The 56445-nt window shown below is 64.0% G+C and carries 54 protein-coding genes and 2 pseudogenes (2 of these 56 running past the window's edge); 20 read left to right on the top strand and 36 right to left on the bottom strand.

Annotation, left to right across the window (positions count from 1 at the left end):
* Positions 1–798 carry the 5' portion of an RNA repair transcriptional activator RtcR gene (gene rtcR / locus L2Y97_RS22275; RefSeq protein WP_247431253.1) on the bottom strand. It extends 792 nt beyond the left edge of the window, so only the first 798 of its 1590 coding nucleotides appear in the window; its start codon is at positions 796–798; its stop codon lies off the left edge, out of view.
* Between the two features lie 171 nt (positions 799–969).
* Here rtcR and L2Y97_RS22270 point away from each other — a divergent pair, with 171 nt between their 5' ends.
* The 3 genes from L2Y97_RS22270 to rtcA all read left to right on the top strand — a co-directional run bounded on the left by L2Y97_RS22270 (position 970) and on the right by rtcA (position 5074).
* Positions 970–2529 carry a vWA domain-containing protein gene (locus L2Y97_RS22270; protein ID WP_247431250.1) on the top strand — a complete coding sequence of 520 codons (1560 nt, stop codon included), beginning with the start codon at positions 970–972 and terminating at the stop codon, positions 2527–2529.
* Between the two features lie 289 nt (positions 2530–2818).
* On the top strand, positions 2819–4039 hold the full coding sequence (locus L2Y97_RS22265) for an RtcB family protein (RefSeq protein ID WP_247431247.1): 1221 nt from the start codon (positions 2819–2821) through the stop codon (positions 4037–4039).
* Positions 4040–4060: 21 nt separating this feature from the next.
* A complete protein-coding gene (gene rtcA, locus L2Y97_RS22260) occupies positions 4061–5074 on the top strand; it encodes an RNA 3'-terminal phosphate cyclase (RefSeq protein WP_247431244.1) in 1014 nt (337 codons plus the stop codon).
* On the opposite strand, the gene L2Y97_RS22255 is transcribed toward rtcA, so the two are convergent.
* Positions 5071–5508 (bottom strand): winged helix-turn-helix transcriptional regulator, encoded by a 438-nt coding sequence (locus L2Y97_RS22255; RefSeq protein WP_247431241.1) that lies wholly within the window; start codon positions 5506–5508, stop codon positions 5071–5073. The genes rtcA and L2Y97_RS22255 overlap by 4 nt on opposite strands.
* A 79-nt stretch (positions 5509–5587) precedes the next feature.
* On the opposite strand from L2Y97_RS22255, the gene L2Y97_RS22250 reads away from it, so the two are divergent.
* Together L2Y97_RS22250 and L2Y97_RS22245 are read left to right on the top strand one after the other, a co-directional pair.
* Positions 5588–6382 (top strand): SDR family NAD(P)-dependent oxidoreductase, encoded by a 795-nt coding sequence (locus L2Y97_RS22250; RefSeq protein ID WP_247431238.1) that lies wholly within the window; start codon positions 5588–5590, stop codon positions 6380–6382.
* A 906-nt stretch (positions 6383–7288) separates the two neighbouring features.
* Positions 7289–9019: pseudogene (locus L2Y97_RS22245) on the top strand (DNA translocase FtsK); the annotation flags it as partial.
* A 77-nt stretch (positions 9020–9096) separates the two neighbouring features.
* Here L2Y97_RS22245 and rbsB read toward each other — a convergent pair.
* The 14 genes from rbsB to L2Y97_RS22175 all read right to left on the bottom strand — a co-directional run bounded on the left by rbsB (position 9097) and on the right by L2Y97_RS22175 (position 20238).
* Positions 9097–10032, bottom strand: coding sequence for a ribose ABC transporter substrate-binding protein RbsB (gene rbsB, locus L2Y97_RS22240; RefSeq protein ID WP_247431235.1), 936 nt, complete (start codon positions 10030–10032; stop codon positions 9097–9099).
* Positions 10033–10052: 20 nt separating this feature from the next.
* Positions 10053–10997 (bottom strand): ABC transporter permease subunit, encoded by a 945-nt coding sequence (locus tag L2Y97_RS22235; protein WP_247431232.1) that lies wholly within the window; start codon positions 10995–10997, stop codon positions 10053–10055.
* A gap of 1 nt (position 10998) precedes the next feature.
* The gene (locus tag L2Y97_RS22230; RefSeq protein WP_247431229.1) at positions 10999–12480 is read right to left on the bottom strand and encodes a sugar ABC transporter ATP-binding protein; all 1482 of its coding nucleotides are present in this window, start codon (positions 12478–12480) and stop codon (positions 10999–11001) included.
* Positions 12480–12878: a D-ribose pyranase gene (gene rbsD, locus L2Y97_RS22225; protein ID WP_247431226.1), complete on the bottom strand. Its 399-nt coding sequence runs from the start codon at positions 12876–12878 to the stop codon at positions 12480–12482. The genes L2Y97_RS22230 and rbsD overlap by 1 nt, the downstream gene beginning before the upstream one ends.
* Positions 12875–13771, bottom strand: a complete 897-nt coding sequence (rbsK, locus tag L2Y97_RS22220) for a ribokinase (protein ID WP_247431223.1) — start codon at positions 13769–13771, stop codon at positions 12875–12877. The genes rbsD and rbsK overlap by 4 nt, the downstream gene beginning before the upstream one ends.
* Before the next feature lie 90 nt (positions 13772–13861).
* Positions 13862–14215 (bottom strand): gamma-butyrobetaine hydroxylase family protein, encoded by a 354-nt coding sequence (locus L2Y97_RS22215; RefSeq protein ID WP_247431220.1) that lies wholly within the window; start codon positions 14213–14215, stop codon positions 13862–13864.
* Positions 14216–14350: 135 nt separating this feature from the next.
* Positions 14351–14968, bottom strand: a complete 618-nt coding sequence (locus L2Y97_RS22210; protein WP_247431218.1) for a hypothetical protein — start codon at positions 14966–14968, stop codon at positions 14351–14353.
* Between the two features lie 54 nt (positions 14969–15022).
* Positions 15023–16360 (bottom strand): ATP-dependent protease ATPase subunit HslU, encoded by a 1338-nt coding sequence (gene hslU / locus L2Y97_RS22205; protein ID WP_247431215.1) that lies wholly within the window; start codon positions 16358–16360, stop codon positions 15023–15025.
* A gap of 4 nt (positions 16361–16364) precedes the next feature.
* A complete protein-coding gene (gene hslV / locus L2Y97_RS22200) occupies positions 16365–16898 on the bottom strand; it encodes an ATP-dependent protease subunit HslV (protein ID WP_247431212.1) in 534 nt (177 codons plus the stop codon).
* Positions 16899–16966: 68 nt separating this feature from the next.
* Positions 16967–17878 carry a tyrosine recombinase XerC gene (locus L2Y97_RS22195; protein WP_247431210.1) on the bottom strand — a complete coding sequence of 304 codons (912 nt, stop codon included), beginning with the start codon at positions 17876–17878 and terminating at the stop codon, positions 16967–16969.
* Entirely contained in the window at positions 17875–18561 is a 687-nt protein-coding gene (locus tag L2Y97_RS22190) for a DUF484 family protein (RefSeq protein ID WP_247431208.1), read from the bottom strand. Before L2Y97_RS22190 ends, L2Y97_RS22195 begins: the two co-directional genes overlap by 4 nt.
* A gap of 57 nt (positions 18562–18618) precedes the next feature.
* Complete coding sequence (gene dapF, locus L2Y97_RS22185) at positions 18619–19446, bottom strand: diaminopimelate epimerase (RefSeq protein WP_247431206.1); 828 nt, start codon at positions 19444–19446, stop codon at positions 18619–18621.
* Between the two features lie 7 nt (positions 19447–19453).
* A complete protein-coding gene (gene lptM, locus L2Y97_RS22180) occupies positions 19454–19723 on the bottom strand; it encodes an LPS translocon maturation chaperone LptM (RefSeq protein WP_247431204.1) in 270 nt (89 codons plus the stop codon).
* A 44-nt stretch (positions 19724–19767) separates the two neighbouring features.
* Positions 19768–20238 carry a GNAT family N-acetyltransferase gene (locus tag L2Y97_RS22175; protein ID WP_247431201.1) on the bottom strand — a complete coding sequence of 157 codons (471 nt, stop codon included), beginning with the start codon at positions 20236–20238 and terminating at the stop codon, positions 19768–19770.
* Positions 20239–20455: 217 nt separating this feature from the next.
* Between L2Y97_RS22175 and L2Y97_RS22170 the strand changes: the two genes are divergently transcribed.
* Entirely contained in the window at positions 20456–21940 is a 1485-nt protein-coding gene (locus L2Y97_RS22170; RefSeq protein WP_247431198.1) for a RimK family protein, read from the top strand.
* A 126-nt stretch (positions 21941–22066) separates the two neighbouring features.
* Here L2Y97_RS22170 and L2Y97_RS22165 read toward each other — a convergent pair whose 3' ends face one another.
* The gene (locus tag L2Y97_RS22165; protein ID WP_247431196.1) at positions 22067–22285 is read right to left on the bottom strand and encodes a hypothetical protein; all 219 of its coding nucleotides are present in this window, start codon (positions 22283–22285) and stop codon (positions 22067–22069) included.
* A 103-nt stretch (positions 22286–22388) separates the two neighbouring features.
* On the opposite strand from L2Y97_RS22165, the gene L2Y97_RS22160 reads away from it, so the two are divergent.
* From L2Y97_RS22160 to L2Y97_RS22150, 3 genes are all read left to right on the top strand, one after another.
* On the top strand, positions 22389–22937 hold the full coding sequence (locus L2Y97_RS22160; protein ID WP_247431193.1) for a lipocalin family protein: 549 nt from the start codon (positions 22389–22391) through the stop codon (positions 22935–22937).
* A 56-nt stretch (positions 22938–22993) separates the two neighbouring features.
* The gene (gene aroE / locus L2Y97_RS22155) at positions 22994–23830 is read left to right on the top strand and encodes a shikimate dehydrogenase (protein ID WP_247431190.1); all 837 of its coding nucleotides are present in this window, start codon (positions 22994–22996) and stop codon (positions 23828–23830) included.
* Positions 23831–24022: 192 nt separating this feature from the next.
* Positions 24023–25225, top strand: coding sequence for a DNA methyltransferase family protein (locus L2Y97_RS22150; protein WP_247431187.1), 1203 nt, complete (start codon positions 24023–24025; stop codon positions 25223–25225).
* Here L2Y97_RS22150 and L2Y97_RS22145 read toward each other — a convergent pair.
* From L2Y97_RS22145 to L2Y97_RS22135, 3 genes are read right to left on the bottom strand one after another with little or no spacing between them, the layout of a single operon-like run.
* Entirely contained in the window at positions 25222–25872 is a 651-nt protein-coding gene (locus tag L2Y97_RS22145; RefSeq protein ID WP_247431184.1) for an HNH endonuclease, read from the bottom strand. The genes L2Y97_RS22150 and L2Y97_RS22145 overlap by 4 nt on opposite strands.
* Complete coding sequence (locus tag L2Y97_RS22140) at positions 25869–26534, bottom strand: hypothetical protein (RefSeq protein WP_247431182.1); 666 nt, start codon at positions 26532–26534, stop codon at positions 25869–25871. Before L2Y97_RS22140 ends, L2Y97_RS22145 begins: the two co-directional genes overlap by 4 nt.
* Positions 26534–28723: a sensor histidine kinase gene (locus tag L2Y97_RS22135; RefSeq protein WP_247431179.1), complete on the bottom strand. Its 2190-nt coding sequence runs from the start codon at positions 28721–28723 to the stop codon at positions 26534–26536. Before L2Y97_RS22135 ends, L2Y97_RS22140 begins: the two co-directional genes overlap by 1 nt.
* Positions 28724–28873: 150 nt before the next feature.
* Here L2Y97_RS22135 and L2Y97_RS22130 point away from each other — a divergent pair, with 150 nt between their 5' ends.
* Positions 28874–29158 carry a YkgJ family cysteine cluster protein gene (locus L2Y97_RS22130; RefSeq protein WP_247431176.1) on the top strand — a complete coding sequence of 95 codons (285 nt, stop codon included), beginning with the start codon at positions 28874–28876 and terminating at the stop codon, positions 29156–29158.
* Positions 29159–29160: 2 nt separating this feature from the next.
* On the opposite strand, the gene L2Y97_RS22125 is transcribed toward L2Y97_RS22130, so the two are convergent.
* Genes L2Y97_RS22125 through L2Y97_RS22110 form a run of 4 tightly spaced genes read right to left on the bottom strand, consistent with a single transcriptional unit; the run spans position 29161 to position 31037 of the window.
* Positions 29161–29526 carry a VOC family protein gene (locus L2Y97_RS22125; protein ID WP_247431174.1) on the bottom strand — a complete coding sequence of 122 codons (366 nt, stop codon included), beginning with the start codon at positions 29524–29526 and terminating at the stop codon, positions 29161–29163.
* A gap of 53 nt (positions 29527–29579) precedes the next feature.
* Positions 29580–29882, bottom strand: a complete 303-nt coding sequence (locus L2Y97_RS22120) for a hypothetical protein (RefSeq protein ID WP_247431171.1) — start codon at positions 29880–29882, stop codon at positions 29580–29582.
* Between the two features lie 49 nt (positions 29883–29931).
* Positions 29932–30546: a LysE family translocator gene (locus L2Y97_RS22115; RefSeq protein WP_247431168.1), complete on the bottom strand. Its 615-nt coding sequence runs from the start codon at positions 30544–30546 to the stop codon at positions 29932–29934.
* Between the two features lie 32 nt (positions 30547–30578).
* Positions 30579–31037: a DUF4126 domain-containing protein gene (locus tag L2Y97_RS22110; RefSeq protein WP_247431165.1), complete on the bottom strand. Its 459-nt coding sequence runs from the start codon at positions 31035–31037 to the stop codon at positions 30579–30581.
* Positions 31038–31291: 254 nt separating this feature from the next.
* On the opposite strand from L2Y97_RS22110, the gene L2Y97_RS22105 reads away from it, so the two are divergent.
* From L2Y97_RS22105 to L2Y97_RS22065, 9 genes are all read left to right on the top strand, one after another.
* Positions 31292–31825 (top strand): energy transducer TonB, encoded by a 534-nt coding sequence (locus tag L2Y97_RS22105; protein ID WP_247431163.1) that lies wholly within the window; start codon positions 31292–31294, stop codon positions 31823–31825.
* 86 nt (positions 31826–31911) lie between these two features.
* Positions 31912–32202: a hypothetical protein gene (locus L2Y97_RS22100; RefSeq protein WP_247431160.1), complete on the top strand. Its 291-nt coding sequence runs from the start codon at positions 31912–31914 to the stop codon at positions 32200–32202.
* Between the two features lie 102 nt (positions 32203–32304).
* Positions 32305–32619, top strand: coding sequence for a hypothetical protein (locus tag L2Y97_RS22095; protein ID WP_247431157.1), 315 nt, complete (start codon positions 32305–32307; stop codon positions 32617–32619).
* Positions 32620–32690: 71 nt separating this feature from the next.
* Positions 32691–33233: a gamma carbonic anhydrase family protein gene (locus L2Y97_RS22090; RefSeq protein ID WP_247431155.1), complete on the top strand. Its 543-nt coding sequence runs from the start codon at positions 32691–32693 to the stop codon at positions 33231–33233.
* A gap of 139 nt (positions 33234–33372) precedes the next feature.
* A complete protein-coding gene (locus tag L2Y97_RS22085; protein ID WP_247431152.1) occupies positions 33373–35421 on the top strand; it encodes a M3 family metallopeptidase in 2049 nt (682 codons plus the stop codon).
* A 60-nt stretch (positions 35422–35481) separates the two neighbouring features.
* Positions 35482–36249: an exodeoxyribonuclease III gene (gene xth, locus L2Y97_RS22080; protein ID WP_247431150.1), complete on the top strand. Its 768-nt coding sequence runs from the start codon at positions 35482–35484 to the stop codon at positions 36247–36249.
* On the top strand, positions 36246–36917 hold the full coding sequence (locus L2Y97_RS22075; protein ID WP_247431147.1) for a YecA/YgfB family protein: 672 nt from the start codon (positions 36246–36248) through the stop codon (positions 36915–36917). The genes xth and L2Y97_RS22075 overlap by 4 nt, the downstream gene beginning before the upstream one ends.
* A gap of 126 nt (positions 36918–37043) precedes the next feature.
* Positions 37044–37874 carry a pirin family protein gene (locus L2Y97_RS22070; RefSeq protein ID WP_247431144.1) on the top strand — a complete coding sequence of 277 codons (831 nt, stop codon included), beginning with the start codon at positions 37044–37046 and terminating at the stop codon, positions 37872–37874.
* Between the two features lie 106 nt (positions 37875–37980).
* Positions 37981–38340: a hypothetical protein gene (locus L2Y97_RS22065; RefSeq protein ID WP_247431141.1), complete on the top strand. Its 360-nt coding sequence runs from the start codon at positions 37981–37983 to the stop codon at positions 38338–38340.
* Between the two features lie 65 nt (positions 38341–38405).
* Here the strand turns inward: L2Y97_RS22065 and L2Y97_RS22605 are convergent.
* The 12 genes and pseudogenes from L2Y97_RS22605 to L2Y97_RS22005 form a co-directional block, all read right to left on the bottom strand.
* Positions 38406–39167: pseudogene (locus L2Y97_RS22605) on the bottom strand (discoidin domain-containing protein); the annotation flags it as partial.
* A gap of 2083 nt (positions 39168–41250) precedes the next feature.
* Positions 41251–42072, bottom strand: coding sequence for a carbohydrate ABC transporter permease (locus L2Y97_RS22055; protein ID WP_247431137.1), 822 nt, complete (start codon positions 42070–42072; stop codon positions 41251–41253).
* A complete protein-coding gene (locus L2Y97_RS22050) occupies positions 42069–42950 on the bottom strand; it encodes a carbohydrate ABC transporter permease (RefSeq protein WP_247431134.1) in 882 nt (293 codons plus the stop codon). Before L2Y97_RS22050 ends, L2Y97_RS22055 begins: the two co-directional genes overlap by 4 nt.
* On the bottom strand, positions 42947–44230 hold the full coding sequence (locus L2Y97_RS22045; protein WP_247431131.1) for a sugar ABC transporter substrate-binding protein: 1284 nt from the start codon (positions 44228–44230) through the stop codon (positions 42947–42949). The genes L2Y97_RS22050 and L2Y97_RS22045 overlap by 4 nt, the downstream gene beginning before the upstream one ends.
* Complete coding sequence (locus L2Y97_RS22040; RefSeq protein ID WP_247431128.1) at positions 44230–45720, bottom strand: glucoamylase family protein; 1491 nt, start codon at positions 45718–45720, stop codon at positions 44230–44232. Before L2Y97_RS22040 ends, L2Y97_RS22045 begins: the two co-directional genes overlap by 1 nt.
* A 160-nt stretch (positions 45721–45880) precedes the next feature.
* Complete coding sequence (locus L2Y97_RS22035; protein ID WP_247431126.1) at positions 45881–47386, bottom strand: tryptophan halogenase family protein; 1506 nt, start codon at positions 47384–47386, stop codon at positions 45881–45883.
* Between the two features lie 100 nt (positions 47387–47486).
* Positions 47487–50507, bottom strand: a complete 3021-nt coding sequence (locus L2Y97_RS22030) for a TonB-dependent receptor (RefSeq protein WP_247431123.1) — start codon at positions 50505–50507, stop codon at positions 47487–47489.
* Positions 50508–50737: 230 nt separating this feature from the next.
* Positions 50738–51727 (bottom strand): LacI family DNA-binding transcriptional regulator, encoded by a 990-nt coding sequence (locus L2Y97_RS22025; protein ID WP_247436955.1) that lies wholly within the window; start codon positions 51725–51727, stop codon positions 50738–50740.
* Between the two features lie 335 nt (positions 51728–52062).
* Positions 52063–52977 (bottom strand): alpha/beta hydrolase fold domain-containing protein, encoded by a 915-nt coding sequence (locus L2Y97_RS22020; RefSeq protein ID WP_247431120.1) that lies wholly within the window; start codon positions 52975–52977, stop codon positions 52063–52065.
* 7 nt (positions 52978–52984) lie between these two features.
* Entirely contained in the window at positions 52985–54481 is a 1497-nt protein-coding gene (locus L2Y97_RS22015) for a GMC family oxidoreductase (protein WP_247431118.1), read from the bottom strand.
* Positions 54478–55092, bottom strand: coding sequence for an isochorismatase family protein (locus L2Y97_RS22010; protein ID WP_247431115.1), 615 nt, complete (start codon positions 55090–55092; stop codon positions 54478–54480). The genes L2Y97_RS22015 and L2Y97_RS22010 overlap by 4 nt, the downstream gene beginning before the upstream one ends.
* 109 nt (positions 55093–55201) lie before the next feature.
* Positions 55202–56113 carry a LysR substrate-binding domain-containing protein gene (locus tag L2Y97_RS22005; protein ID WP_247431112.1) on the bottom strand — a complete coding sequence of 304 codons (912 nt, stop codon included), beginning with the start codon at positions 56111–56113 and terminating at the stop codon, positions 55202–55204.
* 249 nt (positions 56114–56362) lie between these two features.
* Here L2Y97_RS22005 and L2Y97_RS22000 point away from each other — a divergent pair, with 249 nt between their 5' ends.
* Positions 56363–56445, top strand: partial view of a pirin family protein gene (locus L2Y97_RS22000; protein ID WP_247431109.1) — the 5' portion only. 562 nt of this gene lie beyond the right edge of the window; the window shows 83 of its 645 coding nt (coding positions 1–83); the start codon lies at positions 56363–56365; its stop codon lies beyond the right edge, outside the window.

Genomic DNA, 56445 nt, shown 5'->3' with positions numbered 1-56445 from the left:
AGCGCCTTTGACGTGGCCGAACAGCGCGCTCATCGCGCCGTCGCCACGCAGCGTGGCGCAGTTCACTTCGACGAAGCGGCCGCTTACCTCGCGTCGCCCCTGCTTGAGTTCGAATAGGCGCCGTGCGAGCTGGCTCTTGCCCGCACCCGTGGGTCCCATCAACAGGATGGGTGCCGACGAGCGGCTGCCCACGGTTTCGATCTGATCGATCATGCGATTGAAGGCGACATTGCGTGTGGCGATGCCGCTCTTCAGGTGCGTGCGGTCTTCCTGCTTCTCCACCTGGAAGCGTTGCGCGAGCCGATCGTAGCGGGACAAATCCAGGTCAATGACGCTGAGCTCGCCGACGCTGGCCGTGACGCCTGCCTGGCGTGGCGGCGATGCCTGCAGCAGGCGGCCGGGCAGGTGCCTGCTTTCGGTGAGCAGGAACAGGCAGATCTGCGCGACGTGGGTGCCGGTGGTGATGTGGACGTAGTAGTCCTCGTTCTCCACATCGAACGGGTAGCTCCGTGCAAAGGCGTAGAGCGTCTCGTAAACCGACTCGAAGTCCCACGGATTCTCGATGTAGGTGTCATGCACCTTCACCGCGGTCTCGGGCGCTACCTGGGCCAGATCGGCCACGACGCGCTTCAGCGTTCGTGCGGTGCGCCGTTCGTCAGCGAGCAGCTCGATGCGGCCCAGGAGGAAATCCTCGTGCATGCCCAGGGACACGGTCGGACGCCAGCGTTCCCAGCGGTCCGCCTTGTCGCCCGCATCGAGCTGGGTACCCAGGAAGCCGATCACCACCTTGGTCTTCATTGATCCATCCATCTATCCAACGATACGTTCATATCGTAAATCATCGCCTCGTCGTCTGGCCTCTGTCCGACTTTATCGGAATTACGTCCATTAAAACAATGAGTTAAAACCACCCAATCGATCTTGGCACGGCTCCTGCTCTATCCAGGCAACATCCAGGGAGACGCCACCATGGCCAACCGCACTCTTTTCACCAGCGCCCGCGGAGCACCTGCCCCGCAAGCCGATGCCATCAACGAGGCCGGCGGCACCGCCTACCTTCGTGACCCGCGTTCGGCCCTGGCGCTGTATGCGGCCACGGGTTGCCTCAACGGTACCTACTACGCCACGGAGGAAGCCCAACTGGCCCAGGCCCTGGCGCTGTGCGCCGCGGTACCGGCGGACTTCGTGGCGCGGGTCGCCATCCACGCCCGGCAGAAGGCGCACATGAAGGACATGCCGGCGCTGTTGTTGGCGCACCTCGCCAACCGTGATGGCGCGGTGCTCGAGAAGGCATTCAACCGCGTGATCGATAACGGCCGCATGCTGCGTAACTTCGTCCAGATCATGCGCAGCGGTGTGACCGGTCGCCGTTCGCTGGGTAGCCGGCCGAAGCGCCTCGTGCAGCAGTGGCTCGAACAGGCATCGACGATGTCGGTGCTCGCGGCCTCGGTCGGCACGCAGCCGTCGCTCGCCGACGTCATCCGCATGGTGCACCCGCGCCCCGCCGATGCCGGACGTGAAGCGCTGTACGCCTGGTTGCTCGGTCGCCCACACGCGCCGGCGGTGTTGCCGTCGGAGGTGCTGGCGTACGAACTGTTCAAGGCCGATCCGCGCGGTACACCGCCGGAGACGCCGCGCGAGTTCTTCGCGTCGCTGCCGCTCACCACGGCACAACGCAAGGCGGTCGCCTTACGCGGTTCGTGGCAGTCCATCCGCATGAACCTCAACACGTTCGCGCGGCAGGGATTGTTCGAGGACGAAGCGTTCACGCAAGCCATCGCGGCGCGCCTCCGTGATCGCGAAGCCATCCGCAAGGCGCGCGTGTTTCCGTACCAGTTGATGGTGGCGTACCGCGCGGCCGAAGGCACGATGCCCCAGGCGATTGCCAATGCATTGCACGATGCGATGGAAGCGGCGACGGCGGCGGTTCCCGCGTTGAAAGGCCAGGTCGTCATCGCGGTCGACGTTTCGGGTTCCATGGCGAATCCGGTCACGGGATATCGCCGCGGTGCCACCACGGTGGCGACCTGCGTGGAGGTGGCGGCATTGATCGCCGCCACCCTCAAACGGGCCAACCCGCGCATACGGATCATCCCGTTCAACCAGGCGGTGGTGCCTTATCGCGAGCGCAAGGGCGGCACGGTCATGGCGAAGGCACGGGAGCTGGCGGCGCTGGTTTCGGGCGGCACGGCGGTAAGCGCCCCGCTGCGGCAGCTGGCCGCGGAAAAGGCGAAGGTCGACATGCTCCTCATCGTTTCGGACAACCAGAGCTGGTTCGACGTGAACAAGGGGCAGGATGGCACGGCCTCGATGCAGGCATGGAACGCACTGAAGGCACGTAACCCTTCGGCGCGCCTGGCATGCATCGACGTGCAGCCCTACGCCACAAGCCAGTTCCAGGGCGAGGGGCGTGACGATGTGCTGCACATCGCCGGTTTTAGCGACGCCGTGTTCGGCTTGTTGGCTGACGCGGCGCGTGGGAAAGGCGCAACGCACTGGGTTGAGCGCATCGAGGCGACGCCTCTCTAGACGTTTTTTTACTCCCGGCAGGAATGGGCCTGCCGGGAGGGCCGGCGGAAAGCGAATGCGGCCGGGCATACACCTATGGAGTGTGGCGTCCCACCGGGCCGTCATTGCCAGGCCATGGTTGTCGCTTTCCGGATCCGGGCCATGTTTTCAGTTCGCGGCGAATGCCTGTGGAGCTACTTGGATAAGGCCCGCAAGGGCTCAGGGGGTTCGAGTCCCCCCCGGCTTCGGCCGGATGCTCCACGCCTTCTTGTCGCCGCACCTATTCATCTGTGTTATCAGGACGATCACCATGAGCACCACCGCTTACAACGTTATCAACGAGCCGGGCGCCAAGCCGATCAAGGCGTGGACCCGCGGCGTCCAGCTGGAGGACGAGGCGCGCCAACAGCTCATCAACATTGCCAAGCTGCCGTTCGTACACGGCTGGCTGGCCGTCATGCCCGACGTGCACCTTGGCAAGGGCGCGACGGTAGGCTCGGTGGTCCCGACCATCGGCGCGATCGTGCCTGCGGCCGTGGGTGTCGATATCGGCTGCGGCATGATCGCCACGCGTACCACGCTCATGGCTTCGGACCTGCCGGACGATCTGCGTGGGCTGCGCCACGCGATCGAATCCGCGGTGCCGCATGGCCGTACGCTGGGCCGCCGCGACAAGGGCGCGTGGGAAACGCCGCCCGATGCCACGCTTTCCGGCTGGCAGGCGCTGGCCTCGGACTTCAAGCTCATCACCGACAAGTACCCCAGGCTGTCGCGTACCAACAACCTGCACCACCTCGGTACGCTCGGCACGGGTAACCACTTCGTGGAGGTTTGCCTGGATGAAGAGGACCGCGTGTGGTTCATGCTGCACTCGGGGTCACGCGGCGTGGGTAATGCCATCGGCACGCACTTCATCGAGCTGGCCAAGGAAGACATGCGTCGCTGGATGATCAACCTGCCCGACCAGGACCTCGCGTACTTGCCGGAAGGTAGCGAGCACTTTGGTGACTATGTGTTCGCCGTGGATTGGGCGCAGCGCTATGCCCGCACCAACCGCGCGATCATGATGCAGCACGTCGTGGATGCGGCGCGTAAAGTGATCACGAAGCCGTTCGAAGCATGGGCCGAGGCGGTGAACTGCCACCACAACTACGTGAGCCGTGAGCATCACCTCGGCAAGGATGTGTTCGTGACCCGTAAGGGCGCGGTCAGCGCGAAGAAGGGCGAGCTCGGCATCATTCCTGGCAGCATGGGTACGCGCAGTTTCATCGTGCGTGGCCTGGGTAACGAGGAAAGCTTCAACAGCTGCAGCCATGGCGCGGGACGTGTCATGAGCCGTACGCAGGCGAAGAAGCAGATCACGCTCGAAGAGCACCGCAAGGCCACCGCCCACGTGGAATGCCGCAGGGACGCGGATGTCATCGACGAATCGCCGGCGGCGTACAAGCCGATCGATGCGGTGATGAAGGCCCAGGAAGACCTGGTCGAAATCGTCCACACGCTGCGCCAGGTGGTGTGCGTGAAGGGCTAAGGAAACGAGGAAAGCAAGGACATGATCGAGATTGATGGACAGGCCGGCGGCGGACAGCTGCTGCGCACCGCACTGGCACTCAGCCTGTGCACCGGCGAGCCCTTTGCCATGGAAGGCATCCGCGGCAAGCGCGAGCGGCCGGGCCTGCTGCGCCAACACCTGACGGCCGTGGAAGCCGCACGGGACATTGGCGATGCAGGCGTGGAGGGCGCGCAACCCGGATCCACAACGTTGCGCTTCACGCCACGCGGCGTGCGTGGTGGCCAGCACCGCTGGACGATCGGCACGGCAGGCTCAACGACGCTGGTGCTGCAGACGGTGCTCCCCGCGTTGTGGATGCATGGCGTCACCGCCCGGCTGGTGATCGAGGGCGGCACGCACAATCCACAGGCACCGTCGGCGAACTTCATTGCCGAGGCGTTCCTGCCTGTGCTGGCCAGGATGGGCCTCGACGCCACGTTCAATCTGGATAGCCACGGTTTCTACCCCGCGGGCGGCGGCAGCATTCGTATCGACCTGCGCGAGAGCCGGCGCCCGGCGGAGGTGCATCTGGCCGAACGCGGGAACGTCATCGAACGCCATGCGCTGGCCATCGTCTCCGCGATCCCGGCGACGATCGCCGAGCGTGAGCTTGCCGTTGCGAGGGCACGGCTTGGTCTGGCGAACGGTGAGTGGTCGGTTCACGAGGTGCGCCAGGCGTCCGGCCCGGGCAATGCGCTTTCGATACGGTTCGCCACAGACCACGGTGCGGCGGTATTCACCGGTTTCGGCGAGAAGCGCGTTACGGCCGAAGCCGTGGCCGAGCGTGTTTGCGCGGACGCGAAGGCGTGGATGGAGGCTGGGGTGTTTGCCGACACGTATCTGGCCGACCAGTTGCTGCTGCCGATGGCGCTCGCTGGCCGCGGAAGCTTCACCACCCTCGCCCCATCCGAGCACACGCGCAGTAACGCGGCCTTGATCGAGAAGTTCCTGCCCGTTGAGTTCGCCTTCCGCGACGACGGCCGCGGCCGCTGGACCGTCACGGTCGATCGTTAGGCCGGCATTTCCAGGCGCATATTGGCCGGGCTGAGCAATTCACCCGTTGCCCGATCAACCACGACCGCTTCCACCCGTGCCCCGGTGGCCGGGTTCACCAACTGGCTCAGTTCGCCGGCGCCGTTATGGCGCCGGCCCCACTCGCCCATGGCGGCCAGGATCGGCAAGAAGTCGGTACCGGCCGGGGTCAGGATGTACTCATCCCTCGGTGGCCGCTCGCTGTAGCGGCGCTTTTCCAGCACCCCCGCTTCCGTAAGCGCCTTGAGCCGCCGCGAAAGGATGTTCGGGGCGATGCCCAGGCTGGTCCGGAACTGGTCGAACTGGGTCATGCCGCGGCTGGCGTCGCGCAGGATCAGGGCGCTCCACGCATCCCCGACCAGGGCCAGGGCACGGGAGATGGGGCAGGTACCCGAAGAAAGTTTTTCGATGTCCATTGCAAAATGATAGTCGAGTCACTATCGTATGACAACCTAGTTACTATCACTATGCAATCCACCCATCGGGAGACACGTTATGAGCACTGAATCCAAAGGCACTGCCATTGTCACGGGCGCTTCGTCGGGTATCGGCGAGGTGTATGCCCAGCGCCTGGCCGACCGCGGCTACGACCTGGTCCTGGTCGCCCGCCGGCTGGACCGCCTAGAGGCCCTGGGCCGCAAGATCAGCGAACGCACCGGCCGCAAGGTCGAGGCCCTGCAGGCCGACCTGACCTCCCGCGCCGACCTGGCCAAGGTCGAGGCACGGCTGGCCAGCGACAGCTCAGTCACCCTGCTGGTGAACAACGCCGGCATCTCGCTTGAAGGCAGTGTGCTCGAAAACGACGCCGCCAATATCGAAAAGATCCTGGCGATCAACACCATCGCACCGACCGTGCTGACCGCCGAAGCCGCGCAGCAGTTCGTGAAGCGCGACAAGGGCGCGATCATCAATATCGCTTCCGTGCTGGCCTTCGCACCGGAAATGATGGATGGCATCTACAGCGGGACGAAGTCCCACCTGCTCAACGTGACCCTTGGCCTGGCCTCGAAGCTGCAAGGCACGAACGTCCATGTGCAGGCGGTGCTCCCGGGTGCGACCAAGTCGGAGATCTGGGAAAACTCGGGCAAGGATCCGGAAGCCCTGCTGCCGGGCATGGTGATGGAGACGGCCGATCTGGTCGACGCCGCCCTCGTCGGTTTCGACCGCGGCGAAGTGGTCACCATCCCGCCGCTGCACGACGAAGGCCAGTACAAGGCCTACAACGACGCACGCATCGCCATGGGTCCGAACCTCTCCCGCAAGGAAATGGCCCCGCGCTACCGCGCATAAGGTCGCCGTGAGCTAACCGCGACAGTGGCTTAGCCCACCTTTCACCCACGGAACGTACGAATGCACGCTAAACTGTCGCATTCGCTACGTTCCTTGCGGTAAGGCATGCTCTCGTTCGTGTTCGGCGCCTTCGGGCTCTCCACTCTCTGGCTGCTTCCCCTGCTCTGGCGTGTCGCCGCTGCCCTCGTCCGGCGGCAGCGCCCGCCCACGGTCGGTCCTGGCGCCATTCGTTTCTGGTCGGGCTTCCTGCTGGTGTTGCTTGCGAGCAGCACCCTGGAAGGGCTGGTCATCGCGCATTACACGGATGATCCCGCCGTGGGCGGCGCCGTGTGCCGCTGGCTGGCCGGGCTGGCTGGCGCGGCGAGTCCCATCGTTGCCCTGATCAGCCTCGCGGCCATCATCGTCGCCCTCCCCTGGTACGCCGGGGTGCCCTGGTCTCAAGCCATTGTTCGCCTCAACGGCATCCTCGAGCCGATGGGCGCGCTGGCGATCGAGGGGACGAGCCGGCTGCTCCGTCGCGGGGCGACGCGCGCCACCGGACGCAAGCCATCGGCGGCCGTGCGCCGGGCGGACCGCGTGCCGGCGCGGCGACGTGCCGCCAAACCGCCCATCAAAGCCACGAAGCCTGCGCCGCGCCCGAGTGCCGCGACGGCCACCCTATCCCGCGCCGAGCCAACGCGGCCGGATCCGGTCCGGCCTTCCGTCACCACGCCCGTGCCGCCGCGTCATCGCACCAAGCCGGATACGGTGATCAGCGAGCCGTGGCTGGCGCCGAAGGCGTTGCAGGCGCAGGTGGAGAGTGAGGTGCGTGGCGAGCCGGAGGTCGTGATGCCTCCCGTGATCAAGACGATGCCAGTGATGGCGGCGAGTGTTTCTGCCAGTGATGTCACGTGGTCGTCGGTGGATGCGGCTGATCGCGTGCAAGCACGCTCCTACAGTGGCAGCGGTGAGCCGGTGCCGCGGGGCGACGCCGTTGCGCCGCGCGTCGAGGTGGCGGCAACGCCCGTCGCTCCGGAGCCTGTGTTGCCGGTTGCCCCGCCGCCGCCGGTGAAGCCGGTGTCGCGGTTTGCGATCGCGGCGAATGATTCGTCGCCGACCGAGCAGGCGACGATCACGACGATTACCGCGCCGCGCCCGCTGCGCACGGTGAACCATGGTTCGATCAGTCTTCCACCGCTCACGTTGCTTGCCGCGGCAACGCAGAGTGCGCTCGCTGTGAGCGAGCAGGAACTGGGTGAAACCGGCGAGCTGATCGAACAGCGCCTCGCGGAGTTCAAGGTGCCGGTGCAGGTGGTCGGGGCGTCCGCCGGCCCGGTCATCACACGCTACGAGATCGAACCGGCGACGGGTGTGCGCGGTAACCAGATCGTCGCGCTGATGAAGGACCTGGCACGCGGCCTTGGCCGCACGTCCATTCGCGTCGTCGAAACCATTCCAGGCAAGATGTGCATGGGCCTGGAACTGCCGAACGAACAACGCCAGATGATCGCGCTATCCGAGATCCTGGATTCGTCCGAGTACCGCGAAAGCGATTCGCTGCTTACGCTGGCCATGGGCAAGGGCATCACCGGTGAACCCGTGGTCGCGGATCTGGCGAAGGCACCGCACATGCTAGTCGCCGGTACCACCGGCTCGGGCAAGTCGGTGGCGGTGAACGCCATGATCCTGTCCATGCTCTACAAGGCCACGCCTGAAGACGTGCGCATGATCATGATCGACCCGAAGATGCTGGAGCTTTCCGTATACGAAGGCATCCCGCACCTGCTGGCGCCGGTGGTCACCGACATGAAGCTCGCCGCCAACGCGCTGAACTGGTGCGTGGCGGAAATGGAGAACCGCTACAAGGTCATGTCCGACCTGCGTGTGCGCAACCTCGCCGGGTACAACCAGAAGGTCCGCGAAGCACGCGCCATCGGCAAGCCGCTGTTCAATCCGTTTCCCAAGCACCCTGAAGTGCCGGAACACCTCGACACCATGCCGATGATCGTCGTGGTGATCGATGAGCTGGCCGACCTGATGATGGTGGCGGGCAAGAAGATCGAGGAACTGATCGCCCGCCTCGCGCAGAAGGCGCGTGCCGCAGGCATCCATCTGATCCTCGCCACGCAGCGCCCTTCGGTCGATGTCATCACCGGCCTTATCAAGGCGAACATCCCCACCCGTGTTGCGTTCCAGGTTTCATCGAAGATCGACTCGCGAACCATCCTCGACCAGATGGGCGCCGAGAGCCTGCTCGGCCAGGGTGACATGTTGTTCCTTCCGCCGGGTACGGGTTATCCACAGCGTATCCACGGCGCGTTCGTCGGCGATGAAGAAGTGCACCGCATCGTGGCGTGGCTGAAGCAGTTTGGTGAGCCAGATTACAAGGAAGAAATCCTGCAGGGGCCGCCGAGCGAAGCCAGCGACGGCGAAGGTGGCGAAGATGGCGTCGACGCCGAGCTCGATCCACTCTATGACGAAGCCGCTGCGTTCGTCCTGCGTACGCGCCGTGCATCCATCTCGTTCGTGCAGCGGCAGTTCCGTATCGGCTACAACCGCGCGGCGCGCCTGGTTGAGGCGATGGAAAGTGCAGGCATCGTTTCACCGATGGGCATCAACGGACAGCGTGACGTGGTGGCGCCTGCGCCGCAGGAATGACACGCGGGGGCGGATGACACGTAGCGGCAAAAGAAAACGGGCCGTGAGGCCCGCTTCTTTTACAACTTGCGTGCCGCTTACTCCTTGGTGAGGAGCTTCAACGGCACCGCGATCGACTTATCCACAGGCTGCTTGTCCACCAGCTTCTTCGCCGTCTCGACACCCAGGCGGCCGATCTCTTCCGGCTGCTGGGCGACGGTGGCCGCCATCTGGCCATCCTGCACGGCCTTCTTGCCATCAGGCGTGCCATCGAAGCCGACGACCAGCACCTTCTTGTTCTTGCCAGCCAGGGCCTGCACCGCGCCGAGGGCCATTTCATCGTTCTGCGCGAAGATAGCCTGGACGTCGCTGTTACCCTGCAGCAGGTTCTCGGATACCGAGAGGCCCTGCGCGCGGTCGAAGTTCGCCGGCTGCTGGGCAACGACCTTCATGCCGGTCGTGGCGATTTCATCGTCGAAGCCCTTGCCGCGCTCACGCGCCGCCGAGGTGCCGGCGACGCCCTGCAGTTCGATGATGTTGCCCTTGCCGCCGAGCTGCTTGGCCAGGTAATCGGCCGCCATCTTGCCGCCGGCGATGTTGTCCGAAGCGATGTGCGAGGCGACTTCGGCGCCATCGACGCCACGATCAAGCGTGATCACCGGAATGTTCGCGCGCTGCGCGGACTGCACGGCACCGGCGAGCGCCGAGGAATCGGTCGGGTTCAGCAGGATCACCGACACGCGCTTCTGGATCAGGTCTTCCACGGAAGAGATCTGGCGCGCCGGATCATCCTGCGCATCGACCACCACCAGCTGCACGCCGGATGCATCGGCGGCCTTCTGCGCGCCATCCTTCAGCTCGACGAAGAACGGGTTGTTCTGGGTGGACAGGGCAAGGCCGATGACTGGCTTGCCGCCCGCCGCCGCGCCGCCGGCAGTCGAACCTGCCGCTGGTGCGGATTCGCCCGGGCCCTGCTGCGAGCACGCGGCAAGGAGGGTGGCCGCTGCCGCGGCGAGGAAAGTAAGTTTGCGCATGGTGTGTTCCCTCGTGGTGTTCACTGCCGCCTGTCGAGCAGGACGGCGATCAGGATAACGATGCCCTTAACCACCTGCTGGTAGAAAGAGCTTACGCCCAGCAGGTTGAGGCCGTTGTTCAGGAAACCGATAAGCAGCGCGCCGATCAGCGTGCCGAATAGCCAGCCGCGGCCGCCGGCCAGGCTGGTGCCACCAAGCACCACCGCAGCGATCGCATCCAGCTCGTAACCCTGGCCCGCCGTGGCCTGCGCCGAATACAGGCGCGATGTCAGCACGATGCCCGCGAATGCGGAGAGAAGGCCAGAGAGACCATAAATGGCGATCTTCATCGGTGCGATGCGTACGCCGGAAAGCCGCGCCGCCTCTTCGTTACCACCGATGGCCACCACATGGCGGCCGAACACCGTGCCGCGCAGCAGGAAGCCGCAGACGACGAAGGCGATGAACATCCAGATCACCGGCAGGGGCACGAGGTTGGCGACGTAGCCGCCACCGACCAGGGCGAAGCTCTGGTTCGTCACCGGGATGGGGCTGCCCTGCGTGTATGAGAGCGTGAGGCCGCGCAGCAGTGTGAGCGTGCCCAGCGTGGCGATGAACGGTGCCACCTTGCCCCAGGACACCAGCACGCCGTTGACCATGCCAAGGATGAGGCCCAGGCCGAGGCCCGCGCCGACGCTGAGCACGATGCCGTGGCCGCTCGCCATCAGGCCCGCTGTGATGGCGCCGGTGAACGCGAGGATCGCACCGACCGACAGGTCGATACCGCCGGCCAGGATCACGAAGGTCATGCCGAACGCGATCAATGCGTTGATCGAGACCTGTCGCAATACGGTCAGCAGGTTACCCGTGGTGAGGAAGTCAGGGCTCATCACCGAAAGCACGATGAAGAGAAGGACCAGCCCGATCACCGATCCGAGGCGCTGGAGCAACGTGCTTGCCCGGCTCCAGTTCATTTGCAGCGTCATGTCACTTGCCTCCGGTCGCGGCGGTCATCACGGCTTCCTGGGTGGCGCCGTGGGCATCAAGCAGGGCGGTCGCATGGCCCTCGTGCATCACCAGGATGCGATCGCTCATGGCGAGCACTTCCGGCAATTCCGAGGAGATCATGAGGATCGCCACGCCCTGCTCCGCGAGTTGATTGATGATGTGGTAGATCTCGGCCTTGCCACCCACGTCCACGCCGCGGGTTGGTTCGTCGAGGATAAGAACGCGCGGCTTGAGGGCCAGCCACTTGGCCAGCACCACCTTCTGCTGGTTGCCGCCGGACAGCGCGCGCACATCCAGCTCCATGTCGCGCGTGCGGATCTTCAGCGCGTCGATGAGGCCGGAGGTTTGCTTCTTTTCGAAGCCACGATCGACCAGGCCGGCATGCGCGGGCACCTTCGGCAGGCTCACGTTTTCGCGCAGGCTCATGTCGAGCACGAGGCCCTGCGCCTTGCGGTCTTCAGTAACGAAACCGAAGCCGGCGTGGATCGCTTCGCTGGGCGATTTCGGTGTCACCACCTTGCCGTCGAGCGTGACCTTGCCGGTTTCCAGTTTGTCCAGGCCGAACAGCAGGCGGGCCATCTCGGTACGGCCTGCGCCAAGCAGACCGGCGACGCCAAGCACTTCGCCCGCATGCAGGTCGAAGCTGATGTCTTTCACCATGCCACCGCCGACGTGTTCCACCTTCAGGCGGACATCACCGATGTTTGGTGTGCGCGTCGGGTAGCGCGCATCCAGCGTGCGCCCGACCATCATCTTCACGACCTCATCGAAGGCCAGGCCGGGTACATCGCGCGTGCCGACGAACTGACCATCGCGCAGGATGGAGATGCGATCGCACAGCGCAAAGATCTCTTCCATGCGGTGCGACACGTAGACGATGCCGGTGCCCTGCTCACGCAGCTCGCGGATCAGCTTGAACAGCGTGGTGGTTTCGCTCTCGGTGAGCGCGGCGGTCGGCTCATCCATGATTAGTACGCGAGCCTTCTGGCCGAGCGCGCGGGCGATTTCGACCATCTGCTGCTGGCCAACGGACAAGCGTTCGATACGCGTCGCCGGGTCGAGCTTGGTCATGCCGACGCGATCGAGCCATTCCTTCGCGCGTTTATCCATGGCCTTGCGATTGAGCAGGCCAAAGCGGTGCACTTCGCGACCCAGGAACAGGTTGTCGGAAATGCTGAGCGCAGGAATCAGGTTCAATTCCTGGTGGATGATCGCGATGCCGTACTTCTCGGCATCGGCGGGCGAGGTGATCGACACCGGCTGGCCATCGACCTCGATGGATCCCTGGTCGGGCGCATAGATGCCCGTCAGGATCTTCATCAAGGTGGATTTGCCGGCGCCGTTCTCACCCATCAGGGCGTGCACTTCGCCGGCGAGCAGTTCGAAGTCCACGCCTTCGAGCACCTTCACCGGGCCGAAGGCCTTGTGGATGTCGTGCATCCTGACGAGCGGCGCGGCCATCAGAAGGTCACGCCGGCGTGCAGGATGATGTTGGCGTAGGGCGAGGTTTCGCCGGTGCGCACCACGGCCACCGCACGGTGCGTGGCCGCCTTGAAATCGTCGTGAGACAGCTCGTCGACCGGTACACCGCCCTCTTCCAGCCGCGTCTTCAGCGCGACCATCGCCGGGTTGTGCGCATGCACTTCGCTGGCGATGGTGGCGTGCTCCACGGCCAGTTCGGCGAACACGGCATCGAAGACGGTAGCGAACGCGGGAGTACCGGGCAGCACGGCAAGATCGATGCATGGCACGCCGTGGGGCACGGGCAAGCCCACGTCACCGATCACGAGGGTATCGGTATGGCCCATGGCGGCAATGATGCGGTTGAGGTCGGCGTGCAGCAGGCCGCTACGTCTCATGGATGGCTCTCCAGGAATGCCGCCACTTCATCAGCGCGCGGCATGCCGCCCTGTGCACCCAGCCGGGATACGGCGATGGCGGCGGTGGCGCAGGCCTTGCGCACCGCGACATCCAGGCCCTCGGCGAGGTACACCGCGAGGGCGGCGTTGAACGTGTCACCGGCGCCGGTGCTATCCACCGCGTCGACCTTGAAACCGGCCTGGTGGCGCGGCTCGTCGTCCTTGTCACGGAACCATGCGCCATCCTCGCCACGGGTCAGCACGACCGGGCAGGGTGCCTGACGCATCAGTTCACGGAAATCGGTATCCGCCGGCGCACCGAGCACCATCGCTAGCTCGTGCTGGTTCGGCGTGATGAAGCGCACCTGCTTCAGCCACTCAAGCGGCAGCTTTTGTGCGGGCGCCGGGTTCAGGATGACGGGCACGCCCTCGTCGTGCGCGATGCGCAGCGTGGCTTCGACGGCATCGAGAGGAATTTCGAGCTGGACCAGCAAGGCATCCGCGCCGCGGATCAGATCGCGCGCGGCTTCCACCTGCGCGGGCGTGACGCGACCGTTCGCGGCGGGCACGACGACAATCTGGTTCTCGCCACCGGCCACGGTAATGGACGCTGTGCCGCTGCCAATGCCTTCAATGCGCGTGACGTGGCTGACATCGATGCCTTCTGCCTTCAGCCCGTCATACAGCGACTGGCCGAACGCGTCATCGCCTATGTTGCCGACCATGGCCACCTGCGCGCCGAGGCGGGCCGCGGCGACGGCCTGATTGGCGCCCTTGCCGCCCGGGATAGTGAGGAAGCGATCACCGGTGATGGTCTCGCCCGGGCCGACAAAGCGGGGGGCCAGGGTGACCAGGTCCATGTTGATGCTGCCGACGACAACAATTCGCGTCATGCCACGAGGCTCCGTTGGGGGGACCGGAATGGGGATGGCGCGCAAATATACGCCCTGGCTGCGCACGATGCTTTCATGCGCATGCTTTCATCAGCGGGAAAGGCCCTTGGCCTCGAGCTCGGCGAGGTAGGCGGGCCACACGGTGTCGTGGGTGCGGCCGAGGTCGTACAGCGTGTCCCAACCGAAGATGCCGGTCGCGTGGCCGTCGTCGAAGCGAATGAGGATGCCGTAGTGGCCGGTGGGCTCGATGGCGGTGACGCCAACATCTCTCTTGCCCGCCACCAGCACCTTCTGGCCCTTGCCGTGGCCTTGCACCTCGGCACTGGGTGAGTTCACCCGCAGGTATTCGTAGGGCAGCCGGAAATGCTCGCCGTTATCGAAACTGACCTCGAGGACGCGCGAGGCCTGGTGCAGGGTGATATCGAGGGGGCGCGGGCGGTTCATTGGAGCCTTGGAGCCAGGTAGGAGCCCACCCTGTGGGCGACATCTTTTCGCGATCAGGCAACAGGTCCTGTGGCGTCACCGCGAACTGCATCGCGCACAGGGTGCGCTCCTACAAAGAGATCGAATCGTCTGAGATCAGGGCGCGTGGCCGAAGCCACCACCCGTGCCCTGCTCCAGCGGCGGCGGATCGCCGGCCACGGCCAGGAGCGAGGTGGCGTAGGCGTCTTCCATGCTCACCGTGGAGACCTCATCCCACGAGAAGAACGACGGCTCGCGCAGCCATTCCGCATCGGGGGTGATTTCCTGCATGTTGAAGCCATCATCGTCCACGCTGACCAGGCGGCCGATGTAGCAGACCTCTGCCTCGTCCTCGCTATCCACGTGCACGCCGATGACCGGCGCGTGCGCGGCGGCTGCCTTCACCACCTGGGTGATGTCATCCAGGGGGAAATCGGCCGGCGGCGTCGGGGCGATGCCTTTCAGGGCGAGCGCCTTCTCGAGGAAGCCGGCGTGCTTGTCCGGTGCCTCGAATTCGGAGATGTCGCGGTGCCGCATGATGTACATGCCGTCGTAGCTGACACCGTCGCCGATGACCCACAAAAGGAAGAACTCGCGGCCGACCCCGCCCACGTAGCCGCAGAAGCTGCCGTGTTCGAGTTCGTCGCGCCAGATACGAACGAGCTGGCCGCTGTCCTGCGCTTCACGCAGGGACGCACGCTGGCCGTTCGTTTTGAGTTGGATAACCTTGCCCATAGTGGTCAATATGTTACCGGAGGGACCATCCTTCAATGTTCAGAGGATGTAAGTTCACAGGATGTAACGGCTGAGGTCCTCGTCCTTCACGAGCGAAGACAGGTTTTTATCGACATATTCGGCGTCGATCACGTATTTTTCGCCGGATTTGTCAGCTGCTTCGAACGAGATCCGCTCCAGCAGGCGCTCCATGACCGTATGCAGGCGCCGCGCCCCGATGTTCTCGGTCCGCTCGTTGACCTGGAAGGCCACGTCGGCAAGGCGGTCCACGCCCGTGTCGGTGAAGTCCAGGGACACGCCCTCGGTATTGAGCAGTGCAACATATTGCTTGGTCAGCGCGTTGTTCGGCTCGCGCAAGATTCGCTTGAAATCGTCCACGGAAAGCGCGTTCAGCTCCACGCGGATGGGCAGGCGGCCCTGCAGTTCGGGGATCAGGTCGGAGGGCTTGGCCAGCGAGAATGCGCCCGACGCGATAAACAGGATGTGGTCGGTCTTGATCGGGCCGTACTTGGTCGAGACGGTGGACCCCTCGACCAGCGGCAGCAGGTCGCGCTGCACGCCCTCGCGGCTGACGCCGGCGCCGCCCCATTCGGAGCGCTGGGCCACCTTGTCGATCTCGTCGATGAAGACGATGCCGTTCTGCTCGGCGCTATCCACGGCGCGGGTGCGCAGTTCGTCGTCGTTGATCAGCTTGCCGGCTTCTTCCTCGATCAGCAGCGGGCGGGCCTGGCGGATGGTCATCTTCCGCTTCTGCGACTTCTGGCCGCCCAGGTTCTGGAACATCTTGCCCAGCTGCTGGCTCATCTCCTCCATGCCCGGCGGGGTCATGATTTCCACGCCCACGTTCATGGCGAAATCCAGCTCGATCTCGCGATCATCCAGGGCACCTTCGCGCAGCTGCTTGCGCAGCTTCTGGCGGGTGTCGTTCTCGATGGCCGGCGCAGAGGCACCCGTGTCATCCCAGCCCGAGGGCTGGCGTCGCGGCAGCAAGGCATCGAGCAGGCGATCCTCGGCGGCATCCTCGGCCTGGCTCGCCACGCGGCCCTTCGCCTGGTCGCGGACCAGCTTGTACGAGACATCGGCAAGATCGCGGATGATCGACTCCACATCCTTGCCGACATAGCCCACTTCGGTGAACTTGGTGGCCTCGACCTTGACGAACGGCGCGTTGGCCAGTGTGGCCAGGCGGCGGGCGATTTCGGTCTTGCCCACGCCGGTAGGGCCGATCATCAGGATGTTTTTCGGGGTGACCTCTTCGCGCATGCCCGGTTCCAGCTGCATGCGGCGCCACCGGTTGCGCAAGGCGATGGCCACGGCGCGCTTCGCGTCCTGCTGGCCGACGATGTAGCGGTCGAGTTCGTTGACGATTTCGCGGGGAGTCAGTTCAGACATCGGCTCAGAGCTCTTCGATCGAAACGTTGTGATTGGTATAGATGCAGATATCGCCAGCGATCTTGAGCGCTTTTTCGGCGATCGTGCGGGCATCCATATCGGTATTCTCCAGCAGGGCCAGCGCGGCGGACTGCGCGTAGGGGCCACCGGAACCGATGGCGATCAGGCCGTGCTCGGGTTCGAGCACGTCGCCGTTGCCGGAGAGGATGAGCGAGGCTTCCTTGTCGGCCACGGCCAGCATGGCCTCGAGGCGGCCCAGCCGGCGGTCGGTGCGCCATTCCTTGGCCATTTCCACGGCGGCGCGGGTGAGGTTGTAGCCGTGCTTGACCAGCTTCTCCTCGAACAGCTCGAAGAGCGTGAAGGCATCGGCAGTGGCGCCGGCGAACCCGGCCAGCACGTCGCCCTTGCCCAGGCGGCGCACCTTGCGGGCGTTCGACTTCATGACGGTGTTGCCAAGGGTGACCTGGCCGTCGCTGCCGATGACGACCTTGTCGCCGCGGCGGACGCAGACGATGGTCGTTGCGTGCATCGATTCCATGGGGGATTCCTTGTGGGAGACCGCAGAAATGGGGCCGCCGCGCCCGCCAACCAAGCCCGGCGCGTGCCTCAGGGCTTTGTCGTCTTTCGCTTCGCCCGCGGGTGGGCGGCGTCGTACACCCTGGCCAGGTGCTGGAAATCCAGGTGGGTGTAGATCTGCGTGGTGGCGATATCGGCGTGGCCGAGCAACTCCTGGACGGATCGAAGGTCGCCCGAGGATTCCAGCATGTGGCTCGCGAACGTGTGACGAAGCATGTGGGGATGCACCCGCTTCGCATGGCCGCTCGATAGCTTGGCCAACCGGGCCTGCACGGTTCGGGGACTGATCGGGCCGCCCTCGCGGCCTTTGAACACGGCCATCTCCGGCCCGGCACCGCCCAGCGTGGCAAGGCCACGCAAGGCCGCGATGGCAAACCGACCTACCGGCAGGATGCGGGTCTTGTTGCCCTTGCCCAGCACCCGTACCAGGCCCTCGTCCAGGTCCAGGTCGCCCCAGCGCAGGCCACACAGTTCAGCCAGGCGCAGCCCGCTGGAATAGAACAGTTCCATCATGGCGCTGTCGCGTGGGGCCAGGGTGCCGCCCAGGTTGGTTTCCACCAGTTCCTTGGCCTCATCGGCATCCAGCACCACGGGTAACTTGCGGCGGACCTTGGGCCCCCGTACCGCGGCGGCGGGGTCGTGTGCGAGCTGGCCTTCGCGGCTGAGGTAGCGGAACAGGCTGCGGCAGGCGGAAAGCAGTCGCTGCAGGCTGGCGGGTTGCAGGCCGTCGTTCTTGCCCTTGCCGCTTCCCCGGTGCTCACGCGCGATCATGGTGCGCAGACGCTCGGGACTCAGGCCGTCGAATGACTCCAGGCCATCGGCTTCCATAAACCGAAGCAGCTTTTCCAGATCACGCCGGTAAGCGGCCAGCGTATGCGCCGAGGGCGCCCGCTCGGCGGCGAAGTGGCGCAGGAAGGCCTCGACGGCCTCGCGCGGACTCACGCCGCCTTCCGGGCCCGTTCGATCGCCGAGCCGACGGTGGTGGAGATCATGTCCAGGAACAGCGTGCCCATGCCAGGGTGGAAGCGATCCGCATCGGCGCTGCCGATCGCCAGCAACGCATCCGCGCCCACCCGCATGAGCGCGGCGGAGCGCACATCGGGTGCGGCATCGCCGAACAGGCGGTGCAGCTTGTCCGGTGCCAGGCGGCCTGCCACCGGGTCGTTGTGCTGCAGGAACGACGCGAACTCGGGTAGCCCGGCGGTGCCACGCGGCTCACGCAGCAGCCAGGGCTCATCCGGCAACCCGGCCAGGTCGCCGAAGAACACCAGGCGCACGCGCTCCGAGTGGAAATCATCGGTGAGGCGGCGCACGACGTTACGCACGGTCTCCTCAATGTCCGTGGCGCCAAGCAACGCCAGCATCAGGCCATGCACGCGGCGCATCAGCGCCTCGTTCTCCCCCGCAATGGTGGACAGCTCACGCAGGCGGGTTTCCAACTGGGCGTTCTTGTCGCGAAGGACCCGAAGCTGGTGGACGGAAAGTGACGCCGCCGCTCCGTTCGCGCCGGGGAGCGTGAGCTCGCTGGCCAGGTCGGGGTAATCGGTGAGGAACCCGGGGTGCCGCCGCAGGTACGACGCCACGGTGGCTGGCTTGATGTCGCCGTCGATCGCGGTATCGGTCATGGCGCGGTTTTCCTGGTGATGCTCTGGCGTTGAGTGTGCCGCGTTCGGGTGCCCGCGTCACACCTCGCCTTCAAAAACGAATGCGGCCGGGCCGGTCATCCACAGGGTATGCCCCGGGCCGTGCCATTCGATGGTGAGTTCGCCGCCGGGCAGTGCCACGGCCACGACCGGTGCGGCCAGGCCAAGCGCCTGTGATACCGCCGCGGCGGCGCAGGCCCCCGTGCCACAGGCGCGAGTCCAGCCACTGCCGCGCTCATGCACGCGCAGCTTCAGTTGATCGGCGGTGGTGCGCTGGACAAAGCCGATATTGGCCCCCTGCGGGAAGATCGGGTGGTTCGTGAGCAGCGGCCCCAGGCGTTCAATGCGCGGATCGGCCAGGTCATCGACGAAGACGACGCCATGCGGGTTGCCCATGGAGACGGCGCCAAAGCTCACTTCCTCGCCATCCACGTGCAGCGTGTAGGTGGCATGGGGCGCGTGGTCGAGCGGGATATGTGCCGGGGTGAAGTCAGGCTCGCCCATATCCACGGTAACGGTGCTTTCATCCAGCACGCGCACCACGACGGGGCCCGATGGGCTTTCAAGACGCACCGGCACATCGCGTTCGATGACACCATCGCGATAGAGCCAGGCGGCCACGCAGCGCACGCCGTTACCGCACTGCCCTGAAGGCGAGCCGTCCGAGTTCCAGATGCCGTAGTAGAACTCGCAGGAAGGATCGCGAGGTGGCTCGATGCTGATCAGCTGGTCGAAACCGATGCCGGTATGCCGATCGGCCATCGCCTTGATCCGGGCGGCGTTGGGTACGCGCCCGGCGTCCTCGCGCCAATCCACGATCACGAAGTCGTTGCCGATCCCATGCATCTTGGTGAAGCGCGACGGCATGGCGGCGTTACTGGTGGATGATCGGATCGTACGGCGACAGCGAGGTGCTGACCGGCGCCGGCGAATCCACGGTCGATGCGCGGGCTGGCTCGACGTGGGGGCTGGTGGCGTCCTGCAGCGTCTGGCCCGTGTGGCCCTGCGGGGCGGCGGCCGCCGGTTTGGCCGTGGTACCGGGCGCGGGCGGCGGCGGCATGAACAGGTCGCCCTTCTGGCCGCAGCCTTCAAGGCTGGCCGCGGCGGCGCAAGCGAGGACAAGGGGCAGGATCAGTCGGCGCATGGGCGTCTTCCCGGAAACGGCGGCCAGTATAGCCCCGAGGCTCGTCAAAGCGACTTTTCCAGGCGCAGCGCATCCGCGCCATCGCCGTAGTACTTCGCATACTCGCCGATGCGGTGGTAGCCCATGCGCTCGTACAGGCGAATGGCTACCTGGTTGTCTTTCCTGACCTCCAGGCGCAATGCCCGGCAGCCTCGGGCACGCGCGGCATCCTCGGCGGCCTCGATCAGTGCCGAACCCACGCCCTTGCCGCGTGCCTGCGGCTTCGTGGCAATGGAATACAGGCGGGCCACGGTGGTTCCCTTGCGATAGAACACCACGGCGGTGCCAAGGAAGCGGCGATGGTTCGCACTGGCCACGAGCACCTGCGCGGTTTCACTGTCGAGATGCTTGCGGTACTGGGCGCGACTCAGGCGGTCGGTGTCGAAGGTCGCCTCTTCGAGGGCGACCAGGTCGTCGAGGTCACTGACCTCGGCGCGACGGACGCGTACCGCGGCGGTTACCGGGGGTGGACGCATGCGCTTTGGAGACTCCGGCGCGAGGGTGGGGGGCGGGGCAAGCGCGGCACTGTAGACCCGTGGCGGCGACGGATCAATGACTTTTTCCTAAATCCGCCTCGAAAGTGCCTGTGCATCACCTTGTATGCGGCCACGGCGCGGAACACACTGCGCCACCGGCGAACATCCGGCCCCGGGCGGGGTCGGTAGAAGGCATCCGCCGTGGAATCGAGGTCACATGAGCCGGCTCGTCATCGTCGTGGAAAAGGCCTCGGACTGGGGCTCGTATTACCCGTCCGCCGATGTCGTCAGCGCCATGGATTACCTCCGCGAACCCGTTGGCGGGGATGACGAGCGCACCCACGTCATCAACCTCTGCCGCAGCTACAAATACCTCGGTACGGGTTATTACGTGTCGCTGCTTGCCGAAGCCCGTGGGCATAAGGTCATTCCCTCGGTTCGCACGGTGAACGACCTGCGCCGCCGTTCGCTTTATGGCCTGCAGATCGATGACCTGAACGAAAAGCTGGAGAACTTCCTGCCCGCCGGCGGCCGTGACACCACCGATTTCGGCGTGCTCGTGTACTTCGGTGAAACCGCGTTCCCCGATCTGCAGGATCTTGCGAGGCAGATCTTCGATCACTTCCCGTGCCCGCTCATGCGCATCGAATTCGAGCGGGAACGTTTCTGGCAGATCTCGTCCGTGAAGCCGGTGGGCCTGCATACGCTGGACGATGCGCAGGAAGACGCCTTCGCTGCGGCGCTGGAGAAATTCTCGCGGAAGATCTGGCGTCGCCCACGTGCGCGCAAACAGTACCGTTATGACATCGCGATGCTGGTGGACCCCAACGAGTCCATGCCGCCGTCAAACAAGAAGGCGCTCAAGCATTTCATCGAAGCGGGGAAACATCTCGGCATCGACGTGGATCCGATCGGCAAGAACGACTACCAGCGGCTTGCCGAATACGATGGCCTGTTCATTCGCGAGACGACGGCGAGCGATAATCACACCTACCGCTTCGCCCACCGTGCCGAGCGCGAAGGCATGGTGGTGATGGATGACCCGACCTCCATTCTGCGCTGCACGAATAAGATCTTCCTCAACGATCTGATGGTGTCGCGCAAGCTCGCGACGCCGAAGACCGAGATCCTTTACCGCGACGATATCCGCCGCCTGCGCGAATTACCCGAGCGCCTGGGTTTGCCGATCGTGCTGAAGATTCCCGACGGGTCGTTCTCGCGCGGCGTGGTGAAAGTGGAATCGGCCGAGGCGCTGGAGAAAGCGGCAAGTGAGCTGTTTTCGCACAGCGCCCTGCTTATTGCGCAGGAATATCTTTACACGGAATTCGACTGGCGCATCGGCGTGCTGAACCACGAGCCACTGTATGCCTGCCAGTACTTCATGTCGCGCGGGCATTGGCAGATCTATAACCATGGCGCGAAGGGCACCGCGAAATCCGGTGGCTTCCGCACCGTGCCCGTGCGCGAGGCGCCGTCGGATGTGGTGAAGCTGGCGCTGAAAGCCACGCAGACCATCGGTGATGGGCTGTACGGCGTGGATCTGAAGCAGGTGAATGAACGGCCGGTGGTGATCGAGGTCAACGACAACCCTTCGATTGACGCGGGTGTGGAAGACGCTTATCTGGGCGAGGACCTCTACCTGCGAATCATGCAGGAGTTCCTGCGGCGCCTGGAGCTGAAGCGGTTAGGCATCCAGCCCTGACGGCGTGGATCGATCGTAGGAGCGCACCCTGTGTGCGACATCTTTCGCGATAGCGCCACAGAACTCGCAGTTCGATCGCGAACGGCGTCGCCCACAGGGTGGGCTCCTACACGCGCGATCGGGGTCTCAGCGGCGCAACAAGCTGGCGATCAACGCCAACGGCAACCGCGGCTTCAACGCCACCAGCACGCTCATGGGTGCCAGCAGCAACCAGAACGTCGGCGTCCAGCCCAATGCCTCGCTCCGCCCGGACAGCGGCGTAAGCAGCAACAACAGCATGCCACCGGCCAGCCAGGCCAGGGCGATCAGGGCGATGGTGCGGCGCGGGGTCAGCATGTCGTGCATGGCGTACTCCTTGAAGGGGGCATGGGCCGATCCTCACCCGCCCCCGTCTCAAAGACCGCGACCGTTGACCGTACGTTGATGCGCTTCGTCGCAGCCTGCCCCCATGAGCCGCTTTCCCGCCATCTTGCTTCTCATGGCCGGTGTCGCCGCCACGGGCTGCGCGGCCGATGCGCCGCTGAAAACCGTGGACCACGTGGACCTGCCCCGCTACATGGGCACCTGGTACGTGATCGGCACCATCCCCAACATGTTCGAGCGGGGCAAGGTGGCCACGGCCGATGAATACCGGCTGCGCCCCGACGGCACCATCGATAACTGGTTCCATTACCGCAAGGGTTTCGACCAGCCCGCGAAACGCTGGCACGGTACGGCGTGGCTGCCCGACCCCAGGGACGCCAGCCGCTGGAAGGTGCAATTGCTGTGGCCGTTCCGCTCCGATTACTCGATCCTGGCCCTTTCCGATGATTACCGGGTCAGCATGGTCGGCCTGCCCTCGCGCAAGCTGTTGTGGGTACTGGCCAAGGATCCCGTCATCGACGATGCCGTCTACCGCCGGCTGCTCGAGCTGGCGCGCGAGCAGGGCTACCCGGTGCACCAGATGCGCAAAGTGCCGCAGCGCCCGGAAGACGACGGCAAGCCGGGATACCTCTAGGCCTTGGTAGAATCAGCGCACCGGGCACAGGGTCCGGCGTCGAGCCAGGAGACTCCATGAGCGCTGAAGCGCCACGTTTCGCCGTATTCGGTCATCCCATCGCCCATTCGTTGTCGCCGGAGATCCATGGCGCGTTCGCGAAGCAGCTGGGCATTCGCCTCGAATACACGACGATCGACGCCGCGCCGGCCGATTTCGACGCCGCCGTGCGCCAGTTCTTCGCCCAGGGTGGCGTCGGCGCCAATGTGACCCTGCCGCACAAGCACGCCGCCTTTGCGCTGGCCGATGAGCGTAGTGAAGCCGCTGTGCGCACGGGCGTGGCCAACACCCTCACCCGCCTGCCGGATGGGCGCATCGCCGCGCACAACACCGATGGGGGTGGCTTCGTGCGTGATATCACCGAGCGCCATGGCTTCGACCTGCGCGGCCACGATGCCCTGTTGCTGGGTGCGGGCGGCGCGGCCAAGGCCGTGGCATGGGCCCTCATGGATGCTGGCGTGCAGACGCTGACCATCGTGAACCGCACACCGGAGCGCGCCGACGAGATCGCCGATGCGATCGGCGAGCCGGCCCGCTGCCACACCCGTTACTGGGATGGCCTGGCTGGCGAGTGCTTCGACCTGGTGGTCAATGCCACCTCCATCGGTGTGACGGGCGGCGATTTCGACCTGCCGATGTCCATTGTCCAGGAGCATTCCACGGCGTACGACCTCTGCTACGGCGCCGCCGCTGCGGGCTTCAAGGGTTGGGCCGTCGCCGCCGGCGTGCGCCCCGACTGGTTCCGCGACGGCCTGGGCATGCTGGTGGAACAGGCCGCCGACGCGTTTGAACGCTGGCACGGCCAGCGCCCGGACACCGACCCGGTGTACCGGGAGCTTCGCCAGCGCTACTAGACCCTAGCGCGGCGCAATCAAATGCGGTTTCGGAGTCCACGCAAGTTGACGCCGCTGACATGTACTGCAGAATAGCACTTCGCTTTAAAGGCAAAGACCTGAATGAAGAGTGCCGGTTCGACCCTGTGCCGAGAGGCCGCCCCCGCTTTCTCCGTCGACACGGCAAAATTGACATGCGGGCAGGACGATGCCGTGGCCACTAGCAAGGAATCGTCGAGCGAGTGGCTGGCGGACGGTGTTGGACGACTTTTGGAAAGAGGTCTAACCAGAGACCATCGGCGCAAACACGGAATTTACTTTTCGGGCAAATTCTGGAGCGAGCGCCTTCGTACGATGCTGCCCCGCGACGACTACCGGCGCTACTTCGATCCCGCCTGTGGTATTGGCGATCTCCTTGTAGCAATCGCCGCAGTCCGACCTCTTGAGGCCTCGCTTCAAGCGACCATTCAATCTTGGAAACAAGTTTTCTTCGGGACAGATACTGAATCGACGTTTCACGAGGTCGTTTGGGAAAGATTGGTCTCGATCGCGAGAACTCGACATGGCGCGAAGACGAAAAGCGACCGCCCTCGATTCGAAGGAATTCATTTTAACCAGGCGGATGGTCTAGCTTCCGAGTGGGACATCTCAGAAGACGATTGCATAATAATGAATCCGCCATTCCACATGATGCAAGCGCCATCTTGGTCGTCTCTTACGTCAGGGAAGGTGACGGCGGCGGCCCTCTTTCTTGAGAAAGCACTGAGGAACGCAAAAGTCGGGACGACAATTGCAGCAATTGTTCCAGAAGTTATCAGAAGTGGAACTCGTTTCGAGAAGTTACGATCGCTAATTAACGAAGTCTGTACGATTCACCACTTTTCAGCGGAAGGCCGCTTCAGCGGAGAGGCGGACATTGACGTTGCTCTGCTGGTAGCGACTTACTGTGGTAAGAGCAACAGTGCCGCTAGTGGCTTGCCGGCTTCGCTGGAGAGTGTATTAGGCGATGATTTCGAGGTGCGTGTCGGAACCGTTGTACCTCATCGACCGAAACTGCAGAAGAAGAGTCGGCCATACTTGGACGTTGCCGGGGCGCCTACATGGTGCGAGGTTACAGTGTCGCGAAAAGAGCACTATGCCGATAAGGCATTTTCGCCACCATTCGTCGTTGTAAAGCGAACATCAAGCCCAAGTGACAAGAAGCGAGCAAGGGCGACAATCATAAAGGGTGACAAGCCGGTATTGGTAGAAAATCATCTGATTGTGCTTCTGCCAAAGCGACGAACGCTCAAAGAATGTCGGGCGGCTATGAAGGTACTTCGTAGTGAAGACACAGATGTGTGGTTAAACGGAGAGTTAAGGTGCCGACATTTGACAGTAAAAGTGGTGAAGAAAATCCCCTTCAGTCGACCCTAAGCGCGCCCCTTCTTAGGTCGCTTAACATCAATGGGCTCATAGGGCACAGCCTCAGCACCTGCTTTCGTGACTTGGAACGCATCGCCGATTGCGTCAACAGCGCGAAGTGCAAACTGCGGATCCACGCCGGGCTCTTTCACGAGAGCCCGAATTTCGTCTACTAAGCAACTAATATCAGTCGACACGCGTGCATAAACCCGCGCGCGTATCAGTTGGGGACGATTTAAGTACAGCCGTTCTATCAGGTATCGAGCGCTCGCCTGGCCCCCATTGACGAACCCGTTATTGTCGACGGTCATAATCGCGTTATAGTCGAACACGATTGGTGATGGATAAACGTAGAGGTCTCCCCGTTTACTGTCGTCGCCATCATCGTCATCAGCGTGGGGCCAATCATCGCTCTTGAACGTATTGCATATCGAACAGGCATAGAAGAGATTGCAGTAGTCGTTCTCGCGCTCCTTGTATATGCTCTTCGGCCGGAAATGCTCGACATGATAGTTTCGCAAGCCGCCGAACTTTGACTCATGAATCGCGCAATATACACACTGATTTTGACCCTCAGTCCTTAGCGGCTCCTTCCAATCCTTGTAGGTCCCTTTGGTGGGAAATTGACCTGGCTCCTTTGCGATCTTTATCCACTTCATGAAGATTTCTTTGCGATTGACTCTCGGATGTCGTTCGCAAGCGACCGAAGCTCAGCAAGAACTGTGATTGCGCCGTCAACGACTTGTTCGGCAGACTGCTCCGCCGGAGCGCTAGACGCCAAAAATCTCGTTCGGAGCGCGTTGAGTCGGTCTTGCTCCCCTTCTGAGAGCTCTCCTACTGCTCGCGCCTCGGCAAGCCTGCCCATCTCAGACAAATCTGCGGTGTTCTCATCGACGAAGCGCGTTCCAGCCCGAATCATTCGTTCGATGTAAACATCTGCCCTCGCGTTAAAGGTTCCCCTCGCGATAATTCCATCGAGCGCACCACCCTCTCCCTCAAGCTCTTCCGTGTCTGCGACCGCAGTAATGATGAACTGGGGAAGTGTAGGCAGTCTTTCTCTAAGATACTGAGCCACAGCATGCCCAGTGTAGTCTACGGCTTCGTCATCGTCGCCAAGCCGATCACCTAACTTCTCATCAAGGATGAGCACTGTGACATCGTTTTCGACAATCCACGCATCGTATTCCTGGATGCGCTTGAGCGGCGCCGAGTCAATTACCTCCCAGTCGTTGCGCTCTATACGGCGAAGCTTTTGCTTGATCCGACGACCCAGCGTTACTCGCGATGCACGAGTATCGTCAACTATTGCTATGCACGGCATTATCGCGACCCCACTTTGCTTGGCATCGATATCTCCACCAAGGCACCGCCGTGCGGCCCTTTTCCTACTACGTCAGCCGTCGCGTTCATCTCTCGAACGATTGAGCTAACGATAGTTAGACCCAAGCCTGTGCCGACCAGGTTCCCTTTATCATCGCTCTTCGTGGAGAAGAGGGGATCCCATATTCGCGCAAGATCTGCTTTCGAAATCCCGGCGCCGGAATCCGCTACAGAAAGCTTGATGATTGGATTCCCCGGAGTCGTCCTCCACGCTTTTAGCTCTACGAGTCGTGCCCGAGTCCTGAGGCTCGCCGCATGATAAGCGTTGGTCAATAAGTTCAATGCAACCGATTCGACGTCCATGGCGAAGCCGCGCACGGCAAGACCTTCCGCAATAGAAAACCGCAGACTAATCTCCTTCGCATCGAACAGGGGTTTGATCTCTGCCACAAGGCCCCGTAGTAGTCTCGTGACATCTACATTGGTCCTTTTACGTTTGTCTCGCTTAATACGGACAAGTGAGAACTGTCCCCACAGGGCAACGCGATCGATTGCCTGATTCGCAACCGCAATTTCCTCTCGGCAAGCCTCTAGATCTGGATCTTCGTCGTCAAGCTCTTCGGATACGAATCCGTTGGAAAGTTTGACTTGAGCCAATGCGCTCTCGGTTTCATGGCCGAAGACCGCTGAGGAGATGCCAACCGTGGCTAGCCCTCGGTAGATGACACTTTCATTGGCAAGCTCCTCGAATCTTTGCTCGGCACGTTGAAACGTTTCCGTTGCTATTCGTAGACGTGCCGCGGCTTGCTCCACCGCTTTCCGCGGATCGGTAGGCGAACTCAATTGCTTGGTGAGGCCCTCAAGGGTCGCTTTCATGCCGGCTATAACTTCAGGAACCGACTCTTGGACGGGTGCTGAGGGAACAGGCTTTTTGGCGACGAATGCGCGGTGATACTCGCCCTCAAGGAGCTGTATACATCTTAAAACAGCGGTACGCAGCGTTGAAAAGCCAGGACCTTGGACGAGCCCTTCTCGAGCAGCGCTATCGAGAAGCGACTTGTTTGAGTCGCGACCGATATAGACGGCGCCAGTAACTTGATTCGCCGCAAACTTGAACGTTGTTCTTCCCGCGCCGGCAGGATCTCGAGTCTTGCGCGCAGCCAATCCTAGCCAATCGCCTTCTGGGTGATCCAAATCGCCATAAGGTTTCACGCGGATGCGGTCACGGTACATGCGTACCCCCGCATTTCGGTCAAGGTACTGCCGCAAATCTCGGAGAGACAAGCCTGGGGCGAGAGATGCAGCGGAGCGAAGATGAAACGCGAGGACTACCCTGACTTTTCCGATGCTATAGGAAGACGTCGATTTGCTGCTGGCTTTCCAGGCGATCTTATCCTTTACGACAATATCGCGTCGCTCAGGGTCATGAGGCGAACGCGCAGTTATTGTGTATGAGAGCGTACCTTTGCTATCGAACGTGCCGTCGAACGCCAATTCAGAGCTGGCGTCATAGAATGACTGTAGGCGCTCCGCAGGCGCGTTAGGGCGTGTCAGCCAAATCTGAAAGTCATCATTATCGGCGCCAGGGGCAACCAAGGTCGAAAGTTCGACCGCAAGTCGGTTGAGATCATCCGAGGTCCAGCCCTGACGTAACTCCCGGATCTGAATCTCCGTGCCGGATGGAGCAGGATCGCCATTAGGAAGGCGCGGAAGCTTAGGCTTCGGATCGGCGAGATTCTGGACTTGGACTGATGTGATGTCGGCACCATCCGTCTCAAAATCGTTCCAATTAACACGAATGCCCACAGCACCGCGCGGCGACTGTTGAGAGCGCAGATCGAGAATCGCCCCAAGGCGATCCGCTGAAAGGCGACCGATGCCTTTTTCGCCCGTCTCCCTTCGGCCTCGCTTGCTCATCGTGCGTATGCGTTTCTCAGAGTAGCCCACCCGCAACCACTTCTGATCGACGTCGGCTGATGACATGCCGTGCCCATTATCGGCAATTCGGATTAGCCCTTTCTGCGGGTCAACCACGTCGTCGCCAACGATCTCAATATCCACCCGCTGAGCGTCGGCGTCGTAAGCATTCTTGATTAGTTCGACCAGGGCAGTCGAATGATCCTTAATGCTCTCGCGACCGAGACTCAGAAGAACGCGTGCGTCGACTCTAAAACTACGCGAATTGCTCACAGCGTCCGCCCCCTAAGGCCTCTCAATCGAATCTTTCCATTGGACGCGAACTCTATCAGAGCCAGTTGCAAAAAAATCTAGCGAGCCGAGTGGCGCTGAGGTCATCAAGACCATCGCTACATACAAATCAATACATTAAACTTATGATCTATGGAGTTTTCTTCCGGCGATCATAAAGGCCCGACTTGTCGCCCCGGCTGTGGCGCCTGCTGCATCGCCCCGTCGATCAGCTCGCCCATCCCCGGCATGCCCCACGGCAAACCGGCAGGCGTTCGCTGCATCCAGTTAAGCGACGACAACCGCTGCAAGATCTTCGGCCACCCCGAGCGCCCGAAGGTCTGCGGCGGCCTGCAACCCGAGGCCGCCATGTGCGGCCCCGACCGCGACCACGCCATGGCGTGGCTGGGGGCGTTGGAGCGGGCGACCGCTGCCTGATCTCACTTCACCGCTGCAGGATCGAAGTGCGGGTTCTCGATGAGGCCGAAGCGGTTGCCGAAGGGATCGGTTACGGCGGCGACCTTGATGCCGCCACCCACTTCCGTGACTGGCTCCAGCGGCGCGGCGCCCAGGCTTACCAGCCGGGCGAACTCAGCATCGATGTGGCTCACGCCCCACAGCGGTTGCGCTCCTGCCGTACCCGGCGTGCCATCCGGAACCAGCCCCAGCTCGAACCCACCCACGTTGAAGCCCACGTAGAAGGGCTCGTCGAAATAGGGCTGTTGTTCAAGCACCTGTGCATACCACGCCTTCGCGGCGTCGAGGTCGGGAGCGGGATAGATAGCCGTACGCAAACCCAGGATCATCGACGCCACTCCTCGTTGAATAGGTTCACGGAGTGTATAGGCGGCGCGCGATATCACTTCGGCAGGGCGAGGGCCTCGGATGTCGACGGGCAGAAATACGTCGCGCGGTATTCGTAGCTCGCCTTGTCGGCGTCGGGTTTGGCCAGCACCAGATGGATCGTGTCTACCGTGGCGCGCGGGCAATCGCGGCGGGCGGCGGCCAGGCATGGGGTGTCGCTGATCGCGTCCTCGGTGCATGACACGGCGATGGGGCCCTGCTTCGGTACCACGGCCACCGCCGGTGGAGGCGCGGACGCGCAGCCAGCCAGTGCGGCCAGCGCGACGGCGGGGTACAAGACTTTGAGCAGGTATCGCATCGGGCACCTCCTGGAACGGAAGTTAGGCTCGCCCGATGACTGTACCGTTTCAGCGAACCAGTTGGCGAATCCCGAGCGCGACGATCACCGAGCCGCACACACGGTCGATGCCCTTCTTCCAGTGCCGGTAGCGCGCGGCGACGCGTGGCGTGGCGAAGAACACCGCGACCAGCGCGTACCAGGTCGATGACACCACGGCCACGGTGGCCAGCATCGCCAGAAACGTGGGCGGATTGACATGGGCGGGCGCGGCGGCGGCGAACACCGCGGCGAAGAACGCCATGGATTTGGGGTTCGCGATATTGGTGGCAATGCCCGCGCGGAACGATTGCCAAACCGTGGGACCGCCCTCGTCCACCCGCGCCGTGCTGGTACCGCCAGCTTTCACGATAAGCCGGCCACCGAACCAGATGAGGTAGGCGGCGCCGGCGAGCTTTACCGCCAGCGCGATCCACGGGAACGTGGCGAATACGATGCCCACGCCCAGGATGGAGCAGGTCGCCCAGAACAGGTTCACCACGACGATGCCGGCCACCATCGCCAGCGCATCGGCCGTGTTGGTCGAGGCGGCCTTGTGGGCGACCGCCACGAAGTTAGGGCCGGGGATAACCACGCCCACCACATAGACGGAAAAGACGACGGCGACGGCATGGATATCGAGCATCGGCCGATCTTACGCCATGCCGCGCGGCGGACTCAGGCGGCCATGACCACCACGAGGGCCAGGACGATGGCCACGACGTCTTCGATCAGCGCGGCCGGGCGGTCCGATTTGAACGCCCGGGCCATGGCCGTGCGCGCCGCCGAACCACCGAGCGTGCCGACGATCGCGCCAACGATGCCGGCGATGGCACCCGCTATGAGCATGCCGTGGGCCACGCCCAGGCAGGCGCCGCTCAACCCACCGGTGACGACGCGGGTGCCGAACTGCACCGGGATCTTACGACTGGGCGTGGTCGGCAACTGGTCAGTGACCAGCTCGGCCAGGGCGGCGATGCCGAAGATCCATGGGGTCCAGGCGTAGCCCATGAAGGCCAGCGGTGTACCCGCCAGGGCCAGGCCGCCGAAGCGGGCGGCGAAGGCGGTCGCGGCGGGGGCCATCATGGCGCGGAGGCCCGCGACGATACCTATAAGTAGTGCGAATAGCAGGATCATGGCGGGGCTCCATGGGTTTGGTCGCATTCCAATCCCCGGGGGCCGGTCGTGGATTGTGGGAAATGATCGTGAACCCGCATCGCGCGCGAGCGCGCTCCTACAGGAGCCGCCGTGACCACTGGCGGCGGGGCACTGTGCGCTGGCGCACGCTTGTCGCCAGCCTGCAACAATCGGGGGGGAACATGGCGCGCCCGCAGGGGCCGTCCGACAGGGGGCCGGCCTGGTTGCGGGCAGTGTGTTACCGGAATTCCCCCATGATCTCCGCTTCCCGTATCGCCGCGGTGCCCCGCCGCGCGATCATCGTCGTTGTCGTCACCGCCGTGTTGCTGGTGGCGGCCCTTGTGCTGGGTGTTCGCCAGCAGCACCAGATCGCCGCGGCCGATGCCGAGGTGAAATTGCCCGAGCCCGCGACCACGACCGGCAGCTCGCCCGAAATCAATATCCTGCTTGGCCTTGCCCGCGACGCGACCAAAGAAGGACGGCTGGTGGCCCCGCAGGGCAACAACGCCTACGAGTACTACCTCTCCATCCTGCAGCTGGATGCGGCCAACGCGACGGCCACGGATGCCCTGCGCGAAACCCTGCCGTTCGCCTCGCAGACGATCGAGCGCCAGATCAACCACCGCGAGCTGGAAGAGGCCCGCCGCGAGATTGCCCTGCTGCGTGACTTCGATCCGACCAACTACACGCTGATCATCCTGGGCGCCAAGCTGGACGCCCAGCAGCAGGTCGTCACGGCGGAAGACGAGGCGAAGGCTGACGCGATTCGTAGGCGAAACGGAAGCTGAGATTCAGGGAATAGCCGGACACGGATGATCATTCTGCGCTGGCGTCCAACGGTGGACGCCACTGACACCAAGGCAAGGAGCCACCCATGAAGATCCGTGTACTCGGCCTGCTGGCCATCATCGCCTGCAGCGCCCCGGTCACCGCATCCGCCAAGCCGGCCTCGTTTGGCTGCGATCGTGCGAACCCGGAAGCCATGCTCAACTGGCTGGCGAAGAAGACGCCCACGCTTGAGCAGGCGCGCCTGTGGCTCGCGTCCTGTACCCACGTCGTCGGTCCCGACGAGATCACTACCCGGGAATTCCGCACGGATAACAGCCGCCTGTTCCCGCATTACGACTCCACCCGGCAGCGGATCATCGGGGGCACCTTCCGGTAACCCTGCTGGCCCGGCGGGTGTCGCCCGCCGGGCACTGGTTCATGGTTCGTCGCGGCGCCCTGGCCTATGATCGGGGCTCCCCCAAGGCAAGGAGCCTGCCCCATGTACCGCATCGGAACCCTGTTCTTCATGGCCGTCCTCGGCGGCGCCGCACTCAGCGCGTGCCAGACCGCGCCGGCCGGCACGCCAGCCGGTCATTCGGCCCCGGCACCCGTCCACGGCTTCGTGACCGATACCAAGGCCTTCGATGCCTTCATCGCCACGAAACCCACCGCCGACCAGTTCCGCGCCGCCTACCCGGATGTGCAGCTGGTGATGCCCGATTCCATCACCACGATGGATTTCCGGATGAACAACAGCCGCTATTTCCCGCAGTGGGATAGCAGCGGCCACATCACCGGCGGCAAATTCCAGTAGGAGCGCACCCTGTGCGCGACGCCGTTCGCGACGACGCCACAGGGATCCCCGGCAGGCCCTACAATCCGCTGATGCCTACGAATATCCGCCCCTTCAAGGGCACCCTGCCGCGCCTTGGCGCCCGCGTGTACGTCGATCTGGCCGCCACGGTCATCGGCGATGTTGAACTGGCCGATGATGTGTCGATCTGGCCCGGCGCTGTCGCGCGCGGCGATGTCCATCACATCCGCATCGGCGCCCGCAGCAACCTGCAGGATGGCGCGGTCATCCACGTCACCCACGATGGCCCGTACAGCCCGGGTGGTTTCCCTACGATCATTGGCGAAGACGTCACCATCGGCCATGGCGCGGTGATCCACGCGTGCACCATCGAGGATGCCTGCCTTATCGGCATGCATGCCACCGTGCTGGATGGGGCCGTGGTGAAGAAGAACGCCTTCGTGGCCGCTGGCGCGCTGGTGCCGCCGGGCAAGGTCGTGGGCGAGCGTGAACTATGGGTAGGTAACCCGGCGAAAATGGTGCGCGTGCTGAGCGATAAGCAGGTGGAGCAGCTGTATTACTCGGCGGCCAATTACGTGAAGTTGAAGGATACGTATCTGGCGGAACTGGGGTGACCGGGGATCGCGCGCAAGCGCGCCCCTACAAAACCGGTGGTAATGGCCCTTGGGAAACAGTGGCTTAGCGTCTTTACGCCGCACTGCTTGATTTGGACTCCGGACGGCACCACGCTGGATGCCGAACAAGGAGACACCCATGGACAGCACCACTAACCCCCTTCTGGACCCCAGCGGCGAACTGCCGGCGTTTTCGGCCATCCGGCCGGAACATATCGAGCCCGCGATCGACCGGCTGATCGCCAACCAGCGCGCTGGCATCGACCAGATCACGGCCGCTGGCGCCACCCGGGATTTCGATCACGTGATCCTGCCGCAGGAGCGGCTGGATCAGGCCCTGTCGCGCGCGTGGTCACCCGTAAGCCACCTGCATTCGGTCGCCGATAGCGAAGCGTTGCGCAAGGTGCATGGCGCCGCCGAAGAGAAGCTGACCGAGCATGGCCTGGAAGTGGGCCAGAACCGCGAGCTGTACGCCGCCACCCAGGCCATCGCCGATCGCGGTGACTTCGCCACGCTGCCGGTCGCCGCACGCGCCGCGGTGGAGCACGCCTTGCGCGACTTCCGCCTGTCAGGCGTGGCGCTGGAAGAACCGGCGCGTACGCGCTTTCGCGAAATCGGCGTGGAGCTTTCGCGCCTGACCACCGAGTTCTCCAACGCCGTGCTCGATGCGACCGAGGCGTGGCACAAGCACATCACGGACGAACGCGACCTGGCCGGTATTCCCGCCTCCGGGCGTGCGGTGTTGCGTGAATATGCCCGTGAGGAAAACCTCGACGGATACCTGGTAACCCTCAAGCAACCCAGCGTGCAGGCGGTGCTCACCTACGCCGAGAACCGCGACCTGCGTTTTGACGTGTACTACGCCTACCAGACGCGTGCCTCGGACCAGGGCCCGAACAAGGGCAAGTTCGATAACTCCGAACGCATTGAGAAAATCATCGCGTTGCGCCACGAGGCCGCGCAGCTGCTCGGCTTCGCCAACGCCGCCGAAGAATCGCTCGCGACCAAGATGGCGACCTCACCGCAGGAAGTACTCGATTTCCTGCGAAATCTGGCGGCCAAGGCACGCCCGCGTGCGCGTGAGGAACTGGCTGAACTGCGCCAGTTCGCGACCGATACCCTGAAGATCGATAACCTCGAGCCGTGGGATGTCGCTTTCGCCGCCGAGCGCCTGCGCCAGGAGCGCTATGCGCTGGATGAAGAGCAGCTCAAGCCGTACTTCCCGGCCCAGCAAGTCGTCGATGGCCTCTTCGCCGTGGTCGAGCGCCTTTACGGCGTGAAGTTCGATCCGCGCGATGACGTGGATACCTGGCACAAGGATGTTCGCTACTACGACCTGCGTAACGCGGACGGAAGCGTCTTTGCTGGCGCGTATGTCGACCTGTATGCCCGCTCGGGCAAGCGTGGTGGTGCGTGGATGGACGTGTGCGAAGCACGCTTCCGCGATGGCGAGCACCTGCAGTTGCCGGTCGCGTTCCTTACCTGCAATTTCCCGCCGCCGACCGAAGGCGCGCCGGCACTCCTGACGCACGACGACGTGCTCACGCTGTTCCACGAATTCGGCCACGGCCTGCATCACATGCTGACCGAGGTGGATATCCCTTCGGTGGGCGGCATCGACGGCGTGGAATGGGATGCGGTGGAGCTGCCCAGCCAGTTCATGGAGAACTTCGCCTGGGACCGCGAAGCGCTGCGGTTGTTCGCGAAGCACTACCAGACCGGTGAAGAACTACCGGATGACCTCTACGAGCGGATGCTGAAGGCGCGCCATTTCCACACCGGCATGTTCCTCGTTCGCCAGCTGGAATTCGGCCTGTTCGATTTCCGCCTGCACCTGGAGTACGACCCGGTGCGCGGCGCGCGGCCGATGGAAGTCCTCGAAGAAGTCCGCAAGGAAGTCTCGGTGCTGCACCCGCCGGTGTGGCAGCGCTTCCCGCACGCCTTCACGCACATCTTCGCGGGCGGCTATGCGGCCGGGTATTACAGCTACCTGTGGGCCGAGGTGCTGTCGGCAGACGCGTTCGAGCCGTTCGAGGCCGCGGGCGTGCTGGACCGCGCCACGGGTGAGCGTTTCCGGAAGCAGATCCTGGCCGTGGGTGCCACCCGCCCGGCCCTGGCGTCGTTCACAGCCTTCCGCGGCCGCGCCCCGGAGCCGGAGGCCCTGCTCAAAAGCTACGGGCTGGCCTGACGGCGGACGGAAACCCGCCTGACGCCGGGTCGTCACGCGGGTTTCCATTACAATGGGGCGATGAAGATCGCTTCGTGGAACGTCAATTCGCTCAAGGTCCGCCTGCCCCACCTCCAGCAATGGCTGGGTGAGGCGCAGCCGGACATCATCGCGCTGCAGGAAACCAAGCTCACCGACGACAAGTTTCCCGTCGATGAGATCGCCGCCATGGGCTACCGCTCGGTGTTTTCCGGGCAGAAAACCTATAACGGCGTGGCCATCCTGGCGAAGGATGAACTGAGCGATATCGTCACCGACATCGAAGGCCTGGATGATCCGCAGCGGCGCATCCTGGCGGCCACCGTGGGTGACGTGCGCGTCATCAACCTTTACGTCGTCAACGGCAAGGCGCTCGGCGACGAGAAGTACATCTACAAACTGCACTGGCTGGCCAGGGTGCGCGACTTTGTCGCGCAGGAAATGGCGAAGCATCCGAAAGTGGTTGTCCTGGGCGATTTCAACATCTGCCGCGACGACCGTGATGTGTACGATCCGGTAGCCTGGGGCGAGGATATTTTCTGCTCCCCGCCCGAGCGCGCCGCGCTTCAGGCGCTGCTCGATACGGGCCTTCACGACAGCTTCCGCCTGTTCTCCGAGGAGGCCGGGCTATTCAGCTGGTGGGACTACCGTCAGGCCGCGTTCCGGCGCAACATGGGGCTGCGGATCGACCTTATCCTGATCAGCGATGCGCTCAAGGCCGTGGCCACCTCGTCCATCATCGACAAGGCACCGCGGAAGTGGGAGCAACCGTCCGACCACGCGCCCGTCGCGCTGGAGTTAACGCTTTGAACGTACCCAAATCCGAATGGCCCAGCTCCCTGGATGACAAGGAACTGGAAGAACTCGATACCTACCTGCGCGTGCACGGTAACGATGGTGACCTCATGCTCGATGGCGTGCATGGGTTGCTCTCCGCCGTGGCGGTAGGTCCGCTCGAGGTAAAGCCCGAGGAATGGCTGCACGAAGTGCTCCACGATGCCTTCGAGGATGAAGACCAGGGCAATCGCGTACTGGCGCTGCTGGCCAAGCTCAACGATTCGGTCACCGCTGAACTCGATGTCGATGCGTACGAACCGATCCTCGGCGAGATCGATACCGAAGAAGGCCCGATGCTGTCGGCTGCCGGCTGGTGCGAAGGGTTCAGCCGTGGCATCGATATGCGCGCCCAGCTCTGGGAAGCGCGCCTGGCGGAAGATCCGGAACTGATGCAGCTGCTCGGCCCGATCATGGCGCTGGCGGTCGATGAAGGCGTGCTGCAGGCCGATGCCGAATTCGAAAAGCTGACCGATGAGGAATACGACGAGTGCCTGGGCCAGTTGCCCGAGGTGCTGATCGCCGTGGGCAATTACTGGCGTGAAAACGCACCGACCGAAGCCGAACTGGGCGCACTGGTGAAGCCGCGCCGCGATGGCGAGGAACATCCGCCGCGGCAGCGCGCGGGGCATTGGGTGCACTAAACCCTGTAGGAGCGCGCTCGCGCACGATCACGGTCTTGCCGGAACACATCGTTCACCGCGCAGGCCTATGCCACAGGCCCCAATGACGTCATCTTGCAGGGATCCAGAAACCCACCGGAGCCCCCCATGACCTACCGCAGCATCGCCCGCCGCGTCCGCGGCATGGATACCGCCGACGGCGCCGGCGTTAAGCTGAAGCGCGTCATCGGCCAGCCTGCCCTCGACATGCTTGACCCGTTCCTGATGCTGGACGAGTTCCGTTCCGACCAGGCTGGCGATTACATCGAAGGCTTCCCGGATCACCCGCATCGCGGCTTCGAAACCGTGACCTACATGCTCGCCGGGCGCATGCGCCACGGCGATAACAAGGGCAACACCGGTGATCTTGGCCCGGGCAGCGTCCAGTGGATGACGGCCGGCAGCGGCCTGATCCACTCCGAGATGCCGCAGCAGGAAGAAGGCCTGATGTGGGGCTTCCAGCTGTGGGTGAATCTGCCGGCGGCGGACAAGATGACCGCCCCGCGCTACCAGGACATTCCACCCTCGGACATTCCGGTGGTGCAGCCGGCCGCAGGCGTCACCGTGAAGGTCGTGGCTGGTGAGCTCGCCGGGGCGAAAGGCCCGGTTTCGGGCATCGCCACGGAGCCGGTGTACCTGGATATCGCGCTCGAGGCTGGCTCGGATGTCGAGCTGGCGCTCCCGGATGGCCATAGCGCGTTCGCGTATGTGTTCGATGGAAAGGCCGCCACCGTGGCGGGCCAGTCATTGGCGCGTGGCGAGCTGGCCGTGCTTTCGAAGGGCGATACCGTGGCCTTCGCGGCTTCCGAGCCCGCCCGGGTTTTGCTTGTCGCAGGGCGCCCGCTGGCGGAGCCGGTGGCACGCTACGGCCCGTTCGTCATGAACTCGCCGGACCAGATCCACCAGGCGATCGCCGACTTCCGTGCCGGGAAGTTCTGAGGTCGAACCTGAACGGGGCAGGGAAGTTCCCTGCCCCGTTTAAGTTAAGGACCGGAAAGGGTTTGTAGGCTTGGCGCCATACGCATTCGCCAGGTCTTCATTGCCCATGCGCTTTCTCCTCACCATCGTTCCCCTGACGGCCGCCTTCATCATTGCCGCCTGCTCGCCCTCGTCCCCGCCCGCGCCACAGGCCGGTACACCGGCCGCGAGCAGCACCGCCGCCTCGCCCGCGCCAGGCCGTACCGCACCGGCCACGGCCGCACTTGGCACCCCCGAGTGGTACAGCTGGGTCGACAAGACCCTCGCCGTGAGCGACGACGGCCACGGGCCCCAACCGAATACGCCCGCCTGGGACCAGGCAGTGAACGCCAAGCTGGGCCAGGAAGCCCCGCAGTCCGAACCCGGTTCGGCAGAGTGGCAGCAGGCGGTGGATGCGTTGCTCCGCACTCGTGTCGCGACGCACTGACCGCGGCGCTCCTACAGGTCTGCCTTTATCCTGGTCTTCCCGGCAGGGATCCTTGTTTCGCCTGAGGGCAGTGACAGCACCAGGCCACCGGGCGGGCTGATCGGCTGAGTTATCGTGAGCTCCGCCTTGCCGTCCTTCGCCTTGAGCGTGTAGCCGAAGCGGCCGTAAGGCGTCCGCAGGTCGCGGATGGCGATGCCCTCACCCTCGAGCCACGACGGCTGCACGCCGGCCGCGAGCACCATGGCGTTATCGGATTCGCGATCGTAGGCGAACAGGTCCAGCGCTGACCGTACGTAATCCGAAGCGATCCACGCGTGCGGCATGTCGCCGACGAAGCGCGGCTTGCGCGGATCATGGCCGACTACCTCGGCCCACTGGTTCCACGCCGCCGGGCGGCGATCGGCGAAGAAGAACGCGATCAGGTCATTCACGCGATCGCGCCATCCCAGGCGAACGAAGGTCGCGATGGTGCGCAGCTCGTAGGGAGTGTAATCCTCCCACGCCACCTTGCCGTCGCGGCGAGCGACGAACGACTGCCAGTACTTCTCGAACGTGCCATCGACCAGCGCCTTGGGCAGGCGCGATCCCTCGCCGCCGGGCGAGAGCGCGATGGTCGTCGACGTCGCGTCGAAATCGCCCAGCTCCGCCGAGCCAGGGATAAACGTCAGGCCCTTCGCTTTCACGGCCGCCGCAATCGACGCGTGCAGATCCTCGCGGAACTGGTCGCGTGACGCGCCAAACGTTCTTGCATCCTCGGCGTGGCCGAGCGCGGCAGCGAGATCCGTAGCGTCCTCGTAGCCCTTCAGCGCCCAGAAATCATCCCAGTACGAATGCATCGGCTTGGCCGAATACCCTTCGTGGCTGATCGAGGCGGGCATCAGGCCGTAAAGCGCACGGTCCGGCCCTTCAAGCCGCGCAGGCTGCCGTTCGCTGGCGCGCAACGTATCCATATAAAGCGCCGCCTTGCGCACATGGGGATACAGCGCATCCACGGTCGCGCGATCATGCGTGTACCGCCAAAGCTCGGCCACGCTGAAGATCAGCTCGCCATGGCTATCGTTCTCTGGCACCGGATCGGAGCCACGCGCATCGACGCAGCACGGCACCTTTCCATTCGAAAACTGGTGCGGCGCGTACCAGCGGATAAACTCGCGCGCGACATCGTCGTGGCCGGTGCGTAGCAGGCCTTCCAGCATCATCGCGCCATCACGCACCCAGGTACGCGAGTACGAACGCGTGCCGGGCTGCAACGCGGGGCCATCGCGTGAGATGAGGATCTGCGCGATGCCGCTCTTCATCGTATCGACGATCGGCTGGGCCACCGCAGGTACACGTACATCCACGCGGTCCAGCTTCTCACGCCATTGCGTGGCCACCGCGTCACCGTGCGACGCCAGCCATGCTGCCGCGTCGCCTGGCGCAGCGACCACGTCATCCTGCTTTACGGGCACGACCAGCCCCAGATCTACATGACCATGCGCCGGCACATGCAGGGGATAGACGAACGCGCCCTGGGCAAACCCCGACCCATCGTGCAGCCGCGCAACGCCTGGTGGCAGCCCCTCCGCCCGAGCAACCGGCGCCCGCGAAACGTCTGTAGGAGCGAGCTTGCTCGCGATCGCCCCTAACGAAAGACTCCCAAGCGACTCACCCGCATCCACACGCTCGGTCAACATCCGCGGCGTGTTCACCGCCCCAATCACGGTAGCGGTCTTTTGCAGCGGTATGACCTTCCGCTCGCCATTAACGGTGAGTGCCTTCCCATCCCATGCCAGATCGCGAAGGGTCGCGATGCCGCCCGGTGCATTGAGGAACTGGGTCGGCGGATTCACCTGGAACGGCCGCGCCGCAAGCATCAGGGTCACGTCACGCGCCGTATCGCCATCGTTGGCGACGCGGTACGACAGCACAAGCTCGGAGGATCCGGGTTGGCCTTGCGCGAACGCCGTGGTGGTCAGCGACACATCGCCGTTCTTCCATGCCACCGACGGCATGGGCAGGTAACGATCTCGCAGCGATTGCGTCGCCGTGACGTCGGCCCATGTCACCAGCTTGCCGGCCTCGATAAGGAACGGTTCGATCGAGAACCCACTGCGCACGATCTCGACGGCGCCGTCTTCGGAGATCAGCGCGGAATCGCGGCTGCCACCATCCACGCCGACGATGGTCCAATACGATTGCTCGCCGGAGAATCCGCGTGGGTACAACCCACGGCGCACTGCCTTAGCCCGCTGCTCAAAGACCGCATTCGGTGTCGGCGGCGGCACGGGGACGGCCTCGGGCTTGCGCGGCACGAGCGTCAGGTTATCGAAGCACACCTCGCCCTTGTCCGGGCCCGCGTTTGGCTGGGCTTCCTTGTAGACCATGAACTCCACCTCGCGCGTGTGGCGCAAGGTACGGTCCTTCAATGGACCCCAGGCGAACTCGACCTGGCGGCTGGTGGCATCGATGTGCTGCCAGTCGGCCGACGGCGTGAAGCCCGGCTTCTGATACCACCAGACGTTGTCGCCGGTATCGTCGATCAGCTTCAGCTGCAGGGTGTTCGCAGGCATGTTGCCGCGCACATCGAAGCCAAGCGCAAAGCCCTCGGGAAAATCAATGGGCAGTGTTCGTCGAATCGACGCGGCGCCGGAGACGCCATTGAAGTCGAACGCGAGGCACACCGCCTGGCCGACCTTGCCAGGCACCGCGTGGAGTGTCGCTGAGACGTCATCGGTGTGCGTGGCGTGCCAGCCGGTGGTCGTGTCGAACGCATCCAGCGTCGACGCCTGCGCACCGCCCGCCACAAGGAGCCATAGCCCCTGCAGGAGCGCGCTTGTGCGCGATCGACGGCAAACCGAGGCCACGGGACCTGCGGCGCCCGGCGAATCGATATCGCGCGCAAGGGCGCTCCTACAGGGATGCATGGTCTTAACCCTTTACGCTGCCCAGCAGCAGGCCTTCGAGGTAGTAGCGCTGCAGGGCGAGGAACAACACCAGCACCGGCAGGATCGTGACCACCGAGCCGGCCATCATCAGCTCACTATCCTGCACGTGCTCGCGCGACAGCGACGCCAGCGCGATGGGCAGGGTGTAATGCTCCTGCCCGGTCAGCGCGATCAATGGCCACATGAAGTCGTTCCATGCCGCCAGGAAGGTGAAGATCGCCAGCGTCACCATGATCGGCTTCAGCAGCGGCATGATGATGGTGGCGAAGATGCGGAACTCGCCGGCGCCATCGATACGCGCCGCTTCCATCAGGTCATCGGGGATGCCGCTGGCGTACTGGCGAACCAGGAAGATCCCGAAGATGGTGGCGAGCGCCGGCACGATCACCGCACCGTAGGTGTTCACCAGGCCCATGTACTTCAGCAACAGGAACAGCGGCAACATGGCGACCTGCGCCGGGATGACCAGCGCGCCCAGCAGTAGCTGGAACAGCCGCGCCCTGCCCTTGAACTCCAGCTTGGCGAAGGCATAGCCGGCCATCAGGTTGAAGGCCAGCGAGACCACGGTGATGGCGGTGGAAATGAGCAGGCTGTTGAACAGGTAGCGGCCCATGCCCGCATTCATGAACAGCTGGCGGTAGTTCGCCAGCGTGGCATGCGTGGGCAACACCGGCGGCGGCAGGGCACTCGCCTCGCCCGGCGTCATGAACGATACCGAGACCATGTAAAGCAGCGGCGCGATGGCGATGGCCGCCGCGGCGATCAGCAGGCCGTTGATAACGGCCTTGGCCAGGCGCGGGCTCATGCCGGCTCTCCCCGCTTCGACAGGCGAAGCATCGCGGCGGTGACCACGAACATGATCACGAACAGGATGAAGGCCACGGCGGAGGCCGAGCCAAGGTTCCACCACTTGAAGCCTTCTTCGTACATCAGGTACAGCACCGAGGTCGTGCTCTGCAGCGGGCCGCCTTCGGTCATCACGTACGGTTCGGCAAACAGCTGGAAGTAGCCCGACACGGTGAGGATGCTCACCATCAGCATGGTCGGCTTCAACATGGGGAGCGTGATATGGCGGAACTGCGCCCAGGCCGAGGCGCCATCAATGCGCGCCGCCTCGTACAGGTCGGCCGGGATGGCCTGCAGGCCGGCCATGAAGATGATCATGTTGTAGCCGAAGTTCTTCCACACGGCGAACAGGATGATGGTGGGCATGGCCCAGTGCGGATCGCCGAGCCAGTCCACGGTCGGCAGGTGCATCGAATCGAGCACGTAGTTGATCAGGCCGTATTTGGTGTTGAACAGGTAACGCCAGATCACGGCCACGGCAACCACGGTGGTCACCACGGGCGCAAACAGCGCAGTGCGGAAGAAGGGCTTGAAGCGCACCAGCGGTGAGTTCAGCAGCATGGCGGCGCCGAGCGAGGCCATGAGCGATAGCGGCACGCCCACGATCACGAAGTACAGCGTGTGGCCCAGCGCCGACCAGAACAGCGGGCGCTGCAAAAGCGACCAGTAGTTCTCCAGCGCGACGAAACGCAGGTTGCGGATATCGGCCAGCGCGTACAGATCGAAGTCGGTAACCGATAGCACCAGTGCGGCCACCACCGGCAACAGGAAGAACAGGCCGAGGATGATCAGCGCAGGCGTGATGAAGAGCCAGGCGGCGCGGGTGGTGGTGTTCATGGCGTTGCCTTGTGGCCGTGATCGAGCATCCAGCGTCGCTTCTCCAGCAGGCGATCGGCGCGGCGGTCGATCTCGGCGGCGGCCTGGTCGATCGTGAGGTCGCCGTGCGCGGCCTGGGCCGCCACCAGCTGCATTTCGGTGACGATGCGTTCCCACTCGGCGACCGGCGGCGTGGCCTTTACCCGTTCCAGCTGGTCGCGGAAGGCGGTGGCCTTGTCGTCGTCACGCAGCGCAGGCGCTTGCCACGATGAGCGGCGCGGCGGCATGTCGCCCAGGATCTGGTAGAAGCGCTCCTGGATCTCAGGACGCGAAAGGAACTCGATAAGCGCCCACGCGTCGTCCTTATGCTTCGACTTGCGGTAGATCACGAGGCTCGAGCCACCGGCATTCGAAGCACCCGGGCCATTCGGTCCCGGCAACGCTACCGTGCCCCAATCCGCCTGCTGTTCCGGCGGAAGGCGCTTGCGGAACTCGCCGATATTCCAGGGGCCCGACAGGTAAAACGCGTAGAAGCCCTGGCCGAACGCCGCCCACGGGTTGCCGATGCCGACGTTGGTCATCATCGGCGCCTGCTGCTCCTTGAACAACGAGACGTAGAAGGCCAGCGCCTTTTTGAAACCGGGACTCTGGAAGTTGCCGTAGCGGCCACCATCGCGCAGCAGCGGATCGGGCTGCTGCAGGGCCAGCGCGAGCAACTGCTCGAACTCATTGGTCGGCAGCAGCACGCCGTACGCCTTGCCGACCGGCTGGGCAAGCTTCGCCATCATCGCCTGCCATTCGGCCCAGTCACGTGGCGGATGGTCGTAGCCCACCTTCGCCAGCAGGTCCTTGCGGTAGAACAGCAGGCGCGTATCCACGTACCAGGGCACGCCGTACAGCGTGCCGTCAATCGCGTTGGTGGACCAGATGGCCGGGAAGTAATCGGCCTTGTCGACAACCCTGGACGCGTTCACGCGGGCATCGAGCGGCTCAAGCGCATTAAGCGCCACCATCTCCGGAATCCAGGTATTGCCCAGCTGGGTGATATCCGGCGTGGAGTCGCCCGCATACGCGGTAAGCAGCTTCTGGTGCGCGGCGGTCAGCGGCAGCTGTTGTACGGACACATGCAAGCCGGGGTGTTCGCGCTCGAACTCCGGCAGCAGCTTGAGCACGGCCTCGCCTTCGCGGCCGATCGTCCAGAACTCCAGCGTACGCGTACCGCTTTCTTCCTTCGCACACGACGCCACCGCTGCGCAGGCAAGGGCCAGCGCAGCGATGAGGCCGAGGCGGACAGCGCGCATTACCACAGGGTGGAAGCCGTCTCGGCATCCAGCCAGCCGCCGGTGAAGCCGGCGCGCTGCAGGCCCTTGCGGATGTACGGGTTCTTCTTCATCACGTTCCACACGAACTCGCTGCGATAGTTCTCGATCATGAGCACGATCGGGCCCTGGTCGATGCCCAGGTGCACGGTATCGGCCCAGCCGAAGCCCGGCACGAGCTGGCCGGTGCGCAGGTCGGTGCGCGTATCGAAGCTGAGGTTGAACGCGTCGACGAAGCCGTACTTGGTGTAGATGTACTGGCCGTACTTCTTCTTCATCTCCTCCAGCGCGGGAATGACGATCTCCGGCGCGAAGGCGATCGAGCCGCCGGCCGCCATGGGTACGATCGTGCCATCGTCCGAGATGTAATCGAGGCCGGCACCACGGGCGGTGTAACCCTGGAACGTGCGCTCCTTGTCACCCTGCTTGATGATCAGGCCGCCCGGGCCGTTCGAGGCGGAGAGGCCCCAGATGTTCTTGCCGTAACCGGTCCAGCCACCCGGGTTGGCGATCGCGTAGGCCTGTTGCGAGTACGTGGCGCGGCGGCTGTTCTCGAAGTAATCCAGGCCCTTCTCACGGTTCCACGCATCCTTGATACCGCGGAAATCAACCCAGGTGTGGCTGAACTGGTGGCCGAACAGCGGCGCGAAGTTCAGGAAGGTCTGGCCGTGGAACTCGCCCCAGGTCTTGTCGTACGTCTTCGTCCACGCCTGCCACGCATCCTCGCCCACCGGATGCGTGGGCGAGCCCAGTGCAAGGATGTAGACAAGCATGCCTTCGTTGTAGCCCTCCCAATCGTGCGGGATGGCCTTGCCGCCAGGCGTCCAGCCCATGCTGATCAGCGGCGCGTGGTTCTGCATCCAGGTCCAGTCCACGCGGCGGTAGATCTGGTCGGCCAGGTCACGGATTTCCTTTTCCTTGGGCGTGTCGTGGTCGTAGTAGCTCTGCGCGAACAGCACGCCGCCAAGCAGCAGCGTGGTATCCACCGACGAGACTTCCACCCAGCGCGCGAAGCGCTTGCCGGTCTTCATGTCCAGGAAATGGTAGTAGAAGCCGTGGAAACCGGTGGAATCATCCTCGGAATCGTTCTGCGCCGACTCGTTGAAGAACTTCAGCGTGGCCAGCGTGCGGTCCACCGCCTGCTCGCGCGTGACATAGCCGCGCTCCACGCCGACGCCATACGCGGTTAGACCGAAGCCCACCGAGGCGATCGAGGCGAACGAGTCGGTCGGATAGTGATCGGGAACCAGGCCGTTCTCGGGGTTGGCGCTATCCCAGAACCATTGGAAGGTGCGCTTCTCCAGGTCCACGATCATGGGCGGCACCGGGTGCAGGTCTTTCGTTGGCATCGTGGTGGCGGCGGGCTTGGCCTTGGCGGCCTTGGGCGTTTCGCGGGCCATGGCCAGGGGGGCGGCACAGGCCATCAGGGCGGCGAGGGCGAGGGTCAGGCGCTTGGTCGTGGAGGCTTTCATGTGGGTGTTCCTTGGATCTGTCGAGGCTAACGCGGCCGGCGTGGGGACGGCGTCCGCGTAAACGTTTACGTCGCGAGGCCCGAATAAGGCCCCGAAGGGCCCTGATCGAAGCCAAAACCATACGGGGAGCCACCCCCGGTGTCCATCGTCAAAACGGTGATCACGCGGCCACCTGGGGGGCCGGGCATTCCCGGGCGATGAACTGCTCGTGGGTAGGCATGAGGTCCACGTTTTTCGAAACCACGTCGCGGATGCTGGCCAGGAACCGCGGCAGGTCCTCATCGGACATCTGGTCCACCAGCGGGTCGTAACCTGTGGGCATGATGCCCTGGCCCACCATGACCTGGACCCAGCTCACCAGGCCGAACATCTCATCCGCATTACGGAAGAAGCGGCCGCTATGGCGGAAAAGGTCGGTGTATTCCTTGAGCGTATCGGGGACCGCCATGGTGCGGCAGTGATCCCAGAACGGCGTGTCGTTGCGCGACGTGGCGTTGTAGTGCAGTACGAGGAAATCGCGGATGCGCTCGGCTTCAAAACGCACTTGAGCGTTGTACCGATCGATCAGGAGCGGATCGACGTGGCCCGATTCCGGCAGGAGCTGCAGCAAGCGCGAGATACCCGACTGGATCATGTGGATCGACGTGGATTCAAGCGGCTCCATGAAGCCGCTCGCCAGGCCAAGCGCCACGACGTTGCGCACCCATGCCTTGCGACGGATACCCGTGGTGAAGCGCAGCGGCTTGGGATCGGCCAGCTTCGCGCCATCCAGGTTTGCGAGCAGCACCGAGGCGGCTTCGTCATCGCTGATGAAATCGCTGGAATAGACGTAGCCGTTGCCGGTGCGGTGCTGCAGCGGGATGCGCCATTGCCAGCCAGCCCCGCGCGCGGTGCTGCGCGTGTAGGGCGTGGGCGGCGCGACCTTGGCACACGGCACGGCCAGTGCACGATCGCAGGGCAACCATTGCTTCCAGTCCTCGTAGCCCGCTTCGCAGGTACCTTCGATGAGCAGGCCACGGAAGCCGGTGCAATCGATGAAGAGGTCGCCCGACACGGATTCGCCGTTCTCTAACCGTACCGCGGTGACATAGCCGTTTTCCGGATTCGTCACGACCTCGCGCACCTTGCCTTCGATACGCTTTACACCACGTTGCTCAGCATATTCGCGCAGGAACCGCGCGTAGAGGGCCGCGTCGAAGTGGTACGCATAAGCGATGCTGCCCAGCGGATTGCTGGCAGGCACGTCGACCGGCGCTGGCATGAACTTGCCGCGCATGGCGGCCACGGTGTTCACCGAGTAATCGAGCAGGTCGCTGGCCTGGCCGCGCAGGCGGCCCTTGATCCAGTACTGGTGAAACGATGCCAGGCCGACATCGTGGCCCATCGTGCCGAAGCCATGCACATAGCTATCGCCCAGGCGGCCCCAGTCGCGGAATTCGATCCCGAGCTTGAAGCTGCCTTGCGTGCGCGAAACAAACTGCGCCTCGTTCAGGCCCAGCATCTGGTTGAACGCCTTGATGTGCGGCACGGTGGCTTCACCCACGCCCACGATGCCGATCTCGTCGGATTCGACCAGGCGGATGGTGGTATGCCGGTTCAGTGCGCGCGATAGAGCGGAAGCAGCCATCCATCCCGCGGTGCCGCCGCCGACGATTACGATGTTCATGCTGCCATCCTGAATAAGAAAGCGCCCGCGGGGAGACTCGCGGGCGCGAAGAAGGTGCAACCGGTCTTGCCCACCGGAAGCACCCTTAACACCTACGCGTTTAGAACTTGAAGCCGGCGGTGATCTTCGCCGTGCGAGGCACACCGGTGATGTTGCCGTCCTTGTTGTAGACGACCGGGGCACCCACCGCGCCTGCACCCGTGTTGGAGGTGTAATCGGCGAAGTTCTTCCAGTTGAACACGTTGAGCAGGTCGATGCGGACGTAGAACTTCGTCTGGTCGTTCGAATCGATGACAAAGTCCTTCGTGGCCTGCAGGTCGATCTCGCGGTAACCCCAGATCTTGCCGCCCACCAGGAACTTCGATGCGGCCGGGACGCCTGCGATCGGACGCGAGGATTCGCCGCGCGAGTAGTAGCACCCGGCGCCGCAGCTCTCGAAGCCGTTCCACGGCAGCGGCGTCGCGATGATCAGCTTGCCGGAGAACGTGAAGCCCCACGGACCATCGAGCGAGCCGGTCGCCACGAAACGATGCTTGGCCGCCGCGTTCGATGTGATGAACGGGTAATCCTTGATCGAGCCGTAGTCGAACGAGTAGTGCTCGTTGATATCGCGGTTCTGCTTGGCGTGGCTATAGGTGTAGGCGAAGTTCGCGCTCCAGCCCGATTCGCGGGTGTACGGCTTGTCGGCCGACAGCAGCACCTGGGTGGTAGCGGTACGGATGCCGTTGTCGCCGCGGATCATCGAACCAAAGCCCGGGATACCGTTGTTCCACGGCTGCGAACCGTTCTGGAAGAACGAACCATCCGGATAACGGTTGCCCAGCGTGAACGCGAAGCCGTCATACGAGAGCACGCGGGTGATGGTCGCGTCGGTGTTCCAGTCGCCAACCTTGTTCGACATACCGATGCTGAACTGGTCCGAGTACGGGGCGCGCAGGTTGTTGTTGAGGATGTCGACTTCCTGGCCCAGGTTCGTACCGCTGACGAGCCCCTGCAACACTGGCAGGCCATTGAGGAACGCGGGGTCCCACGCGAAGCAGCTGTTCTGGCCCGGCACGCAGGGGTGGCTGGCCGTGTTGATGTTGATCTGCTGGTACGGCAGCGCCGACTTGGTCTGTTCCAGCTGCAGGTAATCGTAGAGGTTGCGGTCGTACGAACGGCCGGCGCCACCATGGATCACGTGCTCTTCGTCGGCGAACAGGTCATACGAGAAGCCGAGGCGCGGGGCCCACTGGTTCTGCGCATGGCGGTTGCTGCCGTTGCTGATGTAGTTGTTGTAATCGATGCCGCCCTTGGCCAGGGTCTGCGCGTACGTCTGGCCCGGGAACTGCGCCTGCGCGGCCGGATCCAGCGAATTGAACGCATTGATGACGCTTTCCGGGGTCACCCAGTCAAGGTACGACGGGGTCTTTTCCTTGTCCCAGCGCACGCCGATATTCAGCGTGAGGTGATCGTTGACCGACCAGTCGTCCTGGATATACGCGCCGTACTGCTTGTCCTTGGTCTCCGAGACCGGGTTGAGGCCCGGGACCGGGTTCGAGAACTGGATCTTGTACGGGATGGCTTCGGTGCCCGACTCGTCCACGCTGTAGGTGTACTGCGGGTTCGTGTCCTGCGCATCCTGGGCGTGCAGGGTCACTTCCTTGTACTTCCAGCCTGCCTTCACGACGTGGTCGCCGTACCAGGTGAGGTCGTTGAAGGTGAAGTCATCCGAGATCATCGGACCTTCCTGGCCCTTGATCTGCGTTGCCAGCGGCGAGGCGGCGCCAATGCCGATGATCGCGGCATCGTTTGCCGGCTTCCAGGTGTAGTTGTAGCCGTTGGCGTAGTTGACCGGCAGCGGGTCGTTCGACGAGTTCTCGTACGAGGCCTTGAACTCGTTGAAGTACCAGTCACCGCTGTGCTGCCAGCGGAATGTGCCGCGGGTGTCGTGGTTCTCGGTGAAGATGGACTGCGAGACCGACTGGCCCTGGCCGATGTTGTCGGCCTGGGTTTCGCGACGCACCTGGGTGCTGATCTCGATACGGTCGCGGTCGGTGAATTCCCAGTCGATCTTGCCGAAGTAAAGCTTTTCATCGAACGGCAGGCTAGCCGAACCGAAGGCGTTCTGAGCCGCGGTCGGCAGCAGGCCGATCGCGCTGGCCGGGGCATCGGAGCCCGGGCTCACGGTGATCGGCGTATCGAACTTCTTCTGCTCGAAGGTCACGAAGAAGTGCATCTGGTCCTTGATGATCGGGCCACCCAGCGCAAAGCCGTATTCCTTCTCGAACGAACGCGCCTTGTCACCGTCTTCTTCCGACGGGGTGCGGCTGCGGTACTTGTCCGAGGTGTAGGTATCGAACACTTCGCCGTGGAACTCATTGGTACCCGACTTGGTTTCCGCGGTGATCGCCGCCGATGAGACCTGGTCGTACTCGGCCTTGTAGTTCGAGGTGATGACCTTGTACTCGCCAATGGCCAGCTGCGGGAACGGGTTACCCTGGCTGTTCACCTGGCCGGACACGCCACCTTCCTTCACGTAGCTCTTCTGGCCCACGCCGTCGATGAAGACGTTGACCGAGCTGTCGTTCTGCGCACCGCCGCGCAGCGAGGTGTGGCCCTGCGCATCCACGCTGAACACCATGCCCGGCACGGTGTCGGCGAATTCGAGGAAGTTACGCGAGACCTGCGGGATGGTCTGGATCTGGCGCAGCGAAATGGTCTTGGCCACTTCCGGCGTCTTCACTTCGGTCAGCGTTGATGCGCTGACGCTGACGCCTTCCATCGTGGTGGCGTTCGCCGCCGAGGCGGCCGGTGCCGCGGACGCTGCGGCGAGGTTCAGCGTGGCCGTCGAGGCGACGGTCAGGGTGACGTTCTGCTGCGTGCCCGGGCCCGCATCCACCTGGTAGGTCGCCGGCTGCAAACCGTTGATGATGTATGCGCCATCCGCACCAGCCGTCGCCTTGCGGGTCGTACCCGTCTTCGGGTTGAACGCGGTGACCTGCGCGCCCGGCGTGGTCTTGCCCTTCAGCGTTGCGGTGGCGGTCTGCGCCATCGTGGCGGTCGGTGCGACGACCGCGGCCATGCTCGCGGCGATAACACCGCACAGCAGCTTCTTCTTCATGTGCTTCGAAGCGTTCATGGTACCCCTCTCTCCCAATCTCTCTGTGTGTATGACCCGGTCCGGCTGGGCATGGGTACGACGTCCGGCCTCGCAGCCGCGTCGCGGTGGTCAACGCCACCTCATCAAAGGCGATCTACCCCGCACCCCCGCCCGTTCCGCGTGCGGACCGGATGGTTCTCGCTATCCATCAATGGCGCCGTCCTGGGTTCCCGCCACGGCCCGGCAAGCCGCGTCATGCAGACGACGGATCAGTTCCGTCGTTGTGCCTTGTCGCTGGCGCCACACGAGGCGCGTACGACGAGTTCGGTGCCGACGACGCGCGGCTCAGGCGCAGCGTCATCAGGTGATTCGATCATCATGGCCAGGCGGTCCAGCGCGGCCTCCCCCAACTCCGCGATGCGCACTCGCACCGTGGTAAGCGGCGGCGATACGTATCGCGCCATCGGAATATCGTCAAAACCGGTGACGGCGATGTCGTCGGGCGTGCGCACGCCGGCTTCGGCCAATGCTGAAAGCGCGCCAATCGCCATCATGTCGTTCGCGGCGAAGATGGCATCGGGGCGCGGCGACATCGCCAACGCTTCCTTGGCCTTGCGGTAGCCGGATTCTTCAGTGAAGTCGCCCTGCAAAATGGCAGCGGTGTCACCCAGGCCGGCGGCAGCAAGTGCTTCCCGGTAGCCGCGGCAGCGTTCCTGCACGTCGTGGTTCACGTCCGGGCCGGCGATGAACACGATGCGCTTCCTGCCGTTTCCGAGCAGGTGTTCGACCATCGCTTTCGCACCGCCGAAGTCATCGACATCCAGCGCGGCGTGGCGCTCGGAGCGCACGTGGCTGTTGATCAGCACCGTGGGCAGCACGATCGGCAGGTTCTCGTCGAGGAACGCGGCATCGGCATGCGGTGACATGACGAGCAGGCCATCGACGCGACCCTGCATGGCGCGCAGCGCGATCGCGGCCTCGGTGGCATCGCCATGCGAGCTGGAAACCAGCAGGTACAGCCCGCGCGCACGCGCCGCCAGGTCGATACCGCGGATGAGCTCGGAGAAGAACGCGCCGTGCAGGTCGGGCAGCAAGGCGCCGATGGTCTGGGTGCGGCGGGTGATGAGGCTGCGTGCGGCGCTGTGCGGCACGTAACGCAAGCGGGCGGCGACCTCGCGGATACGCTTCTGCGTTTCCGCGGTCACGCCGCCGTGGCCATTCAGTGCGCGCGAAACGGAGGCCACCGATACGTTGGCCATCCTCGCGACGTCTTTGATCGTCACACTCACGTAGTCATCGCCCTGCTCCCCGGCCCCACCGGGTTCGACGGCGCGGAACGTAAACGTTTTCACCATCCGTGTAAAGCCTGTTAAATCAATGGCTTGTTGCACTGCACGAGTAAACGTTATTACGTGCAATACCACTTGGTGGGAGCGAATGAAAAACTATTTAGAAACGCTGACTTGGGTGGTCTTGCCCAGACTTTTGCGATGCAGCACGAATCTTCGCGATTTGTTCACCTTTTTGAACGGCTTCCAGGGCAACTAACATCCCTGGAGCAAGCTTCTGCGGTGCCACCCTCCGGCCCCCCGGGTCACCCGCCAAGGTACTGGCGCAGGAACCTGCCGGCTTCGTCCAGGGCGCCCCGCGCGGCCTCCAGTTCGGCCACGTTCAACGGGAACACATGGTGCATGCCTGCCCATGCCTGCAGCATCACGGCGTGGCCAGCCGCCCTCGCCCGCGCCGCGTAGCCAAGCGCATCGTCGTACAGGATTTCCTCGGACCCCACCTGGACAAGCAAGGGTGGCAGGCGCTCGGGTATGGCGAGCAATGGCGATGCACGGGGATCCCGTGGGTTTGCCTCGCCGATATACGCCCGCGCCGAGGCGCGCAGGCTTGCTTCCTGCAGCAGCAACTCACGCGAGCCGCGCTCACGCATGCTTTCGCCGCTGAACGTCAGATCGGTCCAGGGCGAGAACACCACGGCAGCACTCGCCTTGTCGTTACCCGCGAGCGTGGCCAGGGTAAGCCCACCGCCAGCCGAGTCCCCTACCAGCCCAACGCCCTCGTAAATACTCGCGAGGCGATCCAGCGCGGCCGATGCGGTGTTGATGGCGGCAGGCAAAGCCGCCTCGGGTGCCAGGGGATATTCCAACACATAGGTGGTGTACTGCGTCCGCGCCGCGATCTGGCTGGCGAAGCCGCGATAGGCCGGCGCCGTACCCAGCGTGTAGGCGCCACCGTGGATATAAAGCAGCGCCCGGCCAGCCACGGCGTGCTCAGGCACGCACACCCAACCGGGGAGCGCGGGATCCAGCGAGGGATGCATGGACACGCCCTCGCGAGGAGCTGTCAGCGCGATGAAAGCATCGTAAGCCACGCGTGGGGATGTCGCTGCCGTCTCACTCGACCAGAAGCGGGCAAACATCGCGTGAAGCGCAGGAAGTGCGGCCGCATCGTCAGGCGACAGCGGAAACTGCTCAATCGGACAGGGGACAATCGTGCTCATGGGGTCCTCACTTGCCGCCGAATACGCGACGAGCAATGTGTTCTGCGATCATCATCGTGGTGATGTTGGTGGGCGCGCTGCAGATACCCGGCATGATCGACGCATCGACGACCATCAGCCCGGAAACGCCGTGTACGCATCCGTTGCTGTCGACCACGCCATCGTCACCCATCGGTACGCTCGATGTGGGGTGGGCGTACCCATCCAGCTGGCCGAGTATCGTGCGCTCCAGGTCGGCATCCGCCACGGTGCTGCCCGGTGTCATCTCTTCCTCCACCACGGCGGAGAACGTCGGCGAGCGGCCGATGGTGCGTGCAATCCGCACGCCTTCGAGCATGCGGCGCCGGTCGCGTTCGGTCGCCAGGAAGTTGTAGCCGATGCACGGCGGCGTGCGCGGGTTGCGATCGGCCAGGCGCACGTACCCCGTCGATTCCGGTTGCGTGACCGATACCGCGAGGACGATGGCACCGCCGGTGGGCGATTGCGCCGGGTCGAACAAATGCGTGGCGGATACATGCAGGTCCAGATCGCCGGGGGTTGCTTCGGATGAAGCCGCCCAAAGGATCGCGCCCGCTGCGGGGAACATGCCATCGGCACCGGGCTTCAGCGCGTACACGTTGTAGTAGAACGGATGCTCCTGGATGCGCTCGCCAACGGGAAGATCGGCGACAACCGGAATGCCGAACGCTTCGAGATGCGCAGCCGGGCCGATGCCGGAACGCATGAGGATGGCGGCGCTGCCGAACGTGCCAGCGGAAAGGATGACGGTCGTCGCACTATGCGTGTTGCCATGGATATCAACGACACCCGTGGCACGACCATGGGTGAAGACGACCTTGTCGATTTCGACATCACCCATGATGGTGAGGTTGGGTCGCGCACGCACGCCGTCGTCCAGGAACGCGATGCCTGTGTTGATGCGCCGGCCCGAGATCACGTTGAGCGGATAAGGCGAGACCCCTTCCTGCTTATCGCCATTGAAGTCATCGACGTAGGCGAAGCCGCATTCCATGGCGCCGTCCACGAACGCATTCATCGAGGGGGGCAGCTCGTCACGACGGCGGTGCCGAATGGGCAGTGGACCTGAGCGGCCGCGGTAGGCGTCATCGCCATCCAGCGTATTTTCCAGCGCTTTGAAATCAGGCAGCACCTCGTCGAACGACCACCCTTCCAGGCCGCGTGCCGTCCACTTGGCAAAATCGGCCGGGCGTGCGCGCATGGCAACCGCGGCGTTCACGCCGGAGCAGCCGCCCAACGCACGCGCGCGCGGCGCCGCGATCATGCGATCACCTATGCCCGTGGCGGCCTCGTACCCCCAGTCATGGTCCTTGTCGCCGGCCGCGTGGTCCGCATTGGCGAGCACCGCCGGGAACTGATTGGGCCGGTACGCGGTACCGGCTTCGAGCAGTAGCACGCGGCGGCCCGGCTCGGCGCTGAGCCGGTTGGCGAGCACAGCGCCCGCCGAGCCGCCGCCGACGATAAGCACATCGTACGGCGCGTTCATCGTGCAAATCCTTCCGCGACCTGGGCCATCAGCGTCGCGAACGGCATGTCGAGGGCCGCGTACACTTCACCGGCTTTCGGGTCGGCGTTGTCGCCCATCAGTTCGACCATCAGGGTCGCGTAATCGGACACTTCGATGCCGAGCGCCGTGAGGCGGGCGATGCCGGCTTCATGCTTGTAGCTACTGAAGGTGCCGCAGGCATCCAGTGCGACGATCGGCTGGAAGCCTTCCTCGCGGGCGGAGATGGCGGGTAGGGAGGCGCATACCTCGAAGCTCAGGCCCGCGATGATCAGATGGTCGCGGCCGGTGGCTTTCACCTTCTCCACGAAGCGCGGCTCATCCCAGGCGTTTACCGTGGAACGATCGAGGATATCGACGTCGCCCAGCGCGGCACGCAGTTCCGGGATGGTGGGGCCCCACATGCTGTCACGTGCGGTGGTCACGGCAACGATGGGCAGGCCAAGTGCTTGTGCGGCCTTCGCCAGGCCCACCACGTTGTGCTTGAGCTCGCCCACGCCGATATCACGGACGCCGGTGAACAGGCCGACCTGGTGGTCGATCAGGAGCACGGCGGTGTTGTCGCGGGTCTTGCGGGTGCGCTGGGTCTGCATGGCGGCTCTCCATCGTTGAGGGAGGCTTGAGCTTCATGCAGCACGGTCTGGCCATCTAGCCGCTTTCGCTGGATCCATCGTCCAACGGCTTGGATGATCGCGGCCGGCCTTACAACAACACGGTCTTGGGCAGTTCCGCGGCGAGGAAATCGATGAACGCGCGCACCGATGGCAGCAGGCCCTGGCGGTGCGGAATGAGCGCGGTGAGCGTGGCATCACCTGCCAGCCACTGGGGTAAGACGCGGCGAAGCGTGCCCGCTTGCACGGCCTTGCGGCAGATGTAGCCCGGGAGCGCCACGATACCCAGGCCTTTGATCGCCGCCTCCTGTAAACCGATCATGTCGTCGCTGAGCAGGCGCGGTGCCAGCGGCAGCACGATCTCGTCACGCACCTCGCGCGAATGGCGCAGGCGCCACATCGGGGCCACGCCGCTGCGGGCCATGAACAGCGAGGGATGCAGCTCGAGATCCTTTGGCGTGTTCGGCTCCCCGTGGGTCGTAAGGTACTCGGCGCCTGCGAAGAGGAACCATGGCGCTGGCGCAAGGATGCGCTGGACCATGTTCGAGTCCGGCAACGGATCGGTATGCGCGCGAATGGCAATGTCGAAGTTCTCGCTGACCAGGTCGATCGTCCGATCCGACGCGTGCGCGGTGATGTTGACCTTGGGGTACTGCAGCAGGAAATCCGCGATGATGTCCGAAAGCGCGAACTGCATGGTGGCGACACCGGCCGTGCAGCGCACGGTCCCCGAGGGCTCGCTCAGACGCTGGCGCATCAGCGTCTCGGCCATCTCCGCTTCGCGCAGCATGGCCACCGCGTGGCGGTAGAAATCGTTACCCGCCTCGGTCATGCCGATGTGCCGCGATGTACGGTGCAGGAGCCGCACGCCCAGGTTCGATTCCAGCTCCTGGATGCGATGGCTAAGGGTCGACTTGGGGACCCGCAAGGCACGCCCGGCGGCGGTGAAACCACCCCGCTCCACCACCTGCACGAAATAGAAGAAGTCGTTCAGATCGAGCATGCGGGGCTACCTGTCGTTCAACGGGTTGGACGCCAAGTCCAAATTCTGGCGACTTATCGTCCAATCGTCCAGCGCGTAGCGTGCTCGTTCGACTACCCACCACGTGGCCAGGACATGCCGAGCACACAGCCGCACGCACATTCCCGGTGCGATCACCCCCGGGTGGGACCCGCGCTGGCGGGCGTTTCTCTGGCGCACGGCAGGGGATTCACCGCGCGCCAGTTCCGCGCCGGCCAGTTCGGCGGCGGCATGGACCCGCTGGTCAAGGTGGATCACTTCGTGATGACAGCTCCGACCTTCGAGGCGCACGTGCACACAGGTATCTCGGCGGT

The sequence above is a fragment of the Luteibacter aegosomatissinici genome, from assembly GCF_023078495.1.
GTDB lineage: Bacteria > Pseudomonadota > Gammaproteobacteria > Xanthomonadales > Rhodanobacteraceae > Luteibacter > Luteibacter aegosomatissinici.
This window is presented reverse-complemented; position numbering and strand designations above follow the sequence as displayed.

Excerpts from the sequence above, each read along its gene's own strand:
- L2Y97_RS22270 (WP_247431250.1), top strand. The coding sequence starts at position 970 with ATGGCCAACCGCACTCTTTTCACCAGCGCCCGCGGAGCACCTGCCCCG.
- L2Y97_RS22265 (WP_247431247.1), top strand. The coding sequence starts at position 2,819 with ATGAGCACCACCGCTTACAACGTTATCAACGAGCCGGGCGCCAAGCCG.
- rtcA (WP_247431244.1), top strand. The coding sequence starts at position 4,061 with ATGATCGAGATTGATGGACAGGCCGGCGGCGGACAGCTGCTGCGCACC.
- L2Y97_RS22255 (WP_247431241.1), bottom strand. The coding sequence starts at position 5,508 with ATGGACATCGAAAAACTTTCTTCGGGTACCTGCCCCATCTCCCGTGCC.
- L2Y97_RS22250 (WP_247431238.1), top strand. The coding sequence starts at position 5,588 with ATGAGCACTGAATCCAAAGGCACTGCCATTGTCACGGGCGCTTCGTCG.
- rbsB (WP_247431235.1), bottom strand. The coding sequence starts at position 10,032 with ATGCGCAAACTTACTTTCCTCGCCGCGGCAGCGGCCACCCTCCTTGCC.
- L2Y97_RS22235 (WP_247431232.1), bottom strand. The coding sequence starts at position 10,997 with ATGACGCTGCAAATGAACTGGAGCCGGGCAAGCACGTTGCTCCAGCGC.
- L2Y97_RS22230 (WP_247431229.1), bottom strand. The coding sequence starts at position 12,480 with ATGGCCGCGCCGCTCGTCAGGATGCACGACATCCACAAGGCCTTCGGC.
- rbsD (WP_247431226.1), bottom strand. The coding sequence starts at position 12,878 with ATGAGACGTAGCGGCCTGCTGCACGCCGACCTCAACCGCATCATTGCC.
- rbsK (WP_247431223.1), bottom strand. The coding sequence starts at position 13,771 with ATGACGCGAATTGTTGTCGTCGGCAGCATCAACATGGACCTGGTCACC.
- L2Y97_RS22215 (WP_247431220.1), bottom strand. The coding sequence starts at position 14,215 with ATGAACCGCCCGCGCCCCCTCGATATCACCCTGCACCAGGCCTCGCGC.
- L2Y97_RS22210 (WP_247431218.1), bottom strand. The coding sequence starts at position 14,968 with ATGGGCAAGGTTATCCAACTCAAAACGAACGGCCAGCGTGCGTCCCTG.
- hslU (WP_247431215.1), bottom strand. The coding sequence starts at position 16,360 with ATGTCTGAACTGACTCCCCGCGAAATCGTCAACGAACTCGACCGCTAC.
- hslV (WP_247431212.1), bottom strand. The coding sequence starts at position 16,898 with ATGGAATCGATGCACGCAACGACCATCGTCTGCGTCCGCCGCGGCGAC.
- L2Y97_RS22190 (WP_247431208.1), bottom strand. The coding sequence starts at position 18,561 with ATGACCGATACCGCGATCGACGGCGACATCAAGCCAGCCACCGTGGCG.
- dapF (WP_247431206.1), bottom strand. The coding sequence starts at position 19,446 with ATGCCGTCGCGCTTCACCAAGATGCATGGGATCGGCAACGACTTCGTG.
- lptM (WP_247431204.1), bottom strand. The coding sequence starts at position 19,723 with ATGCGCCGACTGATCCTGCCCCTTGTCCTCGCTTGCGCCGCCGCGGCC.
- L2Y97_RS22175 (WP_247431201.1), bottom strand. The coding sequence starts at position 20,238 with ATGCGTCCACCCCCGGTAACCGCCGCGGTACGCGTCCGTCGCGCCGAG.
- L2Y97_RS22170 (WP_247431198.1), top strand. The coding sequence starts at position 20,456 with ATGAGCCGGCTCGTCATCGTCGTGGAAAAGGCCTCGGACTGGGGCTCG.
- L2Y97_RS22165 (WP_247431196.1), bottom strand. The coding sequence starts at position 22,285 with ATGCACGACATGCTGACCCCGCGCCGCACCATCGCCCTGATCGCCCTG.
- L2Y97_RS22160 (WP_247431193.1), top strand. The coding sequence starts at position 22,389 with ATGAGCCGCTTTCCCGCCATCTTGCTTCTCATGGCCGGTGTCGCCGCC.
- aroE (WP_247431190.1), top strand. The coding sequence starts at position 22,994 with ATGAGCGCTGAAGCGCCACGTTTCGCCGTATTCGGTCATCCCATCGCC.
- L2Y97_RS22145 (WP_247431184.1), bottom strand. The coding sequence starts at position 25,872 with ATGAAGTGGATAAAGATCGCAAAGGAGCCAGGTCAATTTCCCACCAAA.
- L2Y97_RS22140 (WP_247431182.1), bottom strand. The coding sequence starts at position 26,534 with ATGCCGTGCATAGCAATAGTTGACGATACTCGTGCATCGCGAGTAACG.
- L2Y97_RS22130 (WP_247431176.1), top strand. The coding sequence starts at position 28,874 with ATGGAGTTTTCTTCCGGCGATCATAAAGGCCCGACTTGTCGCCCCGGC.
- L2Y97_RS22125 (WP_247431174.1), bottom strand. The coding sequence starts at position 29,526 with ATGATCCTGGGTTTGCGTACGGCTATCTATCCCGCTCCCGACCTCGAC.
- L2Y97_RS22120 (WP_247431171.1), bottom strand. The coding sequence starts at position 29,882 with ATGCGATACCTGCTCAAAGTCTTGTACCCCGCCGTCGCGCTGGCCGCA.
- L2Y97_RS22115 (WP_247431168.1), bottom strand. The coding sequence starts at position 30,546 with ATGCTCGATATCCATGCCGTCGCCGTCGTCTTTTCCGTCTATGTGGTG.
- L2Y97_RS22110 (WP_247431165.1), bottom strand. The coding sequence starts at position 31,037 with ATGATCCTGCTATTCGCACTACTTATAGGTATCGTCGCGGGCCTCCGC.
- L2Y97_RS22105 (WP_247431163.1), top strand. The coding sequence starts at position 31,292 with ATGATCTCCGCTTCCCGTATCGCCGCGGTGCCCCGCCGCGCGATCATC.
- L2Y97_RS22100 (WP_247431160.1), top strand. The coding sequence starts at position 31,912 with ATGAAGATCCGTGTACTCGGCCTGCTGGCCATCATCGCCTGCAGCGCC.
- L2Y97_RS22095 (WP_247431157.1), top strand. The coding sequence starts at position 32,305 with ATGTACCGCATCGGAACCCTGTTCTTCATGGCCGTCCTCGGCGGCGCC.
- L2Y97_RS22090 (WP_247431155.1), top strand. The coding sequence starts at position 32,691 with ATGCCTACGAATATCCGCCCCTTCAAGGGCACCCTGCCGCGCCTTGGC.
- L2Y97_RS22085 (WP_247431152.1), top strand. The coding sequence starts at position 33,373 with ATGGACAGCACCACTAACCCCCTTCTGGACCCCAGCGGCGAACTGCCG.
- xth (WP_247431150.1), top strand. The coding sequence starts at position 35,482 with ATGAAGATCGCTTCGTGGAACGTCAATTCGCTCAAGGTCCGCCTGCCC.
- L2Y97_RS22070 (WP_247431144.1), top strand. The coding sequence starts at position 37,044 with ATGACCTACCGCAGCATCGCCCGCCGCGTCCGCGGCATGGATACCGCC.
- L2Y97_RS22065 (WP_247431141.1), top strand. The coding sequence starts at position 37,981 with ATGCGCTTTCTCCTCACCATCGTTCCCCTGACGGCCGCCTTCATCATT.
- L2Y97_RS22055 (WP_247431137.1), bottom strand. The coding sequence starts at position 42,072 with ATGAGCCCGCGCCTGGCCAAGGCCGTTATCAACGGCCTGCTGATCGCC.
- L2Y97_RS22050 (WP_247431134.1), bottom strand. The coding sequence starts at position 42,950 with ATGAACACCACCACCCGCGCCGCCTGGCTCTTCATCACGCCTGCGCTG.
- L2Y97_RS22045 (WP_247431131.1), bottom strand. The coding sequence starts at position 44,230 with ATGCGCGCTGTCCGCCTCGGCCTCATCGCTGCGCTGGCCCTTGCCTGC.
- L2Y97_RS22040 (WP_247431128.1), bottom strand. The coding sequence starts at position 45,720 with ATGAAAGCCTCCACGACCAAGCGCCTGACCCTCGCCCTCGCCGCCCTG.
- L2Y97_RS22035 (WP_247431126.1), bottom strand. The coding sequence starts at position 47,386 with ATGAACATCGTAATCGTCGGCGGCGGCACCGCGGGATGGATGGCTGCT.
- L2Y97_RS22030 (WP_247431123.1), bottom strand. The coding sequence starts at position 50,507 with ATGAACGCTTCGAAGCACATGAAGAAGAAGCTGCTGTGCGGTGTTATC.
- L2Y97_RS22025 (WP_247436955.1), bottom strand. The coding sequence starts at position 51,727 with ATGGCCAACGTATCGGTGGCCTCCGTTTCGCGCGCACTGAATGGCCAC.
- L2Y97_RS22020 (WP_247431120.1), bottom strand. The coding sequence starts at position 52,977 with ATGAGCACGATTGTCCCCTGTCCGATTGAGCAGTTTCCGCTGTCGCCT.
- L2Y97_RS22015 (WP_247431118.1), bottom strand. The coding sequence starts at position 54,481 with ATGAACGCGCCGTACGATGTGCTTATCGTCGGCGGCGGCTCGGCGGGC.
- L2Y97_RS22010 (WP_247431115.1), bottom strand. The coding sequence starts at position 55,092 with ATGCAGACCCAGCGCACCCGCAAGACCCGCGACAACACCGCCGTGCTC.
- L2Y97_RS22005 (WP_247431112.1), bottom strand. The coding sequence starts at position 56,113 with ATGCTCGATCTGAACGACTTCTTCTATTTCGTGCAGGTGGTGGAGCGG.